The following is a 52,229-nucleotide window of genomic DNA, read 5'->3' as shown; positions in this document are numbered from 1 at the left end:
CCGCATTCGCGCTTCTCATCGTTCTCCCACCACCAGCGGCCGGCGCGCTCCGGCTCGCCGGGCTTGATGGCCCGGGTGCACGGCTCGCAGCCGATCGAGGGATAGCCGCGCTTGTGCAGCGGATTGGTCGGCACCGCCTCGGCCTCGACATAGGCATTGATGTCTTCGAGCGACCAGTCGGCCAGCGGGTTCACCTTGATGAGATCGCGCTCCGCATCGTATTCGGCAAACGGCGTCGCCGCGCGGTTGCCTGACTGGCCGCGGCGAAGGCCGGTGACCCAGATCGCGGCGCCGGAAAGGGCCTTGGCGAGCGGCACCAGCTTGCGCACATGACAGCAGGCGTGGCGTGCCTCGACGCTTTCATAGAAGCCGTTCAGGCCGTATTTCGCCGCATAGGCGTCGATGTCGTCCTGTTCCGGATGGAAGCGCCTGATCTCGATGCCGAAGCGCTCTTCGGTCTCGCCGATCAGGTCGACCGTTTCCTTGAACAGGCGGCCGGTCTCGAGCGTCGAGACGTCGATCGGCAGTCGTGCAAGGCCGATCGCGGCGGTGATCACCTGATCCTCGATGCCGAGGCTGGTGGTGAAGACGGCGCGGCCGCCGAACGCGGCGACCAGGGCCAGCCGGCCGGGAAGGTCGAGGCTGGTCAGTTCGGCATCGAGCCGTGCCGCGCGCGTCTGCTGGTCTTGGGAGGTCATGTGTCGATCCTGCTAGCTGAGCTGTATGAAAGTATCGCAACAAAATGCCGGCAGGACGAGAAACAGCCATTCCCAAACTACCGGACCGGCGAGCAAATATCTCTCTTGCGGGCGCTTTCGGAAGAAAAGCCGCCGCCGCGCCCGCTTCCTCGTCCGTCCGCCAGAATAGCCGGAGCCAATTTGTTTTTCCATGCGAATTGGGCTAAACGCTGCGAAACAGGCGGTCGCGGGACCGCATCGGCCAGCAATCGGTTCTTCGATGATTTCGCAGAAAGCCAAATACGCCTTGCGAGCGCTTTCGGCCCTGGCGCGCGCCGAGGCCGGCGAACCCTTGCAGATTTCCGACATCGCCGATCGCCAGAACATCCCGAAGAAGTTCCTCGAACAGATCCTGCTGGACCTGAAGCGCAACGGCATGGTCGCCAGCCGCCGCGGCAAGCAGGGCGGTTATCTTCTCCTGAGACCCGCGGACGAGATCACCTATGGCGAGGTGCTTCGGCTGATCGACGGGCCGATCGCGCCGTTGCCCTGCCTGTCGCTGACCGCCTATCGCCGCTGCGAGGACTGCAACGGCGAAAGCGATTGCGAGGTCCGCCATGTCTTTGCCCGCGTCGCCGACGAGACGCGCGCCGTGCTGTTTTCCACGACGATCGCCGATGCGCTCAACGGACACGAAGCCCGGACCGCGGCCGAGGAAACGGTCTGAGCCTGCCGCCGGGGCCGGAAAATAATTCGCGCCGGTGCCCGCGGTCGTCGGTTTTCGCCAACGTGACTTTTCTGTGACATCGCTGTTTCGCGAACGAAATTACCTGCGTTCTTGCATCGAGGGCGGTCCGGCGTTTTCCCTCGCCCTGCGGCTCAGGGTACTGTTTTGCTATTTTTTGGCTCGCGTTGACTAACACGACCTGTCCAGTAGTCTTAACCTCAGGAAATGAGGAAAGGAGAGGTTGCGATGAACAGCTTTACGAAACAGTTGGGCAGGTTCCTTGTCGGGCTATCGCTGTCTACAGGTCTCGTCGTTTCAGCCCATGCCGAGACGAGCCTGCTGAATGTCTCCTATGACCCCACCCGGGAGCTCTACAAGGAGTACAACGCCGCCTTCGCCAAACACTGGCAGGCCGAGACCGGCGAGCAGGTTTCCATCCAGCAGTCCCATGGCGGTTCCGGCAAGCAGGCCCGTTCGGTGATCGACGGACTGGACGCCGATGTCGTGACGCTGGCGCTCGAAGGCGACATCGACGCCATCGCCGAAAAGACCGGCAAGATCGCCAAGGACTGGCGCGGCCGTCTGGAAAACAACTCGTCGCCCTACACGTCGACCATCGTCTTCCTGGTGCGCAAGGGCAATCCCAAGGCGATCCACGACTGGGGCGACCTGGTGAAGGGCGACGTGCAGATCGTCACCCCCAATCCGAAGACCTCCGGCGGTGCCCGCTGGAACTACCTGGCCGCCTGGGCCTGGGCCCACAAGCAGTACGGCGGCGACGAAGCGAAGATCCGCGAATACATCGCCGAGCTCTTCAAGCGCGCCCCTGTGCTCGATACCGGCGCGCGGGGCGCCCTGACGACATTTGCCCAGCGCCAGATCGGCGACGTGCTGCTCGCCTGGGAAAACGAGGCTTACCTGGCCGGTGCCGAATTCGGCGCGGACACTTTCGAGATCGTCACGCCGCCGCAGTCGATCCTCGCCGAGCCTCCGGTTGCCGTCGTAGACGGTAATGTCGATGCCAAGGGCACGCGCAAGATCGCCGAGGCCTATCTTCAGTACCTCTATTCGGAAGAGGGCCAGAAGATTGCGGTCAAGCACTTCTACCGTCCGTCCAAGCCGGAACTCGTGGCGGCGGAAGACCTGGCAAAATTCGCCAAGATCGATCTCGTCACGATCGATGATCCGATCTTCGGCGGCTGGGCCAAGGCGCAGCCTGCCCACTTCGCCGACGGCGGCATCTTCGACCAGATCTACACGCCGGCCCGGTAGGCGATCGTCCATCCGCCTGCGACAAGCCCCGACCTCTCGAAGAGGCCGGGGCTTGTCGCAGGCGCAATTCGGGGCATTATGGACGACGGGACACGGGAATGACGACAGGACGAACCATGAAGAACTGGCGCCAGCCGAGCATCCTGCCGGGCTTCGGGCTGACGCTCGGCTACACGATTTTCTACCTCACGGTGATCATCCTGATCCCGCTGGTGGGCTTGGTCTGGCGCTCCGCCTCGCTCGGCTGGGTGGAGTTCTTTGCCATCGCCACCGACGAGCGCACCATGCTCGCCCTGAAGGTGAGCTTCGGCTCGGCTCTGGTGGCCGGCGCCATCAATGCCGTGTTCGGCGTCATCGTCGCCTGGGTGCTGGTGCGCTATGATTTTCCCGGCCGCCGCCTGCTCGACGCGGTGGTCGATCTGCCCTTCGCCCTGCCGACCGCCGTCGCCGGCATCTCGCTTGCCGCGCTCTATGCGCCGAACGGCTGGATCGGGTCGCTCCTGGCGCCGCTCGGCATCAAGATCGCTTTCACCCCGGTCGGCATCGTCGTGGCACTCGTCTTCGTCGGCCTGCCCTTCGTTGTGCGCACGGTCCAGCCGGTGATGGAGGAGCTCGACCGCGAGGTCGAGGAGGCCTCGGCCACGCTCGGCGCCACCCGGTTCCAGACGCTGCGGCTCGTCGTCCTTCCGGCGCTCACACCGGCGATCCTCACCGGTTTCGCGCTGGCTTTTGCCCGCGGCGTCGGCGAATACGGCTCGGTCATCTTCATCGCCGGCAACATTCCTTATGTCTCCGAGATCGCGCCGCTTTTGATCGTCATCCGGCTGGAGGAGTTCAACTATGCCGGCGCCACCGCGATCGCCTGCATCATGCTGGTGATCTCGTTCGCCATGCTGCTGTTCATCAACCTGCTGCAGATGTGGAGCCGGAGGAGATATGCCAATGTCCGCTAAGTCCGCCTCCATGGCCAAGCCCCGTTTCCGCGACGCCTCGACCGAAAGCCCGCTCGCGCGCTTCTCGCTGATGGCCGTGGCGCTGGCCTTCATGGCCTTCGTGCTGCTCTTGCCGCTCCTCCTGGTGTTCATCGAGGCCTTCCGCGAGGGCGTTCCCGCCTTCTTCGAGGCGCTCGGCGATCCCGACACCAAGTCGGCGATCCGGCTGACCCTGACGGTCGCGGCGATCGCCGTGCCGCTCAACCTGGTCTTCGGCGTGGCTGCCGCCTGGGCGATCGCCAAGTTCGAGTTCAAGGGCAAGACCTTCCTGATCACGTTGATCGACCTGCCGTTCTCCATCTCGCCGGTCATTTCCGGCCTGGTCTATGTGCTGCTGTTCGGCTCGCAGAGTCTGATTGGCCCGTTCCTCAAGAGCTACGGCATCGAGATCCTGTTTGCCGTGCCCGGCATCGTGCTCGCCACCGTCTTCGTCACCTTCCCCTTCGTCGCCCGCGAACTGATCCCGCTGATGCAGGAACAGGGCACCGGCGACGAGGAGGCGGCGCTGTCGCTCGGGGCCGGCGGCTGGCAGACCTTCTGGTACGTGACGCTGCCCAACATCAAATGGGGCCTGCTCTACGGCGTGCTGCTCTGCAACGCCCGCGCCATGGGCGAGTTCGGCGCCGTCTCGGTGGTGTCCGGCCATGTGCGGGGGCTCACCGAAACCATGCCGCTGCATGTCGAGGTCCTCTACAACGAATACAATTTCGTCGCGGCCTTCGCCGTCTCGACGCTTCTTGCTCTCCTTGCCCTCGTGACGCTGGCGCTGAAGACCGTTCTGGAACTTCGCTACGGCCATGCGATCGCCGGCAGCCGCAAACACTGAAAGGTCCTCCCGATGGATGTCACGATCACCAATATCCGCAAGGAGTTCGGCCAGTTTCCGGCACTCTACGACCTGTCGCTGTCGATCCGCTCCGGCGAGCTGATCGCGCTGCTCGGCCCCTCGGGCTCCGGCAAGACGACGCTTCTGCGCCTGATCGCCGGGCTCGAACAGCCGACCGCCGGCAAGATCTTCTTCGGCGAGGAGGATGCCTCGGAAAAGAGCGTGCAGGAGCGCCATATCGGCTTCGTCTTCCAGCACTACGCGCTGTTCCGCCACATGACGGTCGCGGAAAACATCGCCTTCGGCCTGAAGGTGCGCCCCAAAGCCAACCGCCCGCCGGCCCACGAGATCAGGAAGCGCGTCTCGGACCTGCTCGACATGGTGCATCTGTCGGGTCTGGAGAAGCGCTATCCGGCGCAGCTCTCCGGCGGCCAGCGCCAGCGCGTGGCGCTCGCCCGCGCCATGGCGATCGAGCCGACCGTGCTGCTTCTCGACGAGCCCTTCGGCGCGCTCGACGCCAAGGTGCGCAAGGAACTGCGCCGCTGGCTGAAAGAATTCCACGACCGCACCGGCCACACGACCTTCTTCGTCACCCACGACCAGGAAGAGGCACTGGAGCTCGCCGACCGGGTCGTGGTGATGAGCCAGGGCCGGGTCGAGCAGGTCGGCACCGCCGACGACGTCTACGACACGCCCAATTCGCCCTTCGTCTTCTCCTTCATCGGCGAGTCCTCGCATGTGCCCGTCACGGTCCGCGACAAGACCGTGCTGTTCCAGGGCGAGCCGATCGGCACGACCGAGAACGGCCAAGGACCGGGCGAACTGTTCTTCCGCCCGCAGGACGTCGTCGTCACCACCGACAGCCACTCGCTCTACGGCAAGGTCACCGCCTGCCGCCGCCTCGCCGGCACCCGCATCGCCGAAATCGACGTCGCCAATGACGGCCACGAGCCCTACCATCTCGAGATCGAAGTGCCCCTCGACGCCCCCGTCGCCGTCGGCGCCGACATCCGTTTCCGCCCGACACGGTGGAAGCTGTTCGGGCAGTGAAGGTGGCGGATTGACGTTTCTCCCTTTGCTTCGCAGAATGCATCGCATTTGCAACGCAGGAGGCTTCCATGAAGACCGCAACGCTTCCCTCACTCCGCGTCGACCCTGAATTGCGGGCTGCCGCCGAAAGCGTGCTCGAGGAGGGGGAAAGCCTCTCCGCCTTCGTCGAGAGCTCGGTGAAGGCGCAGATCCATTTTCGCAAGACCCAGGCCGAGTTTATTGCCCGCGGGCTGGCGTCGCTGGCGGAATCGGAACGGACGGGGATCTATTTCACGTCGGAAGAGGTGTTGAGCGAACTGAAGGGTATGCTTGATGCCAAGCGCGCGGAAAGCGCCGTGAAATGATCTACGCGGTCAAGTGGTCGGTAAAGGGGCGCGAAGATGTGCGGCGGCTCTATTCCTATCTGCTTGATCGAGATGAAGAGACGGCGGTACACGCTTATGAGGCGATTGCAAAAGCCGTGATGTTCTTGGAACGGTTTCCCTTCAGTTGTCGAAAGGCTCGCGGAGGAGATCCGTTCTTGCGTGAACTCGTCGTTCCTTTCGGCTCAAGCGGCTATGTGGTGCTTTTTCGGGTGGACGACGGCGGAACGGTGACGATCGCCGCCGTCCGCCACCAGCGCGAGGACGATTACCACTGAGCCTTACCGGTCGCTCGTCTGCCAGCGCGGATTGATCCACGGCTCCTGGTTGGAGCGGGGCAGGGGCTGTTTGCCGAGGATGTGGTCGGAGGCCTTTTCTCCGGTCATGATAGATGGGCCGTTGAGGTTGCCGTAGGTGATGTCCGGGAAGATGGACGAATCTCCGACGCGAAGACCGTCGATGCCGATGACGCGGCATTCCGGATCGACCACCGCCATGGGATCGTCCTTCGAGCCCATCTTGCAGGTGCCGCAGGGGTGATAGGCGCTTTCCAGATGCTCGCGCAGGAAGTCGTCGATCTGATCGTCCGTCTGCACATGCTCGCCCGGCTGGATTTCCGAGCCGCGATAATCGTCGAACGCCCGCTGCCCGAAGATCTCGCGGGTGAGGCGCACGCAGTGGCGGAACTTCACCCAGTCTTCCTCGGTGCTCATGTAGTTGAAGCGGATCACCGGATCGGCCATCGGATCGGAAGACCTAAGCGTCACGCTGCCGCGCGACTTCGAGTGGTTGTAGCCGACATGCACCTGGAAACCGTGGCTGTCGGCCGCCGCCTTGCCGTCATAGGAGATCGCCACCGGCAGGAAGTGATACTGGATGTCGGGCTGTTTGACGCCCGGCGCAGAGCGCACGAAGGCACAGCTTTCGAACTGGTTGGAAGCGCCAAGCCCGGTGCCGGAGAACAGCCATTGCGCGCCGGCCACCCCCTGCCAGAACCACGGAAGCCAGGAATAGAGCGAGACCGGCTTGGTCGAGACCTGCTGGAAATAGAATTCCATGTGGTCCATCAGATTGGCGCCGACGCCGGGCCGGTCGAGCTTCACCTCGATGCCCATGTCCTTCAGATGCGCGGCCGGCCCGATGCCGGAGAGCAGCAGCAGCTTCGGCGAGTTGAACGACGAGGCGGCGACGATCACCTCGCGGTTCGCCTTGACCACTTCGATCTTGCCATTGCGCTCGATCTCAACGCCGACAGCGCGGCCGTTTTCGATCACGATCTTGCGGGCGAAGCAGCGCACCAGTTCGACATTCGGTCGCTTCAGCGCCGGCTTCAGATAGGCGTTGGCGGCGGACCAGCGGCGCGACTTCCAGATGGTCTGCTCCATCAGGCCGAAGCCTTCCTGCTTCTCGCCGTTATAGTCGTCCGTGGTTTCGAAGCCGGCCTGCTTGCCCGCCTCGACGAAGGCCTTGAACAGCGGGTTCTTCACCGGCCCGCGCTGGACGTGCAGCGGCCCGCCGGTGCCGCGCCAGCCATCCTGTCCGCCATGCGAGTTTTCCATGCGCTTGAAGTAGGGCAGCACGTCGGCATAGCCCCAGCCCTTGGCGCCGGCCTCCTCCCAGCGGGTATAGTCTTCCGCCGACCCGCGCACATAGACCATACCGTTGATCGAGGACGAGCCACCGATCACCTTGCCGCGCGGCGCGGTGATGCGCCGGTTGTTGAGGTTCGGCTCGGGCTCGGAGAGATAGCCCCAGTTATAGCGCTTCATGCTCATCGGCCAGGCCAGTGCCGCCGGCATCTGGATGAACGGCCCGACATCCGACCCGCCATATTCCAGCACCAGCACGGTGTGCTTGCCGTCCTCCGACAGGCGATAGGCGATGGCGGACCCCGCCGAGCCGGAACCGATGATGATGTAGTCTGCGCTGTTCATGTCCTAGCCCCCTGCGCCGCCTCTCTCCTTGTGGGAGAGGAAGCGATTTCAGCATCTTAGCGTCAGCTAAGTGCTAGAAATCGCAGGTGAGGGTGCCCCCTCACTTGCAAAATCTAACATTTAGCTTCGCTAAACTGTTGATTTTGCTTTCTCCCCCCACCAAGGGGGAGAAGGATCTCAATACGGCGCCGGCCGTTGTCCCTCTTCTCCCCAACGGGGAGAAGGTGGCGGCAGCCGGATGAGGGGGAGGCAAAGCCTCTATGGCCCCCTCATCTGCCCTTCGGGCATCTTCTCCCCGATGGGGAGAAGAGGAAAATCAATACGGCGCCTCGCATTTGCCCATGCCGACATAGACCGTCTTCAACTCGGTATAATGCTCCAGCGCCGCCGCCGAGTTTTCCCGTCCGAAGCCGGATTGCTTCGATCCGCCGAACGGGATTTCCACCGGGCAGAGATTGTAGGTGTTGATCCAGAGCGTCCCGGCTTCGAGTTCGTCGACCACGCGATGGGCGCGGGAGAAGTCCGCCGTGAAGACGCCGCCGGCCAGCCCGAATTCGGTGGCGTTGGCGCGTGCGATCACGTCCGCCTCGTCGTCGAAGTCGAGCACGCACATCACCGGCCCGAAGATCTCTTCCCTGGCGATCGTCATCGTGTCGGTCACGTCGGCAAACACGGTCGGCTGGACGAAATAGCCTTCGCCCGAGACGTTGTTCGGAATGCCGCCGCCGGTGACGAGGGTAGCGCCCTCGGCCTTGCCCTTGGCGATGTAGCCCAGAACCTTCTCGCGCTGCGCCCAGGAGACGAGCGGCCCCATCTGGGTGGCCTCGTCCTGCGGATCGCCGATCGCGATCGCTTCGGTCCGTTCCTTGAGGCGCACGAGGAACCTCTCCTTGATCGCCTTGTGCACGAAGACGCGGGTGCCGTTCGAGCAGACCTGGCCGGTCGAATAGAAATTGGCGAGCATGGCTCCCGAGATCGCGCTCTCGACATCGGCGTCGTCGAAGATGATCAGCGGCGACTTGCCGCCGAGTTCCATGGTGACGTGCTTGAGCTGGCTGGCGGCGGCGCCCGCCACCTTGCGGCCGGTCGGCACCGAGCCGGTCAGCGACACCTTGGCCACATCGGGATGAGAAACCAGCAGCGGGCCGGTGTCGCGGTCGCCCTGGATGACGTTGTAGACGCCCTTCGGCAGGCCCGCCTCGATGAGGATCTCGGCGATCTTCAGCGCGCCGAGCGGAGTCACTTCCGACGGCTTGAACACCATGGCGTTCCCGGCGGCAAGGGCCGGCGCGCCCTTCCAGCAGGCGATCTGCTGCGGGTAGTTCCACGCGCCGATGCCGACCACGACGCCGAGCGGCACGCGCTTGGTATAGGCCCAGTCGCCGCCCAGCGGGATCTGGCTGCCGTTGAGCGCGGTCGGCGCGATGCCGCCGAAGAATTCGAAGCCATCGGCGCCCGAGGTCGGGTCGGCGACGATTGTCTCCTGGATCGGCTTGCCGGTGTCGAGTGTTTCCAGCTCCGAAAGCACGCGGTTGCGCGTCCGCATGATCTCGGCGGCGCGCTTGAGGATGCGGCCGCGCGCCATGGGGCTCATGGCCGCCCATTCCTTCTGCGCCCGCTTGGCAGAGGCGATCGCCCGTTCGACGATGGCCGGGGTCGCGGCATGCAGCTTGGCGATCACCTCGCCGGTGGCGGGATAGATGCTCTCGATGACGGTGCCGTCGGTATCCTCGACATACTCCCCGTCGATGAAGTGAGAGGCTTTCGGCTGTGCGCGCATGATCGACCCCGGTCTGGCAATGGCTCGGTAATTCTTCGGTGAGCCAAGCATATAAGCGGGCCTTGGACCAGAGTCCCCTTTTACCGGGGTCACATTCCGTTCCGTTTGCGACACATCCCGGTCACTTGCAAACGCCGGCCGTCGGCGCGTGACGATTTAAACATAGATTGACAATCTATCTTTTGTAGCGCAGGTTCGAAATCTCATTCTTAGGGAAGACAGGCGGGCAGGCGGTTGATCGAAGAAAGCCGGATCGACAGGACCATCGTTATTGACGGCATTCCCTTGCCCGAACTCCTGGACGAGTCGATGGTGCGCGCCGTGGTCCACGGTTTCTACGACGAGATCCTGCGCGACGATCTGCTGGGTCCGGTCTTCTCAGAAGCGATTGCCGCCGAGGCCTGGCCGCGGCATCTCGAAAAGATGTGCGATTTCTGGTCGGCGACACTTCTGCGCACGTCGCGCTATGACGGCCGGCCACTGCCGCCGCATCTGGTGATCCCCGGTCTCGACGAGCGGCATTTCCGCCGCTGGCTTTCGCTGTTTCGCGCCACCGTGCGGCGGCTCTGCCCGTCCGAGGTGGCGCAGTTGTTCATGAGCAGGGCCTTGCGCATCGCCCACAGCTTTCGCCTGGCGATCGCCTTCCATCGCGGCGAGAACGCGCTCAACATTCAGCCGATTGCCGAGGATGCGCTGTGACCGGGGCGGGAGGCGGGGCAGCAGAGCCGCACGGGAGAGCCCGGCCATGCGCCTGACGAGTTTTTCCGACTATGCCCTGCGCATGCTGATGTTCGCGGCCTCGAGCGGCGAGAAGCCGTTCACGATCGAGGCGGCGTCGCGTTCCTTCGGTGTATCGCGGACCCATCTCAACAAGGTCGCCAACACGCTGACGCGCGGCGGTTTCCTCACCGCCATGCGCGGACGATCGGGAGGTCTGGTCCTCGCCCGGTCCGCCGAGACGATCCGCATCGGTGATGTCGTGCGGCTGACGGAGCCGGATTTTGCCGTCGTCGAGTGCTTTGCCACCGGCAACCAGTGTATATTGACGCGGACCTGCAAGCTTTCGGGCATGCTGGGCGAAGCGATCGGCGCCTTCCTGTCGACGCTGGATCGCTACACGCTCGCCGACATCGTCCTCGCCCCCACGGCCTTCGCTGCCTTCCTGCCCGACGCGCCGCCAAGGCCGCGCCGATCCTATCGCCGCAAGACGGCGGCGGTCACTGCGGCCGGTGACGCCGCGCGCCTTTCACCGGATACCATGCCCGACCCATCCACGCCCTGACCCAAGGAGAAAACTCATGGTCGAGACCCCGAAGAGCGACGCCCCGAAAACCCTGACGGCCCAGCCGATCGACGGCGGCAGCTCCCTGCTGCCAATGCTGGTGGTCGGCCTGGTGATGGTCACCGTCGGCTACGCCGTACTGATGATGTTCGTCTGATCGCACGTCAGCCGTTCGACCGCCCGCCCGACACAGTCGGCCGGGCGTGCCGCGGCGGTCATGGCACACCGGTGTGCGCTCCCTCGGCACATGACACGTAACCTTCATCAAACCTTCACACTGCGGAAAGGTTTTCTTGACGATTTGCAGGGCAACCTCGCCGGCATAAAAAACAATTGGATTTTGGAGAAAGATCATGGTTCCGGGCGCCGCGGTGGAGACAGGCATCTTGCGCCGTTTCGCCAATGACCAGTTGCTGACCCTTGCCAAGCTCGTCGTCGAGAATGCCCTGCAGCCGATCGTCGAGGTCGGCACCGGCGCGGTGTTCGGTTACGAGAGCCTGATGCGCGGCCACGACCGGATCGGCTTCGACAGCCCCTTGGACCTGCTCGACCAGGCCGCCGCCGCCGGTCATCTGGTGGCGCTCGAGCAGATGGTGGCAAGCCGCGCGCTCGCAAAGTTCGCGACCCTGCCGCACTTTTCCGACACCACGCTCTTTCTCAACCTTGACGTCCGGCTGATCGCCCGCGGCGACGAACTGATCGACAGCGTGCTGCAGCACCTGCGCCAGGCCAATATTCCGCCGTCGTCGATCTGCTTCGAACTGTCGGAGCGCTTCGACAATACCAGCGTGCCGGAATTCGCCGGCCTTGTGGCGCGGCTGCGGAAATCCGGCTTCAAGCTGGCGATCGACGATTTCGGCGTCGGCCACGGCGAGATGAAGCTGCTGTGCGACTATCCGCTCGATTATGTGAAGATCGACCGCCATTTCATCGCCGGCCTCGACGGCAATCCACGCAAGCGCCACCTGGTCAAGAACATCGTCAACTTCTGCCATGTGCTCGGCGTTCGGGTGATTGCCGAGGGCATCGAGACCGAGGCCGAATTCATCGCCTGCCGCGAATTTGGCGTCGACCTGGTGCAGGGCTGGTTCATCGCCCGTCCGACCACGCTGATGAGCGAGCTGAAGCCCTCCTTTCCCCATCTCCAGGAGGTCGGCAAGGTGCGCCGCAGCGCCCAGTCGCTCGACGAGATCCTCATCCGCCGGCAGATCGAGCACATGCCGACCGTGTTCGAGCACGAGAGCATCGACAGCGTCTTCGATCTCTTCCGCCGCAATCCGCGCCAGTCCTTCTTCCCCGTGCTCAACGCCAATGGCGAGCCGCGCGGCATCATCAACGAGTTCCATCTGAAGGAATTCATCTACCAGCCCTTCGGTCGCGACCTGTTGAAGAACAAGGTCTACGAGCGGTCGATCTCGCATTTCGTCGAGCGTGCGCCGATCGTCGGGCTGGACGCCGATGCCGAGCGACTGATGTCGATCTTCGCCAACATGGACGGCTCGGACTGCGTGATCCTCACCGAGAACATGCGCTATGCCGGCGTCGTCTCGGCCGCCTCGCTGATCCGCATCATCAACGAAAAGCAGCTGAAGACCGCGCAGGACCAGAACCCGCTGACCGGACTGCCCGGCAACCGCGCCATCCGCGACCTGATGCAGGATTTCGCCCGCGACGGCGACGACTGCCGCTTCTTCTGCTATTGCGACTTCGACCACTTCAAGCCGTTCAACGACCATTACGGCTTCCAGAGCGGCGACCACGCCATCTCGCTGTTCGCTGCTCTGCTCAGGCGCTATTTCTTCGCCGAGGGCGATTTCCTCGGCCATGTCGGTGGTGACGATTTCTTCATCGGCCTGCGCGACTGGACGCGCGATGAACTGACCGAAATCCTCGACCGCCTTCTGTCCGATTTCCACGACGACGTGGTCGAGCTCTATTCCGAGGACGACCGCGCGGCGGGGCGCATCCAGGGCCAGGACCGCCACGGGCGCGACCGCGAATTCCCGCTGATGCGATGCTCGATCGGCGTGCTCGAACTGCCGCAGGGCCTGGTGATCGACGATGTCAATCGGGTGTCGTCGGAGATCGCCGAGCTGAAGAAGAAGGCGAAGAGCAGCGACAGCGGCCTGGTGATCGACCTCTATTCCGGGCGCTGAGAGCACGACTGGCATGGGCCTCGACCGCCCGCCGCGTCATGAGCCTCCTTTCCAGATCGCGGGCCATGCCCTATGTCGGAAGCCTCCGACGCGAGTGATAGGAGTTCCGCCATGCCGCTTCCCGCCTCCATGCGTTTCGTCGACCTGCCGTCCTTCGGCGCGGCCGAGGTCATGACCCTTGCCACCGGTCCGCTGCCGGCGCCGAGGCCCGGCGAGATCCTGGTCCGGGTCGAAGCCGCCGGCGTCAACCGCCCGGATGTCGCCCAGCGCCAGGGCACCTATCCGGCGCCGAAGGATGCAAGCCCCGTGCTCGGGCTGGAGATCGCCGGCGAGGTGGTGGCGCTCGGCGAAGGCGTCACCGAATTCGCCATCGGTGACAAGGTCTGCGCGCTCGCCAATGGCGGCGGCTATGCCGAATACTGCGCGGTTCCCACCGGCCAGGCGCTGCCCTGGCCGAAGGGTTTTGACGCCGTGAAGGCCGCGGCCCTGCCGGAGACCTTCTTCACCGTCTGGGCCAATCTCTTCCAGATGGCGGGGCTGACCGAAGGCGAGACCGTGCTAATTCACGGCGGCACGTCGGGCATCGGCACCACCGCGATCCAACTGGCCAAGGCCTTCGGCGCCGAGGTCTTCGCCACGGCCGGCTCGGACGATAAGTGCAAGGCCTGCGTCGATCTCGGCGCCAGGCGCGCGATCAACTACAGAAACGAGGATTTCGTCGACGTGATCAAGGCCGAGACGGATCGGCGTGGCGTCGATGCCGTGCTCGACATGATCGGCGCCGCCTATTTCCAGAAGAACCTCGCCTGTCTCGCCAAGGATGGCTGCCTGTCGATCATCGCCTTCCTCGGCGGCGCCGTCGCCGACAAGGTCGACCTCAGCCCGATCATGGTCAAGCGCCTGACCGTCACCGGCTCCACCATGCGCCCGCGTACCGCCGAGGAGAAACGCGGCATCCGCGACGAACTCGTCGCCGAGGTCTGGCCGCTGCTCGAAGCCGGCACCGTCGCCCCCGTCATCCACACCGTCCTGCCCTTCGACGACGTCGTCGAGGCGCACCGGCTGATGGAAAGCTCGCAGCATATCGGCAAGATCGTGCTCAGGCTGGGGTGAGGGCGGGGGCGTCGCCATGGTAGCGGCGTTGCCCAATAGCGCCGATGGAGCAAGGCAGCTGACCGTATACGATCATTGCTGCGGCTCAGCAATCGGCCCCGAAGCGGCTTCCGTGTTGAATATTCAGACGCAGTCAATATTGTCGGGGTTCACGCCGGGGAGCATGATGTCGACGCGCTACATTCCAATTGACGTCTTCCAAAATTTCTCGTGCACTGGCATGGAGCTTTATGATCTTCGTCATAGTTACTTTGGCGAGGGCAAGGTTCTCACCGCATACTTCTCTCTGCCATTTGGTGACGATCTGCTGAAAGTTCACTTCAGTGACGCAGACATTGTGCGAGTCCAGGACGAACTTCTGCTTTCCATCGAAGAGTATGGCATCGAAGTCAGCGGCCTCAAGCCACGCCATTTTGCCTATCGCGTCGAAAATAGCCGCCTATTTCTCTCGCAATCTGAATTCTACCGAGATCTAAACAGTGATGCGGTGCACTACCGATTTGTTACGGGCGGTGCCTGCCTGGATGTTCTCACCAGGTTTGAACCCGTTTTTGCGCTGGTTCGGTGCTTTGCCCGTGATTCCGAGCCAGGCGAATCTTGACCGTTGCACCTGCGGCGGGGTGACCGCTCCTGGCGCCCAACTACCAACGCTGCGCCGTCGCCGATACGGTGGACCGAACCTCACGGTCAAGCGCCTCGCTTAAAGGAAGGATGAGAGCGATGTCTGAGTTCCTGCAGTTCGCGATAGACCAAAGCCCGCGACGCCTCACACGCGCGGACATCATGCGATGGGCGGGAGAGTGCAATGATTGGGACTTCTACAATAGTGCGGCACTGGAGATTGCGAAGGGGTACCATAGGGGCGAATTAAGCTACACCTTCTGCGACGGCGTGATGAATGATCTTTGGTCCGGAGTGCAGGAAGGGTTCGGATCTGGTAAGAACGAGGTGCCGGAGCCGTTCTTCGAAATCTACGAAGCTTTCGACGCGGGGGAATACCATCGCAAACACGACAAGACCGATGATCCCGTTGTTGAGTTCACCAACCCTGCGATTGCCGAACTGGCCATTCGCTTTAGCTTTTGACGCTTTGGGAGCGATGCGCCGGGACAGTCTCTAGCGGACAGCTTGTTCTAAGCCAGTCTGAGAGGATTCCGGGCATTCACATTGAGAGGCTTGGCGCACCACGGGCAAAAGGCAATCACAATTCCTTCGGTCCGCTTTTCATTGGAGCCCATTGCGAACACGCCATGCGATTGGCCAATTAGAAAACCTGCCTTTGCACTCGCTGCATAGGCGATATGCAGGCATGGGAAGTCATCAAGCCTCACTTCGTTCCTGATATCGACATACCACCAGATATCGGTCCAGATATCATCGGGATTACCTGCAAGCGCTTGTCGCACGCCGGCTGGCAAATGGACCAGGCCCGAAAAATCTTCAGCGACGATGGCGTTTCTAATTTCGTCATCGGAGTGCTGATCCAGGAATTCGCGCAGTTCGTCTATCTCCAATTTCACAATTATACCTTCTGGGCTTGTAGGTAAGGGGATAGCCGAAGTTTAAACCACGGGCTCGATGAAATCTGGCCGCTCCTGGAAGCCGGCCTAGTCTCCGCATCATCCACACCGTGCTACTGTTCGGCTAGGTTGTCGAGGCGCATCGTCTGATGAAAAGCTCGCAGCATATCGGCAAGATCGTGCTCAGGCTGGGGTAAGGGCAGGAGGCGTTTCCGACGGCCCCATCCGTGTGCCGCTTCTCCGGGATTATGAAGCGACGCCAGTAACAGTCATTTTCGGCCCGATGTGGTCATACGTGGCAAAGCAAGTCTATAGGACTGTCAGGCGTCTGCTGGGGAGCGATAGCTCACTCCCGTTCGCTGGCTTCAACACGGGCAGTGGCCAGCATATACTCATTCCTGCACCGATAAGGATATTGGAGTATGAGCAATAGAATTACATTTGAAATACATAGCCATGAGGGATCTGGGCCAATTAGATTCGGAATGACCCCAAGTGAAGTTCGTTCCGTTCTTGGAGCGGAATTTGATAGTTTCAAACGAAACGTGCAGGATGCATATCCTTGTGACTATTTTACAGAAATTCAGTGTTTTGTTTATTTCGGCGAAAATCAACGGGTAGATTCTGTAGAGTTCGCCGAACCGGCTGAGCCTGTCCTGAATGGTATTAATCTTCTTGGCTTAGGATTCGCAGACTTAATCAAGCAGATAGCGAAGCTAGACCCAGAAGTGTCTATTGAGAGTGACGGGTTTACGTCACGGAATTTGGGAGTTGGTGGATGGGCTCCATCAGCTGAGGATGAGCCGGATTCCCCTCCTGAGAGCATTATCGTTTTTGTTCGTGGCTACTATGATTGACAGTAGCTACACCTGATCCAGTTTTGTCCACGCGGGAGCCCACCCCATTCCCCCGAGCGCCAGTTTCGTGCAACCGTCGATCCGTAAGCCTGCCGGCGACGGATGGAGGCGAAGGCCATGAAGAAGAGCTTTGAGCAGGCGCTGAAGGAATATCAGGCCGGGCGGCTGCCCGCGGCGCTGAAATTCGCCGAGAGGGCCGTGGCTGAAGGCGGCGCCAGCCATCCCGGCCTGCTGGCGCTGATCGGCAATATCCAGTTCAAGTCCGGCAATCGCTCGGCCGCCGCCGAGGCCTTTGCCCGCGCGGCGGAGAAGGCCGACGACAAGGCGGCCGCCGGTTACCTGAAGCTTGCCGTGACGCTCGCCCAGGCGGCCGGCCTGACCGATCTGCTGCTTGCCGTCGGCGTCCGGGCCGTGAAGCTGAACCCCGCGGAACCGGAACTGGCCTTCACGGTCGCCAGCGCCTTCTTCACCCGCGGCCGCTGGGGCGACATGGACCCGATGCTGGAACGGCTCGATCGCGGCAACGACCGGCACATGGCGCTGATCGTCAATCATCATCGGCTGATGAGCCGGTTCGATGCCCTCTATGCCGAACTCGACCGGGCGCTCTTGACCCGCCCCGACGACCTGTTCCTCAATGTCTCGAAATTCGCCGTCGCCCGCGAGGTGCTCGATTTCCCCACCATCGAGCGCCACGAGGCACTGATGCGCCGGCCGGACGCGCCCTTTGCCGCCGGCCTGATGGCGCGCGAGCCGGCGCTTGGTCGCATCCTCTGGTGCGACGACGAGGCGCTCAATGCCCGCCCGAGCCAGGAAGCGTCGAGCTATGCCGCGACCCTGCCGTCGGCGACCGGCCGCACCCGCCGGGCCTTCTCCGCTGCCGGCGAGAAGATCCGCATCGGCTACCTGTCCAACGATTTCCACGGCCATGCGACGATGACGCTGTTCCTCGAGGCCATGGCCGCCCACGATCTCGAGCGGTTCGACGTCACCCTGTTCTGCTATACCGAGCGCCATTCCGCCGCCCAGCAGGCCGCCTGGCCGGAGCACCTGCGCGCCCGGATCGTTCCGGTCGGTCACCTCTCCGACGAGGCGGCGGCGGCCCTGATCTCCGAGCGCCGGACCGACATCCTGGTCGACCTCAAGGGCCACACGATGGGGGCCCGTCTCGGCATCGTCAATCTCTCCGACGCGCCGGTCAAGGTCACCTATCTCGGCTTCCCCGGCTCCGTCACCGGTGTCGATCTCGACTATGCGATCACCGATCCGATCATAACCCCCGACAGCAGCAAACCCTTCTACGCCGAAAAGCTCTGCCGCCTGCCCGAGACCTACCAGGCCAACAACTGGCGCACCCGCCCGCGGCCGCAGCCGATGGAGCGCAGCGACGCCGGCCTGCCGGAGGACGCCTTCGTCTTCGCCTCGTTCAACGCCAGCTACAAGATCACGCCCGGCACGCTGTCGCTCTGGGTCGCGGTGCTGTCCGCCGTGCCGGACTCGCTTTTATGGATCCTCTGCCGCTCGCCCGAGGCGCGGCGCAACTTCACCGCCGCCATGCAGGCGCGCGGCATCGATCCGGCGCGCCTGATCTTTGCCGAGAACCGGCCCTATGCCGAGCATATCAGCCGCATCCCGCTCGCCGACCTCGCGCTCGACACCCGGCCGTGGAACGGCCATACGACCACCTCCGACATGTTGTGGGCCGGCCTGCCGGTGCTGGCGACAAGGGGCAGGACCTTCGCCAGCCGGGTATCGGCCAGCCTTCTGACCGCGATCGGCGTGCCGGAGCTGATTGCCGAGACGGACCGCGACTTCGTCGACAAGGCGGTGATGCTGGCCCGCGACCCTTACGCGCTGACCGCCCTCACGTCACGCCTCGACGCGGCCCGCTTCACCGCGCCGCTGTTCGACAACGAGCGCTTCTGCCGCCATCTGGAGCGCGCATACGACGCCATGGCCGCGCGGGCGAGGGCGGGTCTGGCGCCCGACCATATCGACGTCGAGGCGCTGCCGCCGCGCACCGCCCCTTTCTCCAGCGAAGCGTTCTGATCGACACCCCTTGAAACCATGGTCCCCGACGCCCATCTCCCGTTCAGTGTTAACGAACGAAAGGGAGGTGATCGAATGTCTAGTGAGATTTCGGTTTGCATGACGGGCTTGGCGAAGACGATGGTCTCGACGGGGCAGCCCTCGGCCTGACCTCGCCTTGCTACGGATCAGCCGCGTGATCCGGGTCCGTTATGGGACCAGACTCATGGAAGGGCCGCCTCGCGCGGCCCTTTTTTGTTGCTGATCCCTTTGCGATCCCTTGCCGATCGCGCCCCGGTTTGGTCTATGGACGGGAACGAAACGTAACCTGTCGAGACCAGCCATGGAAAATCCCGTCACCGTCGAAGTCACCCGCGGCAAGCTCGTCGAAAGCCGCCATCGCGGCATGGCCGTGGTGGTGGATGGCGACGGCGCCATCGTCTATTCCGCCGGCGAAATCAACGCGCCGACCTTTCCCCGCTCGGCCTGCAAGGCGATGCAGGCCCTGCCGCTCGTCGAAAGCGGCGCGGCCGATGCCTATGGCTTCGGAACTAAGGAACTGGCGCTGTCCTGCTCCTCGCATTCCGGCGAAGACGAGCATGTGGCGCTCGCCGCCTCGATGCTGAAGGCCGCCGGACGCGATGAAAGCGTGCTCGAATGCGGCGCCCACTGGTCCTTCGAACAGCCGGTGCTGATCCATCAGGCCCGCACGCTGGAAAAGCCGACCGCGCTTCACAACAACTGCTCGGGCAAGCATTCCGGCTTCGTCTGCGCCTGCTGCCATTCGGGTGAGGACCCGCGCGGCTATGCCGGCTACGACCACCCGCTGCAGGCGGAAATCCGCGGCATCATGGAAAACCTGACCGGTAGTCCGCTCAGCCGCGACAATTGCGGCACCGACGGCTGCTCGATCCCGACCTATGCCGTGCCGCTCGTGGCCCTTGCCCGCGGCTTCGGCAAGATGGCGACCGGCAAGGGGCTGGAGCCGGTGCGGGCCGCCGCGTCCAGGCGCCTGATCGAGGCCTGCATGGCCGAGCCCTTCTACGTCGCCGGCACGAAACGCTTCTGCACCCGGCTGATGCAGGTGGCCCCGGGCAAGATCTTCGCCAAGACCGGCGCCGAGGGCGTGTTCTGCGCCCTCCTGCCGGAAAAGGGCCTGTCCTTTGCCGTCAAATGCGAGGACGGCTCCAGCCGCGCCGCCGAAAGCATGATCGCCGCCCTTCTCGCCCGCCATTTCGACAAGGACACCGCCGAGCACGCCGCCCTGATGGCCATGGCCAACCACTCCATGCGCAACTGGAACGGCCTGCATGTCGGCGACGTGCGGGTGACGGACGTGTTGTTTGGGTGAGGGGGTTGGGGCGCGGTGGACTCGTCCCCGCAACGGACGGAATGCGCCAATTGCGAACGTCGCCACATTTTTCCCTAAGCAATAAGTTGATCCGCCGACTGCATTGCTGCTGAGGATGAGGACAAGCATGCGTTTCCCGGAAGAGTTGCTTTGGGACCATATCAATGATGGCTGGATCCGTATGTCTTTCAGACAGCGTAAACTGTGGGACGTTATCAAACGGATGCCGGAAGAATGGGAGCTGAGTGGCTACGGCCCTTGCTGGGTCGTGGCACTGGTTGGCGAAGTTGTAATCTATTACAATCACTTCGAGAATGGGTTCAATCGATCACGATGGTCGCAATTCGGTGTTATCGAACGATATCAGTCCTTGCTGGATGGACTGGAGGATGCCGTTCAGAGGCAGCTCAACGAGATTGATGCGGGTTGCGGCCTTGGTCCTTGGACGAGCGGGCCAATCGCTGGCGAGTACGTCGTGAAATACAGCCGATAACCGCAAAGGGCTGAAAGTCGCCAAGCGACACGCGGGTGACGGACGCGCTGTTCGACTGAGGCTGGTTGGAGGGCCGCCCGTTCGGCCCCGCAACCGACAGCGGGCGGAATGGGCCGATCGTTTTTGCTGCGCGTATTAACCGGCAATGGTCACAACGGGCTGCAAGGGTGGACTGCTTTCGGGATGAGGTCAGCTGACGCCGCCGCAGTCCATGACTTGAATGTCCGGCGTACTGCAGGAAAGCTCGAGACCCTTGCGCTTCTCGCGGGTGTAGAGTAAAAACTGAACTACATGGTTCAGTATCTAAGCCCCACCCTCGATCTCTCCTTTGCGGCTCTGTCCGATGCGACCCGTCGCGGGATCATCGACCAGCTTGGGCGCGGGGACGCGTCGATCACCAGTCTCGCGGACAGGTTCCAGATGACGCTGACCGGCATGAAGAAGCACGTTCAGGTCCTCGAGCGGGCGGGGCTCGTCATCACGCAGAAGGTGGGACGGGTGAGAATCTGCAGGCTTGGGAAACGCGGCCTCAAGGCCGAGGCCGAGTGGATCGAGGCGCATCGCAGGCTCTTCGAGGCCCGCTTCGAAGCCTTGGACGAGATCATCAGCGAAATGAAACGGGAGGCAAGCGATGAATGAGCAGATTGAGAATGCCGGTGGTGCGCCGAACCGCGCCTCAGTCGAGCGCAGAGGCGATCGCGAACTCGTGATTACGCGGATCTTCGATGCGCCGCCGAGCATGGTCTACAGGGCATGGAGCCAGCCAGAACTGTTCCAGCGCTGGTGGCTGCCGAAATCGGTATCCGGCATTTCGCTCGTATCCTGTGAAATGGACGTCCGTACCGGCGGCAAATATCGGCTGGAATTCGGCACCGGCGGTTCGGACACCATGGCCTTCTACGGCAAATATCTCGAAGTGGTGCCAAACGAACGCATCGTCTGGACCAACGACGAGGGCGAAGAAGGCGCGGTCACGACCGTGACCTTCGAGGAACAGGATGGGAAGACGCTGCTGCATTTCCACGAAGTCTATCCGTCCAGGGAGGCGCTCGAGGACGCCATAGAAGGTTCGGCCGTCGCATTGCCGGAACAGCTGGACCAGCTGGACGAATTGCTTGCCAGCATGGGCGGATAGTACGGGTCGGAAAGGCGACCCGGGCAGCGACTGCTCTACTGCTCTTAGGAAGTGGCTGTGCCTGCCTGTTGGGCCGGGATGGGCGCAAAGCCGTCACGCACGTCGTGATCGCTACCGGCTCCCTTCGAGCCAAAAATCTGCCGCTGCCAACCTCCGCCCCAAAATCCCCTCTACGCCCGAGAAAAGCCCCCTCTGGCCTTCCGTCTCCCCACAAGGGGGAGACGGAAGGCTGAGCCGGCCGATACGCGGGCAGACTACGCAGGCGGCAAATCGAGGCTGTTTGGCAGCGAGATCCAGATGACGGTCTGTGCCTCTGGGGAATGGCGTGACAGGTGGCCCTTGCCGTGCGTGTCTTCGACGAGCACGAAGCTGCCCGCCTGAACGTGGCGCACCTCTCCGTCGCTCGTCTCGTATTCCACCGAGCCATCCAGCCTGATCGTAAGGACCGACTCGGGAACCGTATGCCAGGCAACCTCGCGCATGCCCGCCGGGATATGGGTGAAGCGGACGCGCGACGCCGGATAGCTGGCCGTAACGTTGAACGACACGGCGTCGGGGTGCACCGAAATCTTGGTCGTCGGCAATTCAACTTCGTCGAAATGCGATTCGCCATCCGGGCTGGCATAGATGCGCAGGCACTTCATTACGGCTGACTCCTTCTGCTTTGCGATGCTGAAACGAGGCATGCCTACCACGAACAAGCGGGGGCAACACCACTCGTCTCGCGCGAGAGCCCGGCGTGACCAAAAATCTGCTGCCGGCCTCCGCCCCATCACCCCCCAGTACGCCGAACCAAACCCCCTCTGGCCTGCCGGCTATCTCCCCCACAAGGGGGGAGAGGAATCGCGGTGGGCGCCGCGGCTACGGTGTTTAGTCCCTCCCCCTTGTGGAGAGGGGTTGGGGAGGGGAGGCCAGAGTAGGAGGGCAGGCCGAAAGCAGGACGTCGGTGACGATGGCGGGAAACTTGGCGCGCTCCTCAAGCCAATCCTCCGCCGCCCCGCCACGCGACAGGCATGTCACGCGCGCCCAACTCCCCCTTGCACCCGTCAATAGGCGGTCCAGCCGCCGTCGGTGGCGTAGATGCCGCCGGTGAAGTTGGAGGCTTCGTCGGAGAGCAGGAAGAGCATCATGCCGACCTGCTCGGCAACGGTCGCCGGTCGGTGCTTCTTGTCGGTATAGGCAAGGATGCTGTCGATCTTCAGGCGTCCCATGGCCGGCCCCGAGGTCGCCTGGGCCGACAGCGCCACGAGTTCGCCGGCCCGGGCGACCATCGGCGTATCCGTCGCCGCCATGTTGACGGAGTTCACCCGGATCCCATAGGGCGCGTAGTCGATCGCCGCGTTGCGGGTCAGCCCCGTGACGGCATGCTTGCTGGCGACATAGGCGGGATTTCCGGCAAGGCCGGTCATGCCGGCGATCGAGCCGACATTGACGATCGCCCCGCCGCTGCCCTGGCTGACCAGTTGCCGCAATTGCGCGCGCATGCAGTAGAACATGCCCGTGGCATTCGTCTTGAACACGTTTTCCCAATAGGCGTCGCTCGCCTCGTGGATGCGGGCGAAGATCAGGTCGCGCTGCTTGTCGAAGTCGATGGGGTCGCCCGAATAGACGCCGTCCATGACGCCGGCATTGTTCAAGGCGCCGTCGAGCCTGCCGAACTGCGAGACCGCGGCCGCCACCGCCTGGTCGGCGACGGCAGGGTCGCCGACATCGCCGTAGACGAAGGCCGCCTTGCCGCCGCCGGCGAGGATGGCGGCGTTGGTCTCCTCGCCGAGATCCTTGATCCAGTCGACGCCGACGACATTGGCGCCCTCCCGCGCCAGGCGGATCGCCGCCGCCTTGCCCATGCCCCGCGCCGAGCCGGTCACGATGAAGGTCCTGCCGGCGAAACGGTCGGAGATGAAGAATGCGCTGTCCACCGGCTTGATGTCGACGACCGCATTGCCCTCGGGCCGCCCCGCCGCCTGTTGCGCATTGGCAGCCGTCTCGGCGACGCCGTCGATGGCGGTGCTCGCGGCGACCGCGCCTGCCGCAAGCGTCATTCCCTTCAGCAGATCCCGTCTATCCATGTCACTTCCTCCTCGCAGAACCAGGTTGAAATCAGAATGCGACGCGCAGGAACGCCATGGCGCTCCACCACGGATCGAGATCGCCGGAGGCGGCGTCCCGCGCGGCCTCGCCGGGAAAGGTCGCCGCCACATGCCCCTGCAGCATCACTTGCGGCGAAATGAACCACTTGGCCGTCAGGTTGGCCTCGTAGCCGAGCTCCTCGGACCCCAGGAAGGAGAGCGCCGGGTTGCCGCCGAGATTCGTCGCGCTGTCGGCCGTGAAGATCCAGAATTGCGGGACCAGTTCGACCTTAGGGTTTGGCCGCAGACGCATCTGGATCCGATGCGTCACGAGGTTGCTGTCCTGAAACAGCTTGAAATGGTTGATGCCCTGCACCCACTGTTCCCCGTTGCCGCCCGAAAGCAGGGGATCCCACCGCTCGAAGCGCGCGGTCGCGGGGTCGTCTCCGGAAAATTGCGCGTAGCGGTAGCTGATCACCGGCGTCCAGGGCAGTTCCTGGAACTGGTATCCGACCTCGCCCGCCAGCGCCGTTGCGAACATGTCGAAATCGTCGTTGCGCTGCACGGCGAATTCCGCGCTGGCGAAGAATTGCCCGTTCGGCTGTTTCCACCGCAGCCGCGCGTCGTAGACCTGCAGACCTTCGCGGCCAAGCGTCGCGGAGGCCGGGTCCGGTGCGGTGAGGGCATAATAGGCATAGTCGGATTCGAGAACCTTGATGAACGAGCCGCCGAGACTGAAACCTGCGCCGATGTCGGTCTCGAGGTTGATCCCCGCCATCCGCGTGCGGGAATCGACCTCCGGCAATTCGTCCGGATCGAGGTAGAACAGTTCCGCCAGGCTGGTGTTGTAGCGCAGCTGACCGAGCACCAGCATGTCGGCGGCCCAGCGCGGATTGGACTGCAGGGCTGCCCGCTCGTCGCCGTTCGAGGCGGTGTTGCCGATGATCATGCTGTCGCCGATCGCGTAGCGCTTGCGCCCTGCCGACACGTTCCACACCAGGCGATCGCCGGTCTCGAACGTCTCGCCGCCGACCAGGCCGAGATAGGCATCCTCGATCGCCAGATGGTACCGGCTTTCGTCGGTGAAGAGCTCGGTGCCGGCCGAGGCGCTGAGAATGGTGCTCAGCCCGCCATAGGCATAGACATCCTCGCCAAGCGGGGTCAGCCCGTAGAGGCCGGTGTGAACGAAGCCTTCGGCCCATCCGCTGGCGCCCTTCCCGGCCGTTTCCCCGGAGACGAGCGGGTTACCCGCCAGGAACAGGTCAGGCCGTCCGTACCAGGCGTCGACATTGCCATAGAGCATGGTCAGGGCTTCGAGCTTGCCGACGATGATGGTCCCGTCCCGGTCGAACAGCACGGGCAGGTCGCCGGTTTCGCCCGTGAGAAGGTAGCCGCGATCCTCGCGCGAGACCTTGTCTCCCAGCTGCGCCCTGATCGTGACGATCACGCCGCCGGCAGAGCCCGGCGTCACTTCCAGTTGTGCGTCGGCGATGGCGGCCTGGCGGGTGCTTCTGGAGAGGGCCAGCTGAACTTCCGTCCGGTTGAACGTCATGCCGGGAAACAGGTTGAGGCTCCTGCGGATCAGGTCCGAAACCCGCTGATTGACGGTTGCATCCGGCGATGGATTGAGCAGGACGACTTCAATCTTCTCAACGATCTGACTGTCATCGGATCGCGCCGATTGCGCGAGGGCCGGGGCAGGTGAGCCGATGAGCACGCAGGCCAGGGTGAGAATGGCGGCCAAGAGCAATGGGAGGCGGGGCAGGGCCCGGATGCCGACCGGGTGCTGCGGGAAGAACGATACGCCTGCTGATTCCCGAGCCTGCCGCATCCCCTGTCCTCGTCAAAAATGCGCGTCTCATGGTTGGTCAGGCGTCGACCCCTGTCAATAAGCCGATATGCTAAATCTCGCAGAGGTTGTTTTTTGCGGCCCGTGGATAGGCGCGGAGCGGAAAGGGTCGCGACGGCGGAAAAGGTGCCAACCGGCTCCGGTGACACTCAATCGGTCACTACCGCCACCCCGGCCTCGCGATAGGGCGCCAGTCTCTCCGCCTCGATTCCGGCCGGCACGATCAGCCCGGTGATGGCGCCGAGCGGTGCGATGCGGCAGGGGGAGACGGCGTCGAGCTTTTCCTCCGTCACCGCCACATAGGTTTTCGCGCTGGCATCGAGGATGTGCCGCTTGATCGCCGCCTCCTCGAAATCGCCGGTCGACAGCCCGTGGCGTGGATGCGCGGCGGTGACGCCGAGGAAGAAGATGTCGGGGCGGATCGCGTCGATCGCCGCCATCGCCCGGGCACCGACCGCAACCATCGAATGCTTGTAGAGCCGCCCGCCGATCAGGATCACCTCGACCTTGGCATGGTGCTCGAAATCGGCGGCGATCGTCGGCGAATGGGTGGCGATGACGAGCGGCATGTCGCGCGGCAGATGCCGGGCGATCTCCGCCGTCGTCGTTCCACCGTCGAGGAACACCATCTGCCCCGGCGCGATGAGGGCGGCCGCCCGCGCGCCAAGCGCCGCCTTTTCCGCATTCGCCACGCTGCGCCGGGCGGTGAGGTCCGGCAGATCGGGGGCAACAGGCAGCGCCCCGCCATGCACCCGCTTCAGCAGTCCCTGCGCCGCCATCTCGTTCATGTCGCGGCGGATCGTGTCTTCAGACACGTTGAGTTCCCGCGCCAGCGCGCCCGCCAGCGCCTGGCCCTCGGTTCTCAGGGTTTCGAGGATATGCGTCCTGCGCTGGCTGCCGAGCATAACGTGTTCCTGCGTGTTCGTTCCGGAATATTCACGATAATACGCGAATGGATTCGACAATCCAGCAGGATCACGCAAGATCGTGCAGGCCTGCAGGATGCAGGTCGGACAAACCATGGGAGATGAACGCATGCTGATTTTGATTGCCGGCCCCTATCGCTCCGGCACCGGCGACGACCCGGTGAAGATGGCGGAGAACCTGAAACGGCTGGAGGCGCCGTCGCACGCGCTGTTTAAGGCGGGGCACGTGCCGATGATCGGCGAATGGGTGGCGCTGCCGGTCTGGCACGCCGCGGGCGGCAAGACGATCGGCGACGATCTCTACGAAGAGATTTTTCACCCGGTGGCGGGGCGCCTGCTGCAATTGTGCGAAGGCGTGCTGCGCCTGCCCGGCGCCTCGAAGGGGGCGGACAACGATGTGCGCATCGCCACGGAACGCGGCATTCCCGTCTGGTACCGGCTGGAGGACGTGCCCGGCTGCGCCTGAAACGGGTGGGCCGTGATCACCACCATCGGGCGGGCCCCTCCGCGTCAGGGGAGGGGCCACCGTTCCCGGGATCGCCGAACCGCGCTGCGGCCCGGCGGGCAGGAGACGTCAGACGGCAAAGATCGCCGCGTCGTCGTTGAAGGCCTTGAACTCCAGCGCATTGCCGGAGGGATCGAAGATGAACAGGGTGCGCTGCTCGCCGGCCTGCCCCTCGAAGCGCAGTTTTGGCTTCAGACCCCAGCGCGTGTCCGGGTCGGCCTCCAGCCGCCCGACCAGCGCCAGGAAATCGCCCATGGCGAGGATCACGCCGAAATGCGGGATCGGCACCACGTCGCCGTCGACCGCGCCGCTGGCCGTGTCCTTCGGCATCTCCGGCCTCAGATGCGCCGACATCTGGTGCCCGAACAGGTCGAAATCGATCCACTTGCCGGGGCTTTCCCGGCCGATGCGACAGCCGAGCACCGTGCCGTAGAAATGCCGCGTCGCCTCGATGTCGGTGATGGGAAAGGCCAGATGGAACGGGCGCATGGGGTCTCCTCGATCTTGTTCTTCGTCCAGCCTAGCGCGATCAGGTCCGCGCGCAAGCCGCAAACCGGCCTCCCGGTTGTCGCTTTGCAATTGACAATTGAATGCTGCGATGCACAATTGAGGGCATCGACTGCAAGGACGAACACCGCAAGACCGTTCCGGATGTGCATGAGGTGCGTGTATGAGCAGGATTACGCTTTCGTCGCGCGAAATCGCCGCGGTGGACTATGATCCGGAAGCGTTGCGGCTCGAAGTGGAGCTGCGCAAGGGCGGCGTCTACGAGATCGACGGCGTTCCGGAGACCATCTACCAGACCCTGATCACCTCAGAATCGCCCGGCACCTATTACCACCTGCATATCCGCAAGGGCGACTACAAGATGACCCGGCTGCGCTGAGGCGACCGCCCGGTCACGGGAGACGGCCGCGGGCGTGAGCCCGCGACGCGCCAGCGCCTGCTTATTCCTGTTCGTCGAGACGCGTCTGCCACATCGCCTTGAAGGCGGGGCGCTCCTGGCAGCGCTTCAGCCAGGCGGCGGTGTGCGGATGCTCGTCCATCAGCGGCTGGTAGGGCTGGCCGTAGCGCACCACCTCGGCGAGGTTGAGGTCGGCGACGGTGAAGCGTCCGCCCACCGCATAATCATTGGCGGCGAAATGCTTTTCCAGCACGCCGAACGGTCGCTTCAGCAGGCGCGACACGACCTCCGCCTCGGCCTGTCCGGCCTCGGTGGCAAGCCGCCCCTGCGCATTGGCCATGGAGATCTTCAGCGCATTGGTCTCGATTTCGGTCACGGCGAAGAACGACCACTGGGTGATCAGCGCGTCCTCGGCGAGATCCTTCGGCGCCAGCGGGCCGCCGTGCTTCTTGGCGAGGTAGAGGTTGATCGCCATGCTCTCATAGAGCCTCAGCCCGTCGTCGTCGATCGCCGGGATCGCCCCCATCGGATTGACGGCGAGGTATTCCGGCGAGCGGGTATTGGTTCTCACCCCCGGCGCCATCGGGTCGGCGAGCTTGTAGGCCTGGATGATCGGCACATGCTCGAATGTCAGCCCGAGTTCGCCGGCGAGCCAGAAGGTGCGCGTCGCCCGCGACTTGTAGACGCCATAGATCTTCAGCATGAAAGGGATCCTCCGATTGATTTGCCGGAAGGCTATCGGTCGCGAGCACCGATGAAAAGCCGGGGATCGGTGATCCGGCCATGAATTTCGATGATGACCGCCGGCGCCAATGTTGACTTCGCGGCGGCGAAATCTTATCGCATGGGGCATGGGTCCGCAGTTCACCCAGGCGTCACCGCCCCGCAAGGGGAGCTAAACCTGACTTTCTCTGAAGAAAACCGACAGCCACTTTTCCCGTGCCTGGTCGGAAGACGGTGACCACCGGCTTTTCTGGTTCGCCAGGGCACGATATCGAGGAAGTGACGATGTCGCGTATAATCCATACCTATGAGGCGCCCGATCTGTCGGCGCTTGCCAGGACCATCAAGCGGGAACTCGAAGCGCGGAGCGAAACGCCCGGCCATGTCGAGATCCTCAACATCCTGTCGCGCGCGGCGGGCTTTCGCAACTACCAGCACCTGAAGGCCTCGCGCACCGCCGAAACCCGTCTCGCCACGGCCCCGGAGCCGCAGCCGGAAGTCGACTTCCGGCGCGTCGAGACCGCGGCGCGCTGCTTCGACGTGGCTGACGTCCTGCTGCGCTGGCCGGGCAAGACCAATCTTCAGGCGCTCTGCCTGTGGAAGCTGTGGTCCTTCTTCCCCGCCGAAGTGGAGATGACCGAGCGCCAGGTCAACGACCTGTTGAAGCGCCATCATGCCTTCGGCGACCACGCGCTCGTTCGCCGCGAGATGGTCAATATGAGGCTGCTGTCGCGCACGGCCGACTGCCGCAGCTACCGCCGGGTCGAACGCCGCCCGCCGCCCGATGCGCTGGCGCTGATCCGGGGGAGCGGGGCACCGGCAACGGTGGCGGCGGCCGCCGTCGATCGTTCCGTCCCGTCTTCGGTCGAGGGGTAAGCGCATGCCGCACAATCCACTGTCCGCCTTACCGGTTCAGGCACGGCTCGATGCGGTGCGCCCCGAGGTCTGCCACCTGCCGGCCGGTCCGCTCGAATATGTCGATACGGGAGAGGGCGATGCCTTGCTTTGCCTGCATGGCGCCATGGGCGGTTACGACCAGGCGCTGCTGCTCGCCATGGCCGGTCTTTCCGACTGGGCAGGACGGCGCATCCTTGCCCCGTCGCGCCCCGGCTATCTCGGCACGCCGCTCGAAACGGCGAAGACGCCGGAGGCCTAGGCCGACCTCTTTGCCGCGCTGCTCGACCGGCTGGGCATCGCGGCCGCCGATGTCATCGCCGTGTCCGGCGGCGGCCCTTCGGCCATTCATTTCGCCGCGCGCCATCCGCAGAAATGCCGTTCGCTGATCCTCGTTTCGGCCTGCAGCGGAACGCTGACCATCCCGCCGGAATACCAGGACAGGTTCGAGGCCATGGTGAAGATGACGCGCCTTGCCCCGGTTCGCTGGATCATGGCGGCGATGGGCCGTTTCGCGCCGGAACGGGCGATCCGCCAGTCGATTCTCGACGCCGACCTGCGCCGCCGCACGCTTGCCGATCCTGAGGCCGGACCACTGGTCCGCGCCCTGCAGCGCTCGACCATGACCCGGCTGAACCATCGCATGCCCGGCCTGCTGAACGACACTGCCAGTTGCGCGGCGATTGATGCGCTGCCGATCGGGGCCGTCAGGGCGCCGGTCCTGGTGATCCACGGCAAGGCCGACCGCGTCGTGCCCTTTGCCCATGCGGAAAGGATAGGCCAAGTCCTGGCCGAGGCGCATCTGCTGGCGATCCCGGAAGGGGAACACGTCGCGCTCTTCACCCACCTCGGCGATGTCCGGGCGGCAACGGCGAAACTGCTGGCGAGCCGCTGATCGGGGGGCGTCGACCAGGCAGACGTGTTCAGTCCGTTCCCCGGCTGGTCAGCCGGCCACGCTGAGGGGGGCTTCGGCTATCCCGAGCGGGGTGCCGATGATGCGGCGCTCCTTGATGAGCGTGGAAATGTCCGAGCGGTCGATCGCCCGCGAATAGAGATAGCCCTGGGCGTTGGCGCAGCCGAGCCGGTAGAGCGATTCGGCCTGTTCCGCCGTCTCCACGCCCTCGGCGACGACGCCGATGCCGAGGCCCTTGGCGATGTCGATCAGCCCCTTGATGATGACGGCGCCGGCCCGGTCGTTGACCATGCGCTGCACGAAGCACTTGTCGATCTTGATGACGTCGACGGGCACGGTGAGCAGATGGGTCAGCGAGGCGAAACCGGTGCCGAAGTCGTCGAGCGCAACGCTCATCCCGGCGGTCCTCAGGTCCTGGATCTGCTCGGCGACGATCTGGTCGCGCTGGTCGAGATAGACGCTTTCGGTCACTTCGACGGTGACCTTCTTCAACGGCACGCCCGCTTCGGCGAAACTGGAGGCGACCCGGTCGGCGAGGCCCGCGCGGTAGAAGTCGGCGGCGGACAGGTTGACGCTGACCCGGCCGAAGTCGATCCCGGCATCCAGCCAGCGCCGCGTATCGGCGGCGACCCGGCCGAGCATGCGCCGCGTCAGTTCGAAGGCGATGTTGGCGTCCTTGGTCGCTTCGTGGAAATGCGCCGCCGAGATCATCTCTCCCTTGTGGGTCTTCATCCGGCAGAGCGCCTCGAGGCTGACGATCCGGCCGGTCGCCAGTTCGACGATCGGCTGGTAATAGGCCTCGATGCGGTCTTCGCGCAGCGCCTCGGTCACGTCCTGGATCGCCCGGAAACGCTTGACGATCGCGGTGCCGAGGCCCGGCACGTATTCGATATAGTTGCCGCGCGCCCGTTCCTTGGCATGATAGAGGGCATAGTCGGCGTTCTGGCGCACCTGTTCGGCGCTGTCGCCGGCCATCGCCACGGCGCCGCCGAGCGTGACCGAGGGATAGATCACATGGTCGGAGCAGGTGCAGGGCAGCCTGATCGCCTCCAGCACCCGGGCGGCGACCGCGGAGAGATTCTTGCTTTCGTCACCGGTGACGATGACGGCAAATTCGTCGCCGCCGAGGCGAAAGCTCATGCCGGCCTCGCCGACGGAGGCGATGCGGGCCGCCACGTAGCGGATCAGGTCGTCGCCCGCCCGGTGGCCGAAGGTGTCGTTGATCAGCTTGAGATTGTCGACGTCGGCCAGCAGCACGCCCCAGGGACAATCACTCTGGTCCTGCGAGGCCACCACGTCGTTGAACCGGCCGCGATTGGGCAGTTGCGTCAGCGCATCGGTTTCGGCAAGCCGGCGCCGTTCGGTGATGCGTTGGTCCCGCTCGATGGCGATGGCGCAGAGATGCACGCAGGCTTCGACGATCTTCTGCTCGATCTCGGATGGGCCACGCGGCGTGCGAAAATAGAAGGCGAAGGTTCCGAGCACCTTTCCCGTGCCGATGATCGGCGTCGACCAGCAGGCGGCGAGCCCGAGCGGCAGGGCGAGATGCTTGAAGTCGGCCCAGAAGGGGTGGGTGGCGATGTCGGTGACCGTCACCGGCCTGCCGGTGAAGGCCGCCGCGCCGCACGATCCGACGCCGGGGCCGATCTGCACGCCGTCGATCGCTGCGGCGTAGTGGGCGGGAAGCGAGGGGCCGGCAAGGTGGCGCAGCCGGTTCTGCTGATCGAGCACCAGCACCGAACAGACGATGTCGGGGACGATCTCTTCGACGGTGCGGCACAGGAGGTCGACCGTCTCCCCGAGCGGAACGCCCGTGGCAATCATCTCGAGAATCTTGTTCTGCAGCTTTGTCAGCATGGCCGTGTGTGAGGTTGTGTTTCCGCGAATACAATCACGTCGGCCTTAAGCAGTTGTTACGAGGACTCTAAAATAGCAATGTAACGATGTTTTCGTGCGTTCGCTTCGACGTTGCCGGTCAGGTGGCGCCCCGGCGGCCGCGGCCTCACCCTCAGCCGCGCCGGTTTCCCTCGATCGTCAGGTGCCCGTAGTTTCCGCCACCGTCGATCAGTTCGCCGCCTGCCTTGTCGTTCCAGCGATAGCCGAGGATGGCGCCGTCGCTCGCCCCGCCGATCACATTGCCGGAAACCACCGTCGTGCCGCTGCCTTCGACCACGGAAACCGCAATGCCGACCGGGCAGTTGCGGATGATGTTGGCGCTGGCCACCACGTCGCGCAGATAGGGCCCCCAGCCGAGCATCAGCCCCCATTTCGGCGCGTTCTCGATGACGTTGCCGCTCACCACCGTGTCCGCCTCCACCGCAATGCCGAAACCGAAACCGGCGCCGTCATGGCTGTAGGGGCCCTCGAGCTTCATGTTGCGCACGATATTGCCGGAAACGGTCGACAGGCGGCCGCCCTGGTCGAGGTTGACGACGAGAATGCCGTTGGCCGCGCCATCGACCAGGTTGTCGGCGATCAGCGCGCCTTCGAAAGAGAACTCGGCATAGATCGCCGTTTCGCCCGAGCGCAGGCACTGGTTGGTGGCGATCGTGACGTTCGACGCCGAATTGGCCCGGATCGCCGAGAAGGCGCAGTCGGAAACATGATTGCCCGAAACCAGCACATTGTCGGCGCGGAACAGGTTGATACCGTTGCCGTTCTGCCCGGTGCCGCCGGCGCGGGCGCCGATCCGGGCGATACGGTTGCCGCTCACCATGGCGCCGTCCTCGCCCTTGGTCCAGCGATGCACCAGAATGCCGCCATTGCCGCAGTCGGAGACGTCGTTGTCCTTGATCGTCAGCGCCTTCGTCTCGATCGCCAGGAGCCCGGCATCGGCAGCACCGGTGATGCGGCAGTCGCTGATCCGGCCGCCGCAGCGCTCCAGTTGCAGGCCATGCTTGCGGCTGCCGACGATCTCGCAGTCGACGACCTGCACCGCGTCGACGGCGCGAAAGGAGACGAGCGCATCGGCATAGTCGGCGAGCCAGCGATTGGCGCCGTCGAGCGTGATGCCCGACAGCGCGACATGGCGAACGTCGCGCGCGGTCACCAGATGGCCGTCGCCACTGTAGGAGAGGCGGGTGGCGCCCGGCACGCCGATCAGCCTTGTGCCGTCGGGCAGTTCGAGATTGGAGACTTCGTAGGCGCCGGCCGGCAGGAAGACCGGCTGGCCGCTGGCCGCTGCGGCATTGAGCAGCGCCTGCAGCTTGCGGCTCTGGTTGTCGGCGGCGCCCGGCACGATCCCGGCTTCTGCCGCATCCAGCGCCCCGCGCAGGTCGGCGGCGATCGGCTGCGCCTGGGCGGACGCAGTCCTGGCGGGAAAGGCCAGCGGCAAGGCCGGCAGGCTTGCCAGACCACCCAGAATGACACGCCTTTTCAGCATCATCGCTCCCTGTTGAAGACCGGCCCCACGGGCCAGCGACGGTTGCCCGGGCATCCGATCGGCGAAACCTTGGCCGAAAGCGCCGGACGCGGCAAGCCGGGTTGCGACAAATCATCCATCGTCCGTCCGGCCGGAACCGTTTGCGCCAGATCAATGCCATGGCCTCTGCAAGGTCTAGTCTTCACTCCAGAAAGTAAATCGATGGAGGGCTTGATGCTTCGTCTTTCTGCAGTGCTTTATATTCTCGTCGCAACGGTACTGGCCGGCGGGGCAGTGACGGCCGTGCTCGCCATGAAGATGATGGAACCGTGGCAGATTGCCGGTGCGTTCGCAGCAGGCTGCATCGCCGCCCTGCCGATCGCCGCCATCCTCGGCCGCAAGATGTACAATGCAATGAATTCCCCTTCGACGCCGGCCTGACGGCGGCGTTTGACCGCGCGCTGCGCCTGCCGGCGTCCCTTGGGGCGGACTGACGCCGGCGGATCGTGGCTGCATGCGCGCACGGCACGACCGGCTCCGTCCTTTCAATGGACGGGCCGGTCGGATCGTTTTGGGCGGTCGGCAATACTTTCGATTCTTCTTCGCGGCGGCTTGGCCTAGTCTTCACCGCCGCCTGTCGCGTCCTGCGATTCCATCTCGAACAGCTGCCGGCGCCGGTCGAAACCGGAAATGAAGCGGTCGTAGAGTTCGGCGAAGCGCGCGATGTCCTCCTCGGGCCAGTCCGAAACGACGTCGCGGATCGTGTCCCGCTTCACCTCGTCTACCTTTTTCAACAGGTCCTGGCCGACCGGCGTGACCACGACGATGGTCCGTCGCGCGTCCTCCTGCGAAACTTCCCTTTTCAGCAATCCCTGGCGGACCAGATCGGCGACGATGCGGCTCGATCGCGACGGATCGACCCGCAGCTCCTCGGCGATCGCCCCGACGGTCGCCTCCTGTGTCGCTTGAAGCCGCCGCACCGTGCCCACCACGTCGAGATGCGAAAGCTCCATGCCGCCGCCGACGCGGCTGATCACCAGGTTGCCGAGGAAACGCCGGCCGATCATCAGCCGCAGGCGCCCCATCGAGCTTCCGATGCTGGCAATGGCGTCGGCAGCGTGCTGCGTGCCGGGCGAGGGGGGAGGTGTGTGATCGTCGGTCATGGCTCCTGATAGCAGATGTTCGCTCGCGATCCAACAAATTTCATGCCTGCATCATGTAAGTGCGATTGACAAATATATGCTAAAAGCACATAAATTGACGAACTGTAAACCTGGACCCCCGCCATGGACATGAAATCCAACCCGCCGACGGTCACGACGGCCTCGGCATCCGCCGAGCCGCTTGCCTCGCCCTTCGTCTCTCTCGTCCCCGACCCCCGCCGTCGCGTCATCGTCTTCGTGCTGCTGCTGACGGCGCTGTTCATGGCGACTCTCGACAACCAGATCGTCTCCACCGCGCTGCCGACCATTGTCGGCGAATTCGGCGAACTCGAGCGCTTCGGCTGGGTCGGCTCGGCCTACCTGCTCACGTCGAGCGCGGTCATGCCGCTCTACGGCAAGCTCGGCGACCTGTTCGGCCGCAAATATGTGATCATGGCGGCGGTCGCGATCTTCACCCTCGGTTCGCTGGTCTGTGGCCTGGCGGTGTCGATGGACACGCTGATCGCCGCCCGCGTGCTGCAGGCACTCGGCGGCGGCGGCATCATGGTGTCGATCTTCTCGATCAATGCGGACCTGTTCGAGGCCCGCGAGCGGGCGCGCTACCAGAGCTATTCCAGCCTCGCGCTGATGGCCTCGGGCGCGGTCGGCCCGGTGCTGGGCGGCACGCTCAGCGACCTGTTCGGCTGGCGCTCCATCTTCCTGGTCAATCTGCCGATCGGCATCCTGGTGCTGGCCGGTCTCGCCGTCCTGCTGCCCTACCGCAAGCCGCACCGCCGGCCGAAGATCGACTATGCCGGCGCGATCCTGCTGGCGGGTGCGGTCGCCAGCGTCGTGCTGTGGGCCGACAGCGCCCAGATCTTCGGCTCGCTGGTCGCCACGGAAAGCCTGGTTGTCGTCGCCTTTGGCCTCTTGTGCGCGCTCGGCTGGATCGCCGTCGAACGGCGCGTCGCCGAACCCGTCGTGCCGCTGTCGCTGTTTTCCCACCGCACCATCAATCTCATGCTGGTCATCTCGCTGGTCTCCGGCGCGATCGGCATCGGCTCGGTCAACTACGTCGCGCTGTTCCTGCAGACCACGACGGGGCTGACTCCGACCTTTGCCGGGCTGCTGTTCATCGCCATGACCGGCGGTATAGCCGCAGGTTCGCTCTGGGCCGGGCGGCGGATCTCGAAGAGCGGGCTTTACAAGCCCTATTCGATCGCCTCCACCGCCGTGGGCGTCGTCAGCCTGGCGATCTTCAGCCAGATACAGGCCGGAACGCCCGTGGCCGTCATCGCGGCCGTCATGCTGCTGCACGGCATCGGAATCGGCATCGGCCAGCAGGTGCCGGTGCTCGGCGTGCAGAACGCGGCCGCACGTGACGACGTCGGTGCCGCCACCGGCACGGTGACGCTCGCCCGCATGTCGGGCGCGGCGATCGCCATCTCGATCTACGGCGCGATCATCGGCTCGGGCCTGTCGCATCTGACCAACCAGATCCCGGGTGTCGCCGATTTCCAGCAGTTGACCCCGCAAATGCTGGGCGCCCTGCCGGAGGCGAGCCGGGCTGCGGTCGCCGAAGCCTATGCGGGAGCCTTCTTCCCGCTCTTCCTCACGGCCTCCGGCATCGTCGCCATCGGCCTTGTCGCCGCGCTGATGCTGAAGAACGTGCGCCTGCCGGTCGCGGGCAAGGGGAAGTAGGGCAGGGGGAGACGGTCGGGCCGGCGCGAATGCTTCAGGACAGCTTCGCGCCAGCCGCGTTTGCCAGACTGCCGGCAATATCTCGGCATGAAGCGGTGAACGATGTTGTCCAAGCGATCCTCCAAGCAGTTCCTTTCGGCCGGCACCGGCGCGCGTGCGCGCCGCTTGCTCGCTCTCGCCTCCGGCACGGCCCTGCTGTCTGTGCTGTCCGGCTGCCTCTTCGTCACCGACACCAGCCGCATGAACATCGACGTCTTCCAGGACGAGGTGGCGCCGGTCTACTATGATCCGGCCCGTGTCCAGCCTGCCGATCCGCAGCCGGTGCCGCAGAAGCGCGAACTCTATACGACCCAGTTCCATCAGACCTACGGCCTGCCGGTCAGCAATCCGCTGCACCGGGTGATGTACGACATGATTCGCGACGACGGCCATACCCTGCCGGCCATCCCGCTCGACCGCGTCGACCGCTCCTATCTGCGCCAGGAGATTGACTATTCGACCAACGAGGCCCCCGGCACGATCGTCGTCGATACCAAGGCGCGCTATCTCTATCTCGTGAAGGCGGGCGGCAAGGCGATCCGCTACGGCGTCGGCATCGGCCGCGACGGCTTTGCCTGGTCGGGCCGCGGCACGATCCAGATGAAGCAGAAATGGCCGCACTGGACCCCGTCGAACGAGATGGTGGCGCGCCAGCCCGATCTGCGCAGCGTCTCGGCGGCGGAGGGCGGGCTCGAGGCCGGCCTCAACAATCCGCTGGGTGCCCGCGCCCTCTATATCTACCAGGACGGCAAGGACACGCTCTACCGCGTCCACGGCACGCCCGACTGGCAGTCGGTCGGCAAGGCGACCTCGTCGGGTTGCGTGCGCATGTTCAACCAGGACGTCATCGACCTCTACGACCGGGTGGGCGCCAAGGCGCCGATCGTGGTGATCTGAGCGGATTGTAGATCGCCCGCCACGCGCGGCCGCAAAACGAAGGCCTCCCGAAGAGTTGACCGGCAATAGCGGTTGCAACTCTGCCGCTTTCCTGTTGCATTGCGTCATGATCGGAACAAAGCTGACGCTCGCGTCTTTAGCTGCGTTCCTCCGCCTTGTCGTTCACAGGAAGCTTCTTTGTCCATGCGTTCTTCGGATCCCCTTTCGCGCCGCGCCTTTCTCTCCCTGTCCAGCGTCGGCGCCGCAAGCCTGCTTGCCAGTTGCGCCTCCACCGGTCCGTCCGGCCGCGGCGTGGCCACCACCATCACCTACCGCGACGGCCGCAGCGTCATCGATCGGCCCCTGGCCGGCGGTTCCGCCGAGCTGGATGCCATGTATGGCGAGATCTATGACGGCGGCTATGTCATTCCGGCCGTGCCCTATCAGAAGATCGATGCGCGCTTCTATCGCCAGCGCGTCGTCGATCCGACCGGCCAGCCGCCCGGCACCATCGTCGTCGATACGCCGTCCCGTTTCCTCTATCTCGTCGAATCGGGCGGCACGGCCATGCGCTACGGCGTCGGCATCGGCCGCGAGGGCTTTGCCTGGCAGGGCACCGGCGTCATCCAGTGGCGGCAGAAATGGCCGAAATGGACCCCGCCGGACGAGATGATCGCCCGCAAGCCGGAGCTTGCCGAATACTCGGCGGACAATGGCGGCATGCCGCCGGGGCTTGAAAACCCGCTCGGTGCGCGCGCCCTCTACATCTTCCAGAATGGCGAGGACACGCTTTATCGCCTGCACGGCTCGCCGGAATGGAACTCGATCGGCAAGGCCGTCTCGTCGGGCTGCGTGCGCCTGCTCAACCAGGACATCATCGACCTCTACGAGCGCGTGCCGAACAAGGCGCGGGTTCTCGTCTGGCAGTGAGATTGCCGTCTGTTCTTTGATTTGTCGGCGCCCCGGCCTCGGCCGCGGGCGCCGATTGCGTTGTGGAAGCGGCGCATGTCGCCGTCGCCGGCAAAATTCGCGCTGCGGTCCGGACCCGCCTGGCTACTTCACGACGGAAGAGGGCCGGCCGGCCCCGTCTATTCCAGCGCGCTCAATCGCTTCTTCAACGTGTTGAGGCTGTCGCGCAGCGTGGCGATTTCGCCCATGGTGCAGCCCGTATGTTCGCCGATCGCCAGCATGATCTTGGCCGCATGGCACTTCATCGCCCGTCCGGGTTCGGTCAGCGTGATGAACACCTGGCGTTCGTCGATCGTGTCGCGCCGGCGCTCGACATAGCCGGCCTGTTCGAGGCGTTTCAGCAGCGGCGATAGCGTGCCGGAATCGAGTCCGAGCTTCTCGCCGAGCGCCTTGACCTGCAGCCCGTCCTCTTCCCACAGCGCCATCATTACCAGATATTGCGGATAGGTGAGGCCGAGCGGCTCCAGGAGCGGCTTGTAAGCCCGATTGAAGGCATGTGCCGCGCCGTAGAGCGCAAAGCACAGCTGGCGATCGAGCGTCAGTTCCTTTTCCAGATCCGCATCATTCATGTCCGTCGACGAAGCCCCTTTCAAGATCCCCGGGAGAACTGTCGTCAATTCTCGGCCCGGGGGCAATGTGCAAAAAATAAGTTGCGCACGATTGAATTGCGCAATATATAGCACGCATACCAACGCGAAACAAGGAGCATCTCCATGGCAATCCTCTACACCGCCCAGGCATCCGCAACCGGTGGCCGCGCCGGCCGCGCCGTTTCCGACAATGGCGTCCTCGACGTGACGCTGACCGTTCCGAAGGAACTCGGCGGTGATGGCGCCACCGGCACCAATCCCGAGCAGATGTTCGCCGCCGGCTATTCCGCCTGCTTCCTCGGCGCGCTGAAATTCGTCGCCGGCAAGGAAAAGGTGAAGATCCCGGACGACGCCAAGATCACCACTCGCGTCGGCATCGGCCCGCGCGAAGACGGCACCGGTTTCGGCATCGAAGTGGCGATCACCGCCGACCTTCCGGGCATCGAACGCGCCCTGGCCGAAAAGCTGGTCGCCGCCGCCCACATCGTCTGCCCCTACAGCCACGCCATGCGCACCTCGACCGAGGTTCCGGTCTCGGTTGCCTGAGGTGGGTAGGCAGTAGGCAGTAGGATTGCCGCCCGGCTTCATCGCCTCCTTGCATTTCCAAACCGATCCACCGCCAGAAGGCCGGCCTCACGCCGGCCTTTTTTCTTATGTCGGCTCGTGTTCAGGCAAATGGTGAGTCCTCACCCTGGGGCGGGAGCGTCAGCGACCCTCGAAGGGCGAGGGCGGGCGGACCTGTCGCTCACCATCATCCGCTCGCGTTCCGCCGACCTTTGCCCCTCACCCTGACCCTCTCCCCGCCTGCGGGGGTGAGGAATGGTCGGCGCAGCCGACGAAACGTTCCAGTGAATCGTTTCGAACGACGAACGCCCTGAGCCCAAGCGAAGGGCCGGCCGAGGTGCCGGCAGGCGGATGAGGGGCAGACCCCCATCGATTCGCCACCCCAGTTTTCTATCTTCTCCTGCAGACAAAAATGCACTATATTCTTTCCGAGGAAAGGATCGCGCCATGCTGCATCAACCGCTCGAATATGCAAAACCGCCCGTCTCGGAAGCCGCGACCGTCACCAAGGCGGTGATCGCCGCCGCCGATCGGCTGGGGCTGTCGGCGCGCCAGCTGTCGACCGTGATCGGCGTGTCGGAGGCCAGCATATCGCGCATGAAGCGGCTGGATTTCCGTCTCGAACGCGGCACCAAGCCGTTTGAACTGTCGCTGCTGTTCATCCGCCTGTTCCGCTCGCTGGATGCCATCACCGGCGGCGACGAGGCCGTCGCGCGCGCCTGGCTGAAGGCCGAGAACACCGTGCTCGGCGGCGCGCCCCTCACCAAGATCGCAACCGTTTCGGGCCTCGTCGATGTCCTTGCCTACCTGGACGCCCGCCGCGCTCTCGTCTGAGGCTGCCGTCATCGCAGGCGCCTTCTGGCGGCTGGTCGAGGCGCAGCATCAGGTCTCGACCATGAAACTGGTCGACAGCGTCGAGGAGCAGACCCTGCTCGAAAGCCTGCTGGAAGAGACCAAGCCGGCCTTTCCGCCCGAATGCGCCGGGCTCGACTATCTGCTGGCGACGCCGTTCCGCTATGGCGGCGTCTATCCGCACGGTTCGCGCTTCCGCCGCGCCGGGCGCACGCTCGGCGTCTATTACGCGGCGGAAAAGGTCGACACGGCGCTCGCCGAAATGGCCTTCTACCGCCTGCTGTTCTACGCCGAATCGCCCGCCACGCCGCTGCCCGCCAATGCCAGCGACTACACCGCCTTTTCCGCCCGGATCGCCACCGAGCGTGCCATCGACCTGACCGTGCCGCCCCTGGTGAAAGACGAGCCGGCCTGGACCGATCCGCTCGACTATACCGCCTGCCAGGCGCTCGCCGACACGGCGCGGGCCGGCGGGATCGAGGCGATCCTCTATCGTTCGGTCCGTGATCCGAAAGGCGGCAGGAACATCGCGCTCCTGACCGCAAACGCCTTCGCCGCCCGCGAGCCCGTCGAACGCCAGACCTGGCGCATCCGGCTCTCGTCCTCCGGCGTCCAGGCGCTCTGCGACTTCCCCCGCCGGCTTGTCGGCTTTGCGATCGCCGATTTTGCCGGAGATGCGAGGTTGAAGGGAAGGTTCGGGTAAGGATCTTGCGTCCTTCTCCCCGCCTGCGGGGAGAAGGTGCCGGCAGGCGGATGAGGGGGGATTGCCATGTTTCCGTTTCCGGCGGAGCACAGCGCTCAAGCGCCGCAATAGCAGGATCGGTGTAGGCGATCTTATCGCCTGCCCCTCACCCTAACCCTCTCTCCGCAGGCGGGGAGAGGGGATGGTCGCAGCGTTACCGCGCGATCTCCAGCAGATCCCGCCGCAATCCGTCGGCGTCGCCCGACGAAAGTTCGGCCTCGACGGCGGCATGGGTCTCGCGCCAGATCGGCACGGCGGCCGAGAGTACGGCGGCGCCGTCGGCGGTGAGGCGCAGCCGCTTGCCGCGCCGGTCCTTCGGATCGGTCTCGATCGACACCCAGCCGCGCCGCTGGAGCGGCTTCAGCGCTGCCGTCAGCGTCGTGCGGTCCATGGCGAGCAACTGCGCCACCGGCCCCATCGGCGGCGGCTCGGGGCGGTTCAGCGCCATCATCAGCGAGAACTGGCCGTTGGTCAGCCCGAGCGCCTTCAGCGCGGTGTCGAAGCGGCGCGCCAGCGCCCGCGCGGCCCGCTGGGCATGCAGGCACAGGCACGTATCGCGCACATGGATGGTCGTGGAATACGGAATCAGGGGCTCGGTTGACATGTATCAAATATGTTGATACCAACCTATTTGTCAAGATGAAACCGGTCCTGGAGGAGGGAAGAATGGAACATTCTGTCGTATCCCGCGATGAATGGCTGGAAGCGCGCCGCACACTTCTCATGAAGGAAAAGGAAATGACCCGGATGCGCGACCGGATCAATGCCGATCGCCTGGCGCTGCCCTGGGTCAAGGTCGACAAGGACTATGTCTTCACCACGCCCACCGGCCGCAAGACGCTGGCCGAGCTGTTCGACGGACGCAGCCAGCTGGTGGTCTACCATTTCATGTTCGGCCCGGACTGGGAGGCCGGTTGCCCCGGCTGCTCCTTCCTCGCCGATCATCTTGACGGCGCCATCGTCCACCTCAACAACCACGACGTTTCATTCGTCTGCGTGTCGCGCGCCCCGCTCGACAAGATCGAGGCCTACAAGCGCCGCATGGACTGGCATTTCCCCTGGGTGTCGTCCTTCGGCTCCGACTTCAATTTCGACTACCACGTCTCCTTCACCAAGGAGGAGCTTGCCGCCGGGCCGGTCACCTACAATTTTCGCGAGACGCCGGCCGAGCAGGCCCATGACGAACTTCCGGGTCTCTCGTCCTTCTACCGTGATACAGACGGTACGGTTTACCACACCTATTCCAACTATGCCCGCGGCGGCGAGGAAATGCTCGGCACGATGATGATCCTCGACTGCGCCCCGCTCGGCCGCAACGAGGGGTCGACCATGGACTTCGTCAAGCGCCACGACGAATACGAGACGCGCCCGAAGGCGGCGACCTGCTGCCATTGAAGGCTGCCCCAACCGAGGAGGAGAAGTCATGGAATTTTCCAAGCCCCGCGAGGAGCACCGCTTTCTTGAAAAGCTCGTCGGCGACTGGGTCGTCACCTCAAGCTCCGGCCATGAAAACTACGATCCGAACGATCCGGCAAAGGTCTGGACGGAGACGGTCCGCTCGGTCGGCGGGCTGTGGTTCGTGGCCGAGGGCAGGGGCGCCATGCCCGACGGCAATCCCGGCCAGATGGTCATGACGCTCGGCTACGACCCTAGGCTCGGCCAATATGTCGGCACCTGGATCGGTTCCATGATGGACAAGCTCTGGATCTACAAGGGTTGGATCGAGCCGGACGGCAAGACGCTGACGCTGGAGGCGGAAGGCCCGAGCTTCGAGGACCCGCAGAAGACCGACGTTTATCATGATGTCATAAGCTTCATCGATGATGGCCGCCGCACCTTCTCCGGCAGCGTGCGCCTGCCGGACGGCACGTTCAAGACGTTCATGACCAGCGAAATGCAGCGCCGGGCATGAGCCTCGACCCGACACCGGACTGCTGCCGTGGTCGTCCGTCCATATTCGCCCGGACTTGTACATCCCATCGAAAGCCCCGCGGGGCCGATCGGCAGCAAAGGAGAGCAAGATGAAGGTCACCCAACATCTCTGGTTCGAGAAAGACATGGAAAAGGCGGTCAGCTTCTACACCTCGCTGATTCCCGGCTCCTCGATCGAATGGATTTCTGCCATCCCCGCCGAGACGCCGAGCGGCCCGGCCGGCAGCGTCAAGCTCGCCGGCTTCACCCTTGGCGACCAGCGCTACATGGCCATCGAGGCCGGGCCGCTCGATCCGTTCAACCACAGCTTCTCGATCATCGTCGGCTGCGACAGCCAGGAGGAGATCGACCATCTGTGGAACGCGCTGAGCGAGGGCGGCTCGACCGAGCAGTGCGGTTGGCTGCGCGACCGCTGGGGGCTCTGCTGGCAGATCACGCCGACCAGGCTCGGCGAACTGATGTCGGATCCGGATCCGGCCAGGGCCAAGCGCGTCACCGAGGCGATGCTGAAGATGGTGAAATTCGACATCGCCGGTCTCGAGGCCGCGGCCCGGGGCTGACCGTCCCACCGGCGCGTGCTCAACGGCGTGCAACTGAACTCTATTCCGCCACAGAAAAGAAAGGAACGGGCCATGCAAGGCACATTCATCTGGTACGAACTGATGCCCACCGACACGGCGTCCGCCGCCGAATTCTACACCAAGGTCGTCGGCTGGACGGCCAAGGACAGCGGCATGCCCGGCGTCGACTACACGATCCTCGGCGTTCCCGGCTACGACATGGGTGTCGCCGGCATGATGCAGCTCACCGAGGACATGAAGGCCAGGGGCATTCCGCCCCACTGGACGGGCTACGTCGCGGTCGACGACGTCGATGCCATGGCGAAGAAGTTCGCCGACAATGGCGGCGCGGTCTGTCACGCGCCGGAGGACATTCCCGGCGTCGGGCGCTTCGCCGTCGTTGCCGATCCGCAGGGCGCCGTGATCAGCCTCCTCAAGGTGATCATGCCGGAAGGTCCGATGCCGCCGGAACCCGCCGCCGGCACGCCGGGCACGTTCGGCTGGGCCGAACTGATGGCCGGCAATGGCGAGGAGGCCTTCGCCTTCTATCAGAACATGTTCGGCTGGGAAAAGGACATGGCCGTCGACATGGGCGCGATGGGGATCTACCAGTGCTTCGCCAAGGGCGGCAAGGCGATCGGCGGCATGATGACCAAGCCGCCCATGGTGACCGCGCCCTTCTGGGGCTATTACATCACGGTCGATGCCATCGATGCAGCGGTCGAGCGCGTGAAGCAGGCCGGAGGCAAGATCCTTTTCGGACCCGAATCCGTCCCCGGCGGCAGCTTCATCCTGCAATGCGAGGACCCGCAGGGCACCTATTTCGCGCTCACCGCGTCGAAGCGCTGACGGTCCGCCGCGAACCCGCCCTGACGTGATCCGATTTCGCCCGATCCAACCAGAATTGGACCGGGCGAGATCCATATCGCCCTTGCCCGATTTTCATCAGAATTCTGTAATGTCTCCGGCGCCGGAACCGACGAGGCCCTTGCCGTGTCCCGGATAGCGCTGTTTCAACCACGGATATGCTCATGAAATCGACCCTCATCGCCGCCTTCTTCGCCTTCGCCCTGCCGGTCGCAGCACTCGCGGCCGAAATCCGGCTCCCCGCCGATGCACCGGTCGCCAGCGTCACCATTCCCGACAGCTGGAACCCGACCGAAATCGACCACGGCGTCGAAGCCGTCTCCGGCGACGATGCCGTCTATCTTTCGATCGAAGTGGCGGAGGAACAGACCAGCGACAAGATCATCGAGGACATCTTCGCCTTCCTCGAGGAGAACGGCGTGAAGGTCGACCAGGCGACGCAGGGCGAGACCGACAACAAGCTGAACGGCATGGACGTCTCGACCATCGAATGGGAAGGCGAGGACGAGGACGGCCCGGTTTCGGTCGGCGTGACCATGATGTCGCCCAGGCCGGGCAAGCTCCTGCTGATGACCTATTGGGGATCGAAGGGCGACCAGGAAAAGCATCTCAAGGACTTCGTCGGCATCATCGCCTCGATCAAGCCGGTGAAGTAAGGCATCCGGGCGGTCGCCGGCCCCTGGCCGCGACCGCCCGCTACGCCCTGGCTGCGGAGCGCTGCCGGTAGAGATGCGCGAGCATTGCGCAGGCAAGCGCCCAGCCGGCGCCGATCGACCATCCGGCGAGCACGTCGGTCGGATAGTGCACCCCGAGATAGACGCGGCTGAGCCCCACCATCACGGTGAGCAGCACCGCCGATCCGAGATAGAGGATCTTCTGGCCGCGGCTCTCGGCCATTTCCGAAAGCAAAGCGCCGAGCGTCAGGTAGACGACGGCCGAAACGGTCGCGTGGCCGCTCGGGAAGCTGGTGGTGAAGACGCGCGCGACGCCCGTGAGATCTGGGCGAGGGCGGTCGAACAGGGATTTGAGCCCGCTGCTCAAGAGTGTGCCGCCGATCACCGATACCGTGAGGAACCAGGCCGTGCGTGTCCGCCCGATGAGGAAGAGATGAATGACGACCACGGTGATCAAGATGAACAGCACCGAGAAGCTGCCGAGCGCGGTGATGTCGCGGGCGGCCTCCTCCACCCAGGCCGGGCCGATCGGATCGGCCGGGTCGCCGGGCGTGCGCAGCGCCAGAAGCACGGCCTGATCGATCGTCATCGTCTCGCCTTCGCTCACCTCGTCGGCGATCAGGCCGAAGCCGCCCAAAAGGGCCGCCAACGCGGCGCCGCCGGCATAGGAGGAAATCGAACCGCCGCTTTTGTGCCAGATCATCTGTCGTGCTTTTCCGTTTCTACCGTCGAACACTCGCTCACCCGAACGGGCGGAGGGCGCCTGGCTGATCTTTTAGAACGCGGCCGACCGCATCCGCAACGCCTGCGCGGCGTCGGTGAGGAATTGGGGCCTGTCGGGCAATGTCGGGGAAACGGTGCTGCCACCGAAAGAAGGGGCCGGCGCGGTAAGCCGTCAGCCGGCCTTCGGCGCGGCCTTCTTGGTCGCCCGCTTGGCCGGCTTTGCCGGCACGTCCGGGCTTGCCTCGGCTTCGCGCAGCATGCGCATGGCCTTCAGCTTCTCGGTCTTCTTGTCACGCGCGGTCGATTCCGCTGCGATGATGGCGCGCGCGGTATGGTCCGTCGTTGCCGCCTTGTCGCGGGCATCGACTTTACCGGGCTTGAAGAATTTGTCTTTGGTCGCGGTCATGGGATCAGCCTTCCGAAAGGGGACGGAGGACGGCTTGCGCCCAAGCGAGGGCGCAGGCCGCGGGTGAGGCCATTAGCGAGCGGGGCGAATAGCAGCCTTTTTCGGCATCGGCAGAAGGCCTTCGCGCTGCATCTTCTTGCGAGCCAGCTTGCGCAGGCGGCGAACGGCTTCGGCCTTTTCGCGCACGCGCTTTTCAGAAGGCTTTTCGAAGGCGCTGCGGGCCTTCATTTCGCGGAAGAGACCTTCGCGCTGCATCTTCTTCTTCAGTACCCGGAGTGCCTGGTCGACATTGTTGTCTCGAACGAGAACCTGCAAGGGATTTCCTTTCCATCGGCGCCCGAGCGCCGTTTAGTGTTAGAGGGTTGAAAGACTAGCGCCCGACGCGGATCGAAGAGGGCTTCAGCCAGGGTTCGGCCTTGACCGTCGCCTGCTGCTGCTTCTCCACTGTTCCCGACGACGTTTCAATGCCGTCGATGTCGGACAGGGTGACGCGGCGTTCGAAATTCTCCGCGTCGAAACGGACGCGGTATTCCGGCTCGCCATGTTCGGCGGGCAAAACCGTAACGATGCGACAGGCCAGCCTGTTCCGGCTGGTGCCGGAAATGCCGTCCCGAAGCAAGACCCGATCGCCCACGCGGGGATACGATTTACGCATGATAGGGTCCTTTCACGACCTGTCCCGCGGAACACGAGAACCTGGGACAAATCAAAAAGGCCGGGCGTTACCCCGACCTCTTCCTGTCACTCAAAGCCTTGACTGCCAGTACATCCGTGGTCAGCCTTGGCGAATGACAATTACGCAGCCCGGAGGTTGTCCGCCGAGTTCTTGCCCGACTTCTTGTCGCGCACGATGTCGTAGGAGACCTTCTGGCCTTCGACGAGTTCGCGCATACCCGACCGTTCAACGGCGGAGATGTGAACGAATACGTCGGTCGAGCCTTCGTCAGGCTGAATGAAGCCGAAGCCCTTGGTGCTGTTGAACCACTTTACGGTGCCAGTATTCATAACGATATCCTTTCAATCGTTGGGTTCGCCGGTGAGATATTCGTCCGGCTTGATCGACGTTGAGAGGAGATCTGACGGTGCGCCGAGGCGCGTAGACAAACACACTAGCAATCTTCGATGCCTGCAATATAGGCCATTTGCCACGGATTGCAATGAAGGAATGAAGATTCTTCGGCATTTCGATTTCTGCGGGTATCGCAGAATCGCCCGAATACCGGCCTTTGGCAAGGGAAATGCCGACCCCGCCGCAGAATTCTTTCACACGCCAAGCCGCAGGGCCTCAGGTGCCATCCTGCAGCGGCGATTTCCCAGGCGCGAGGGAATGGCGTATGATTCTTTGCCTGAGGGCGACGGGCGTGGCCGGGGAGGGCGCAATGGTTTGGACGGTGGTGAGGGCATTGATTTTTGGACTGGTCGGACTGATCGGCCTGCCGATCGTCACGACGCTTCTGGTGCTGACGCTTTTCCATCTGTTCGATCCGCGCTGCGGCACGCCGGGCGATTCGGGCGGCTGCGAAATGGGCGCCGTCTCGATCGGCGTGCTGGCCGCCCTTCCGGGATTTGCCCTCGGCGTGGCGCTCACGTTCTTCCAGGCGTGGCGCAGGCAGCGGCGCGGTCAGGATCCGGGTGCGTGATACCGCAGCGCCTCGACCAGCAGCGAAAAGGCGGGCGAGGCGTGGCGGCGGCTCGGATAGTAGAGGTGATAGCCGGCAAAGGGCGGCGTCCAGTCGTCGAGCAATTGAACCAGCCGGCCTTCCGCCAGATGGTCCCGCACCATGTCCTCGAACAGGAAGGCCAGCCCATAGCCCTCCAGCGCCGCCGACAGCACCTGCCCGACGTCGTTGAACACCAGCTGGCCGTCCACCCGGACGCGGATCTCCTGGCCGTCCTTTTCGAACTCCCAGGCATAGAAGCCGCCATAGGTCGGCAGGCGGGTGTTGATGCAGTCGTGCTGGGTCAGGTCGCGCGGGCTGAGCGGCGTCGGGCGGTTGGCCAGATAGTCCGGCGCGCCGACCACGACAAGGCGGGCATCGGGGGCGATGCGCACTGCCACCATGTCCTTCTCCACCTGTTCGCCGAACCGTACGCCGGCGTCGAAGCGCTCCGCCACGATGTCGGTCAGCGCGAGGTCGGAGAACAGTTCCACTTTGATGTCGGGATAGCGCCTGAGTATCTTCGACAGCGCCGGCCACAGCACGGTGTCGATCGCATGCTGGGTGGCGGTGATCCTGAAATTGCCGGCCGGTCTTTCGCGGTACTGGCCAAGCGCCTCCAGTTCCTGTTCGATGCTGCCGAAGGCGGGGGCCAGCGCCGCCAGCAAGCGCTCCCCGGCTTCGGTTGGCGCCAGGCTGCGGGTCGTGCGGGTCAGGAGGCGCACGCCCAGCCGCTCCTCGAGGCGGCGCACGATCAGGCTGAGTGAGGATTGCGACGTGCCGAGCCGTGCCGCCGCCCGGGTGAAGCTGCGCTCCTCCGCCACGCTCTGGAAGGCCATCAGGTCGCCTAGGTCTTCGCGCCTCATTCATTGATCCTCGATATAAGTGCAATCTTTTTATATGGTCTAATTGAAATAAATCTTGTCGGCTATAGTCGATCAGTGGGGCGTGGCGACACGCCCTCGATCACACGGCCCGCGGGAGCACATCATGGACATCAAGAGAGTTGGATCGCGGCCCTCCGGCAAGGGACCGTCGGACTGGTTTACCGGCACCGTACGCATCGACCCGCTGTTTGAGGCGCCGTCTCCGGCCCGTGCGGCCGGCGCCGCCGTCACCTTCGAACCCGGCGCCCGCACGGCCTGGCATACCCACCCGCTCGGCCAGACCCTGATCGTCACGGCAGGCCTCGGCCTCGTCCAGCGCGAGGGCGGCCCGATCGAGGAAATCCGCCCCGGCGACGTGATCTGGTTCGCGCCGGGCGAAAAACACTGGCACGGTGCATCGGCGACCGTCGCCATGACCCATATCGCCATCCACGAGTCCCTCGACGGCAAAACCGTCGACTGGCTCGAACAGGTCACCGACGACCAGTATTCCGACCGCTGATCCTCCCCGCGGCCGGCTTCGCCCCGGATCTTCCGGGGTCCTTCATCCCTCAACATCATTGGAGACTGCCATGCTGACCAAGGCCTTCGGCGCCTATGCCGCCGACAAATCGCTTGAACCGATGGAAATTCCCCGCCGCGACGTGGGGCCGAACGACGTGCAGATCGCCATCGCCTATTGCGGCGTCTGCCATTCCGACTTGCACACCGTGCGCTCCGAATGGGCCGGCACGCAGTACCCCTGCGTGCCCGGCCATGAGATCGTCGGGCATGTCAGCGCCGTCGGCTCGGCCGTCACCGGCTTTGCGGTCGGCGATACGGTCGGCGTCGGCTGCATGGTCGACAGCTGCCAGAGCTGCTATGCTTGCGACGACGGCCTGGAACAGTATTGCGAACACGGCTTCACCGGCACCTATAACGGCGCGACGGCGGACAAGCCGGGCCACACGCTCGGCGGCTATTCGCAGTCGATCACGGTCAAGGACAAGTTCGTCGTCAAGGTCCGCCACCCGGCCGAAAACCTCGCCGCCGTGGCGCCGCTGCTCTGCGCCGGCATCACGCTGTGGTCGCCCCTGCGCCACTGGAAGGCCGGACCGGACAAGAAGGTCGGCATCGTCGGCATCGGCGGTCTGGGCCACATGGGCGTGAAGCTCGCCCGCGCCCTCGGCGCCCATGTCGTCGCCTTCACCACGTCGGAGAACAAGCGTCAGGCTGCTCTCGATCTCGGCGCCCACGAGGTCGTCGTGTCGCGCAATGCCGACGAGATGAAGGCGCACGCCAACTCGTTCGACCTGATCGTCGATACGGTGGCCGCAAGCCATAATCTGGATGCCTTTGTCAATCTGCTGAAGCGCGACGGCACGCTGACGCTGGTCGGTGCGCCGGAGCATCCGCATCCGTCGCCGGCCGTCTTCCCGCTGATCATGAAGCGTCGTTCGATCGCCGGTTCGACGATCGGCGGCATTGCCGAGACCCAGGAGATGATGGATTTCTGTGCCGAGCACGGCATCGTCGCCGACATCGAGATGATCGCGGCAACGGAGATCGAAGAGGCCTATGCCCGCATGCTGACGAGCGACGTGAAATACCGCTTCGTCATCGACAGCGCGACGCTCTGAAGGGGAATTCCCTCTTCTCCCCAGCGGGGAGAAGTGCCGAGCGTGAGCCAGGTGATGAGGGGGGCAAGTGCGCAGCCATCCCGTGGCTTCGCCTCGCCGAGGCGCTCTTGCCCTTCACCCCAGCCCTCTCCCCGCAGGCGGGGAGAGGGAATGGCCACGGCGGTGCCGCTTGTCCCTTCTCCCCGCTTGCGGGGAGAAGGTGCCGGCAGGCGGATGAGGGGCAACAGGCTGATTGGGACGCTGCCGACGGGACGTTAGTCCTTCAAGGCCCTCCGAAAAGGACCCTCCGCCTGCTCACTTGTTCCGCAGCAGCCACATCTTGCCGGCCATGGTGATGCCATGGGCGGATTCCTCGACGTCGACGTCGGGGTTGAGGGTCTGCAGAAGGCCGAAGTCGCGCAGTTCGTTGAGCGTCCCGGTCTTCAGGAACTTGATCTTCTGCGGGCGCTCCTTGAAGCGGTCGCTGCGGGCATAGGTGATCTCGGCGTTGAGATGCGTCCATTTCTTGCCCTCGGCGGGGAAGAGGTCCCCGTCCTTGGCAAGCTTCAGGCCGCGGATCTGGGTGGGGGTGAGTTCGTGCATGGTCGTTCCTTGAAAAGGTAGGGTCGTGTCGGGGTGGCGCGGCGGCCGGCCTGATGCCGGCCACGGGCAGCAATCAGGCGGTGGCGCCGGCGCCTTCGGCTTCGCGGAAGGAGAGGAGCTTGCCGCTCTTCTCGTCCCACAGGGCGAGCCTTACGCATTGTAGGCTCTGCCACAGGGTGATGCGGCCGATGCCGGCGAGTTCCGGATGGTCGCGCAGGACTTCCGGCAGGCGGTAATAGGGAATGCGGCTGGCCAGGTGATGCACATGGTGGATGCCGATATTGCCGGTCATCCAGCGCAGTGCGAGCGGCAGGTCGTAGTGCGAGGCGCCGTGCAGGGCGGCCTGGGGGAACTTCCACTCGTCGCCCTTCGACCAGTGCGTCTCCTCGAACTGGTGCTGGACGTAGAACAGCCAGATGCCGGTGGCGCCTGCGATCAGCACGACCGGCAGGTGGATGACGAGGAAGGGAACGAGGCCGACAGCCCAGATCATCAACGCCGAAAAGACGAGAATGCCGAGATTGGTGCCCAGGGTCGAGATCCACGGCAGCTTGCCGTCCTTCATCATGCCGAAGGGCAGGCGCTGCTTGAACAGGAAGAGCCAGGCCGGGCCGATGCCGAACATCACCGCCGGATGGCGGTAGAGGCGATAGGCGAGGCGGCCGCGCGGCGAAAGGGCATGGTATTCGTCGACCGTCAGCGTGGTGATGTCGCCGACGCCGCGTTCGTCGAGATTGCCGGCCGTGGCATGGTGGGCGGCATGCGCCTGGCGCCAGTAGTCGTAAGGCGTGAGCGTCAATATGCCGATCAGACGGCCGGTCCAGTCGTCGAGCCGGCGGCGGGCGAAGAACGAGCCGTGGCCGCAATCGTGCTGGATCATGAACAGCCGCAGCAGGAAGGCGCCGGCCGGAAGGATGGCGAGGAGGCCGATCCACACGCCGTTGATGAACGAGACATAGGCGATGGCCCAGAACAGGGCGAGCGGCACCAGGGTGATGACCAGTTCGAAGGCGCTGCGCGCCAGGCTCGGCTGTCGGTAGCGCGCCAGGATCTTCAACCACGCTCCGACATTGTCGTCGGCAGGTGCAGCAGGTGCGTGGGCGTTGATATTGGCGTTCATGTAGTCCGATCCGTTTCTGTCGGCACG

Annotated in this window: 62 protein-coding genes and 1 pseudogene (1 of these 63 cut by a window edge); 40 read left to right on the top strand and 23 right to left on the bottom strand. The window is 64.3% G+C overall.

The features are described from left to right. Positions 1–698: the 5' portion of a phosphoadenylyl-sulfate reductase gene (locus tag AC07Y0_RS13430; RefSeq protein ID WP_498678023.1), read on the bottom strand. Its footprint begins 52 nt before the window's first position; the window shows 698 of its 750 coding nt (coding positions 1–698); it begins with the start codon at positions 696–698; the stop codon falls past the left edge of the window. Between the two features lie 259 nt (positions 699–957). On the opposite strand from AC07Y0_RS13430, the gene AC07Y0_RS13425 reads away from it, so the two are divergent. The 7 genes from AC07Y0_RS13425 (at position 958) to AC07Y0_RS13395 (ending at position 6,184) form a co-directional block, all read left to right on the top strand. Continuing rightward, complete coding sequence (locus tag AC07Y0_RS13425; RefSeq protein WP_498678021.1) at positions 958–1,404, top strand: RrF2 family transcriptional regulator; 447 nt, start codon at positions 958–960, stop codon at positions 1,402–1,404. A 246-nt stretch (positions 1,405–1,650) separates the two neighbouring features. Further along, positions 1,651–2,676: a sulfate ABC transporter substrate-binding protein gene (locus AC07Y0_RS13420; RefSeq protein ID WP_498678018.1), complete on the top strand. Its 1,026-nt coding sequence runs from the start codon at positions 1,651–1,653 to the stop codon at positions 2,674–2,676. A 98-nt stretch (positions 2,677–2,774) separates the two neighbouring features. After that, positions 2,775–3,629 carry a sulfate ABC transporter permease subunit CysT gene (gene cysT, locus AC07Y0_RS13415; RefSeq protein ID WP_498678014.1) on the top strand — a complete coding sequence of 285 codons (855 nt, stop codon included), beginning with the start codon at positions 2,775–2,777 and terminating at the stop codon, positions 3,627–3,629. Next, positions 3,619–4,494 (top strand): sulfate ABC transporter permease subunit CysW, encoded by an 876-nt coding sequence (gene cysW, locus AC07Y0_RS13410; RefSeq protein WP_498678011.1) that lies wholly within the window; start codon positions 3,619–3,621, stop codon positions 4,492–4,494. Before cysT ends, cysW begins: the two co-directional genes overlap by 11 nt. Before the next feature lie 12 nt (positions 4,495–4,506). After that, positions 4,507–5,544 carry a sulfate/molybdate ABC transporter ATP-binding protein gene (locus AC07Y0_RS13405; RefSeq protein ID WP_498678009.1) on the top strand — a complete coding sequence of 346 codons (1,038 nt, stop codon included), beginning with the start codon at positions 4,507–4,509 and terminating at the stop codon, positions 5,542–5,544. A 68-nt stretch (positions 5,545–5,612) separates the two neighbouring features. Next, complete coding sequence (locus tag AC07Y0_RS13400; protein WP_498678006.1) at positions 5,613–5,888, top strand: YlcI/YnfO family protein; 276 nt, start codon at positions 5,613–5,615, stop codon at positions 5,886–5,888. Next, positions 5,885–6,184: a type II toxin-antitoxin system RelE/ParE family toxin gene (locus AC07Y0_RS13395; RefSeq protein ID WP_498678004.1), complete on the top strand. Its 300-nt coding sequence runs from the start codon at positions 5,885–5,887 to the stop codon at positions 6,182–6,184. The genes AC07Y0_RS13400 and AC07Y0_RS13395 overlap by 4 nt, the downstream gene beginning before the upstream one ends. Positions 6,185–6,187: 3 nt before the next feature. Here AC07Y0_RS13395 and betA read toward each other — a convergent pair whose 3' ends face one another. Continuing rightward, a complete protein-coding gene (gene betA, locus AC07Y0_RS13390) occupies positions 6,188–7,840 on the bottom strand; it encodes a choline dehydrogenase (RefSeq protein WP_498678002.1) in 1,653 nt (550 codons plus the stop codon). A 316-nt stretch (positions 7,841–8,156) separates the two neighbouring features. Then, positions 8,157–9,620 (bottom strand): betaine-aldehyde dehydrogenase, encoded by a 1,464-nt coding sequence (betB, locus tag AC07Y0_RS13385; protein WP_498678000.1) that lies wholly within the window; start codon positions 9,618–9,620, stop codon positions 8,157–8,159. Between the two features lie 234 nt (positions 9,621–9,854). Between betB and AC07Y0_RS13380 the strand changes: the two genes are divergently transcribed. The 7 genes from AC07Y0_RS13380 (at position 9,855) to AC07Y0_RS13350 (ending at position 15,257) form a co-directional block, all read left to right on the top strand. Continuing rightward, complete coding sequence (locus AC07Y0_RS13380) at positions 9,855–10,319, top strand: group III truncated hemoglobin (RefSeq protein WP_498677998.1); 465 nt, start codon at positions 9,855–9,857, stop codon at positions 10,317–10,319. 46 nt (positions 10,320–10,365) lie between these two features. After that, positions 10,366–10,902 (top strand): RrF2 family transcriptional regulator, encoded by a 537-nt coding sequence (locus tag AC07Y0_RS13375; protein ID WP_498677996.1) that lies wholly within the window; start codon positions 10,366–10,368, stop codon positions 10,900–10,902. Between the two features lie 16 nt (positions 10,903–10,918). After that, positions 10,919–11,059: a hypothetical protein gene (locus AC07Y0_RS13370; RefSeq protein WP_498677994.1), complete on the top strand. Its 141-nt coding sequence runs from the start codon at positions 10,919–10,921 to the stop codon at positions 11,057–11,059. A gap of 196 nt (positions 11,060–11,255) precedes the next feature. Beyond that, on the top strand, positions 11,256–13,058 hold the full coding sequence (locus AC07Y0_RS13365) for a bifunctional diguanylate cyclase/phosphodiesterase (protein WP_498677992.1): 1,803 nt from the start codon (positions 11,256–11,258) through the stop codon (positions 13,056–13,058). 111 nt (positions 13,059–13,169) lie between these two features. Next, complete coding sequence (locus AC07Y0_RS13360) at positions 13,170–14,171, top strand: NAD(P)H-quinone oxidoreductase (protein WP_498677989.1); 1,002 nt, start codon at positions 13,170–13,172, stop codon at positions 14,169–14,171. A gap of 16 nt (positions 14,172–14,187) precedes the next feature. Then, on the top strand, positions 14,188–14,772 hold the full coding sequence (locus tag AC07Y0_RS13355) for a hypothetical protein (protein WP_498677987.1): 585 nt from the start codon (positions 14,188–14,190) through the stop codon (positions 14,770–14,772). A 119-nt stretch (positions 14,773–14,891) separates the two neighbouring features. Continuing rightward, the gene (locus tag AC07Y0_RS13350) at positions 14,892–15,257 is read left to right on the top strand and encodes a hypothetical protein (protein ID WP_498677984.1); all 366 of its coding nucleotides are present in this window, start codon (positions 14,892–14,894) and stop codon (positions 15,255–15,257) included. Between the two features lie 47 nt (positions 15,258–15,304). Here AC07Y0_RS13350 and AC07Y0_RS13345 read toward each other — a convergent pair whose 3' ends face one another. Then, positions 15,305–15,691 (bottom strand): hypothetical protein, encoded by a 387-nt coding sequence (locus tag AC07Y0_RS13345; protein WP_498677982.1) that lies wholly within the window; start codon positions 15,689–15,691, stop codon positions 15,305–15,307. Between the two features lie 422 nt (positions 15,692–16,113). Between AC07Y0_RS13345 and AC07Y0_RS13340 the strand changes: the two genes are divergently transcribed. The 6 genes from AC07Y0_RS13340 (at position 16,114) to AC07Y0_RS13315 (ending at position 21,555) form a co-directional block, all read left to right on the top strand. Next, positions 16,114–16,548, top strand: a complete 435-nt coding sequence (locus tag AC07Y0_RS13340) for a hypothetical protein (RefSeq protein WP_498677980.1) — start codon at positions 16,114–16,116, stop codon at positions 16,546–16,548. 117 nt (positions 16,549–16,665) lie between these two features. Further along, on the top strand, positions 16,666–18,597 hold the full coding sequence (locus tag AC07Y0_RS13335; protein WP_498677978.1) for an O-linked N-acetylglucosamine transferase, SPINDLY family protein: 1,932 nt from the start codon (positions 16,666–16,668) through the stop codon (positions 18,595–18,597). Positions 18,598–18,919: 322 nt separating this feature from the next. Beyond that, on the top strand, positions 18,920–19,927 hold the full coding sequence (locus AC07Y0_RS13330; RefSeq protein WP_498677976.1) for an asparaginase: 1,008 nt from the start codon (positions 18,920–18,922) through the stop codon (positions 19,925–19,927). A gap of 127 nt (positions 19,928–20,054) precedes the next feature. Beyond that, the gene (locus AC07Y0_RS13325) at positions 20,055–20,420 is read left to right on the top strand and encodes a hypothetical protein (RefSeq protein ID WP_498677974.1); all 366 of its coding nucleotides are present in this window, start codon (positions 20,055–20,057) and stop codon (positions 20,418–20,420) included. A 291-nt stretch (positions 20,421–20,711) separates the two neighbouring features. After that, positions 20,712–21,059, top strand: coding sequence for an ArsR/SmtB family transcription factor (locus tag AC07Y0_RS13320; RefSeq protein WP_498677973.1), 348 nt, complete (start codon positions 20,712–20,714; stop codon positions 21,057–21,059). Next, positions 21,052–21,555, top strand: a complete 504-nt coding sequence (locus AC07Y0_RS13315; RefSeq protein ID WP_498677971.1) for an SRPBCC family protein — start codon at positions 21,052–21,054, stop codon at positions 21,553–21,555. The genes AC07Y0_RS13320 and AC07Y0_RS13315 overlap by 8 nt, the downstream gene beginning before the upstream one ends. A 254-nt stretch (positions 21,556–21,809) precedes the next feature. Here the strand turns inward: AC07Y0_RS13315 and AC07Y0_RS13310 are convergent, their stop codons facing one another. From AC07Y0_RS13310 to AC07Y0_RS13295, 4 genes are all read right to left on the bottom strand, one after another. Beyond that, positions 21,810–22,199 carry a cupin domain-containing protein gene (locus tag AC07Y0_RS13310; RefSeq protein WP_498677969.1) on the bottom strand — a complete coding sequence of 130 codons (390 nt, stop codon included), beginning with the start codon at positions 22,197–22,199 and terminating at the stop codon, positions 21,810–21,812. Positions 22,200–22,601: 402 nt separating this feature from the next. Then, positions 22,602–23,624 (bottom strand): SDR family NAD(P)-dependent oxidoreductase, encoded by a 1,023-nt coding sequence (locus AC07Y0_RS13305; protein ID WP_498677967.1) that lies wholly within the window; start codon positions 23,622–23,624, stop codon positions 22,602–22,604. Between the two features lie 31 nt (positions 23,625–23,655). Continuing rightward, complete coding sequence (locus AC07Y0_RS13300) at positions 23,656–25,455, bottom strand: alginate export family protein (RefSeq protein WP_498677965.1); 1,800 nt, start codon at positions 25,453–25,455, stop codon at positions 23,656–23,658. Between the two features lie 167 nt (positions 25,456–25,622). Continuing rightward, positions 25,623–26,378: a DeoR/GlpR family DNA-binding transcription regulator gene (locus AC07Y0_RS13295; RefSeq protein WP_498677963.1), complete on the bottom strand. Its 756-nt coding sequence runs from the start codon at positions 26,376–26,378 to the stop codon at positions 25,623–25,625. Between the two features lie 130 nt (positions 26,379–26,508). On the opposite strand from AC07Y0_RS13295, the gene AC07Y0_RS13290 reads away from it, so the two are divergent. After that, positions 26,509–26,865: a hypothetical protein gene (locus tag AC07Y0_RS13290; RefSeq protein WP_028737007.1), complete on the top strand. Its 357-nt coding sequence runs from the start codon at positions 26,509–26,511 to the stop codon at positions 26,863–26,865. 108 nt (positions 26,866–26,973) lie between these two features. Here the strand turns inward: AC07Y0_RS13290 and AC07Y0_RS13285 are convergent, their stop codons facing one another. Then, complete coding sequence (locus tag AC07Y0_RS13285) at positions 26,974–27,393, bottom strand: VOC family protein (RefSeq protein WP_498677960.1); 420 nt, start codon at positions 27,391–27,393, stop codon at positions 26,974–26,976. 181 nt (positions 27,394–27,574) lie between these two features. Here AC07Y0_RS13285 and AC07Y0_RS13280 point away from each other — a divergent pair, with 181 nt between their 5' ends. Beyond that, positions 27,575–27,790 carry a KTSC domain-containing protein gene (locus tag AC07Y0_RS13280; RefSeq protein WP_454744989.1) on the top strand — a complete coding sequence of 72 codons (216 nt, stop codon included), beginning with the start codon at positions 27,575–27,577 and terminating at the stop codon, positions 27,788–27,790. Positions 27,791–27,851: 61 nt separating this feature from the next. On the opposite strand, the gene AC07Y0_RS13275 is transcribed toward AC07Y0_RS13280, so the two are convergent. Then, positions 27,852–28,511 (bottom strand): glutathione S-transferase family protein, encoded by a 660-nt coding sequence (locus AC07Y0_RS13275; RefSeq protein ID WP_498677958.1) that lies wholly within the window; start codon positions 28,509–28,511, stop codon positions 27,852–27,854. 305 nt (positions 28,512–28,816) lie between these two features. On the opposite strand from AC07Y0_RS13275, the gene AC07Y0_RS13270 reads away from it, so the two are divergent. The 3 genes and pseudogenes from AC07Y0_RS13270 to AC07Y0_RS13260 all read left to right on the top strand — a co-directional run. Continuing rightward, positions 28,817–29,407: a DUF2087 domain-containing protein gene (locus tag AC07Y0_RS13270; RefSeq protein ID WP_498677957.1), complete on the top strand. Its 591-nt coding sequence runs from the start codon at positions 28,817–28,819 to the stop codon at positions 29,405–29,407. Between the two features lie 4 nt (positions 29,408–29,411). Continuing rightward, positions 29,412–29,687: a hypothetical protein gene (locus tag AC07Y0_RS13265; protein WP_498677955.1), complete on the top strand. Its 276-nt coding sequence runs from the start codon at positions 29,412–29,414 to the stop codon at positions 29,685–29,687. 15 nt (positions 29,688–29,702) lie between these two features. Then, a pseudogene (locus tag AC07Y0_RS13260) lies at positions 29,703–30,320 on the top strand (alpha/beta fold hydrolase); the annotation flags it as partial. A 48-nt stretch (positions 30,321–30,368) separates the two neighbouring features. Here AC07Y0_RS13260 and AC07Y0_RS13255 read toward each other — a convergent pair. Beyond that, the gene (locus AC07Y0_RS13255) at positions 30,369–32,195 is read right to left on the bottom strand and encodes a putative bifunctional diguanylate cyclase/phosphodiesterase (RefSeq protein WP_498677952.1); all 1,827 of its coding nucleotides are present in this window, start codon (positions 32,193–32,195) and stop codon (positions 30,369–30,371) included. Positions 32,196–32,346: 151 nt separating this feature from the next. Then, positions 32,347–33,720, bottom strand: a complete 1,374-nt coding sequence (locus AC07Y0_RS13250; RefSeq protein WP_498677950.1) for a TIGR03808 family TAT-translocated repetitive protein — start codon at positions 33,718–33,720, stop codon at positions 32,347–32,349. Positions 33,721–33,933: 213 nt separating this feature from the next. On the opposite strand from AC07Y0_RS13250, the gene AC07Y0_RS13245 reads away from it, so the two are divergent. Next, the gene (locus tag AC07Y0_RS13245) at positions 33,934–34,140 is read left to right on the top strand and encodes a hypothetical protein (protein WP_498677948.1); all 207 of its coding nucleotides are present in this window, start codon (positions 33,934–33,936) and stop codon (positions 34,138–34,140) included. A gap of 176 nt (positions 34,141–34,316) precedes the next feature. Here the strand turns inward: AC07Y0_RS13245 and AC07Y0_RS13240 are convergent, their stop codons facing one another. Further along, positions 34,317–34,862: a MarR family winged helix-turn-helix transcriptional regulator gene (locus tag AC07Y0_RS13240; protein ID WP_498677945.1), complete on the bottom strand. Its 546-nt coding sequence runs from the start codon at positions 34,860–34,862 to the stop codon at positions 34,317–34,319. 123 nt (positions 34,863–34,985) lie between these two features. Here AC07Y0_RS13240 and AC07Y0_RS13235 point away from each other — a divergent pair, with 123 nt between their 5' ends. The 3 genes from AC07Y0_RS13235 to AC07Y0_RS13225 all read left to right on the top strand — a co-directional run bounded on the left by AC07Y0_RS13235 (position 34,986) and on the right by AC07Y0_RS13225 (position 38,387). Continuing rightward, on the top strand, positions 34,986–36,542 hold the full coding sequence (locus AC07Y0_RS13235; protein WP_498677943.1) for an MDR family MFS transporter: 1,557 nt from the start codon (positions 34,986–34,988) through the stop codon (positions 36,540–36,542). A gap of 102 nt (positions 36,543–36,644) precedes the next feature. After that, positions 36,645–37,478 carry a L,D-transpeptidase gene (locus AC07Y0_RS13230; RefSeq protein ID WP_498677941.1) on the top strand — a complete coding sequence of 278 codons (834 nt, stop codon included), beginning with the start codon at positions 36,645–36,647 and terminating at the stop codon, positions 37,476–37,478. 183 nt (positions 37,479–37,661) lie between these two features. Then, positions 37,662–38,387, top strand: coding sequence for a L,D-transpeptidase (locus tag AC07Y0_RS13225; RefSeq protein WP_498677938.1), 726 nt, complete (start codon positions 37,662–37,664; stop codon positions 38,385–38,387). Positions 38,388–38,545: 158 nt separating this feature from the next. Here the strand turns inward: AC07Y0_RS13225 and AC07Y0_RS13220 are convergent, their stop codons facing one another. Continuing rightward, entirely contained in the window at positions 38,546–38,995 is a 450-nt protein-coding gene (locus AC07Y0_RS13220; RefSeq protein ID WP_498677936.1) for a MarR family winged helix-turn-helix transcriptional regulator, read from the bottom strand. Between the two features lie 144 nt (positions 38,996–39,139). Here AC07Y0_RS13220 and AC07Y0_RS13215 point away from each other — a divergent pair, with 144 nt between their 5' ends. The 3 genes from AC07Y0_RS13215 to AC07Y0_RS13205 all read left to right on the top strand — a co-directional run bounded on the left by AC07Y0_RS13215 (position 39,140) and on the right by AC07Y0_RS13205 (position 41,135). After that, complete coding sequence (locus AC07Y0_RS13215; RefSeq protein ID WP_498677935.1) at positions 39,140–39,562, top strand: organic hydroperoxide resistance protein; 423 nt, start codon at positions 39,140–39,142, stop codon at positions 39,560–39,562. Between the two features lie 465 nt (positions 39,563–40,027). Then, positions 40,028–40,414 (top strand): antitoxin Xre/MbcA/ParS toxin-binding domain-containing protein, encoded by a 387-nt coding sequence (locus AC07Y0_RS13210; RefSeq protein WP_498677933.1) that lies wholly within the window; start codon positions 40,028–40,030, stop codon positions 40,412–40,414. Then, positions 40,374–41,135: an RES family NAD+ phosphorylase gene (locus tag AC07Y0_RS13205; protein WP_498677932.1), complete on the top strand. Its 762-nt coding sequence runs from the start codon at positions 40,374–40,376 to the stop codon at positions 41,133–41,135. Before AC07Y0_RS13210 ends, AC07Y0_RS13205 begins: the two co-directional genes overlap by 41 nt. A gap of 193 nt (positions 41,136–41,328) precedes the next feature. Here the strand turns inward: AC07Y0_RS13205 and AC07Y0_RS13200 are convergent, their stop codons facing one another. After that, positions 41,329–41,778 carry a MarR family winged helix-turn-helix transcriptional regulator gene (locus AC07Y0_RS13200; RefSeq protein WP_498677928.1) on the bottom strand — a complete coding sequence of 150 codons (450 nt, stop codon included), beginning with the start codon at positions 41,776–41,778 and terminating at the stop codon, positions 41,329–41,331. A gap of 62 nt (positions 41,779–41,840) precedes the next feature. Between AC07Y0_RS13200 and AC07Y0_RS13195 the strand changes: the two genes are divergently transcribed. From AC07Y0_RS13195 to AC07Y0_RS13175, 5 genes are all read left to right on the top strand, one after another. Next, complete coding sequence (locus AC07Y0_RS13195; protein ID WP_498677925.1) at positions 41,841–42,569, top strand: DUF899 domain-containing protein; 729 nt, start codon at positions 41,841–41,843, stop codon at positions 42,567–42,569. Positions 42,570–42,597: 28 nt separating this feature from the next. Then, entirely contained in the window at positions 42,598–43,086 is a 489-nt protein-coding gene (locus AC07Y0_RS13190) for a DUF1579 domain-containing protein (RefSeq protein WP_498677923.1), read from the top strand. Positions 43,087–43,195: 109 nt separating this feature from the next. After that, positions 43,196–43,666, top strand: coding sequence for a VOC family protein (locus tag AC07Y0_RS13185; RefSeq protein WP_498677921.1), 471 nt, complete (start codon positions 43,196–43,198; stop codon positions 43,664–43,666). A 72-nt stretch (positions 43,667–43,738) separates the two neighbouring features. After that, the gene (locus AC07Y0_RS13180) at positions 43,739–44,515 is read left to right on the top strand and encodes a VOC family protein (RefSeq protein ID WP_498677919.1); all 777 of its coding nucleotides are present in this window, start codon (positions 43,739–43,741) and stop codon (positions 44,513–44,515) included. 182 nt (positions 44,516–44,697) lie between these two features. Then, a complete protein-coding gene (locus AC07Y0_RS13175) occupies positions 44,698–45,189 on the top strand; it encodes a histidine kinase (protein ID WP_498677916.1) in 492 nt (163 codons plus the stop codon). 40 nt (positions 45,190–45,229) lie between these two features. Here AC07Y0_RS13175 and AC07Y0_RS13170 read toward each other — a convergent pair whose 3' ends face one another. From AC07Y0_RS13170 to AC07Y0_RS13150, 5 genes are all read right to left on the bottom strand, one after another. Next, positions 45,230–45,910, bottom strand: a complete 681-nt coding sequence (locus tag AC07Y0_RS13170; RefSeq protein WP_498677913.1) for a phosphatase PAP2 family protein — start codon at positions 45,908–45,910, stop codon at positions 45,230–45,232. Between the two features lie 192 nt (positions 45,911–46,102). Continuing rightward, on the bottom strand, positions 46,103–46,336 hold the full coding sequence (locus tag AC07Y0_RS13165; RefSeq protein WP_498677912.1) for a hypothetical protein: 234 nt from the start codon (positions 46,334–46,336) through the stop codon (positions 46,103–46,105). 72 nt (positions 46,337–46,408) lie between these two features. Next, complete coding sequence (gene rpsU, locus AC07Y0_RS13160) at positions 46,409–46,651, bottom strand: 30S ribosomal protein S21 (RefSeq protein ID WP_115671123.1); 243 nt, start codon at positions 46,649–46,651, stop codon at positions 46,409–46,411. A 55-nt stretch (positions 46,652–46,706) separates the two neighbouring features. Further along, positions 46,707–46,991: a cold-shock protein gene (locus AC07Y0_RS13155; protein WP_454745011.1), complete on the bottom strand. Its 285-nt coding sequence runs from the start codon at positions 46,989–46,991 to the stop codon at positions 46,707–46,709. A gap of 140 nt (positions 46,992–47,131) precedes the next feature. Next, positions 47,132–47,341: a cold-shock protein gene (locus AC07Y0_RS13150; RefSeq protein ID WP_028737030.1), complete on the bottom strand. Its 210-nt coding sequence runs from the start codon at positions 47,339–47,341 to the stop codon at positions 47,132–47,134. 374 nt (positions 47,342–47,715) lie between these two features. Here AC07Y0_RS13150 and AC07Y0_RS13145 point away from each other — a divergent pair, with 374 nt between their 5' ends. Further along, positions 47,716–47,976 carry a hypothetical protein gene (locus AC07Y0_RS13145; protein ID WP_498677906.1) on the top strand — a complete coding sequence of 87 codons (261 nt, stop codon included), beginning with the start codon at positions 47,716–47,718 and terminating at the stop codon, positions 47,974–47,976. On the opposite strand, the gene AC07Y0_RS13140 is transcribed toward AC07Y0_RS13145, so the two are convergent. Beyond that, a complete protein-coding gene (locus AC07Y0_RS13140) occupies positions 47,958–48,860 on the bottom strand; it encodes a LysR family transcriptional regulator (protein ID WP_498677904.1) in 903 nt (300 codons plus the stop codon). The two genes, AC07Y0_RS13145 and AC07Y0_RS13140, sit on opposite strands and share 19 nt — an antisense overlap. 124 nt (positions 48,861–48,984) lie before the next feature. Here AC07Y0_RS13140 and AC07Y0_RS13135 point away from each other — a divergent pair, with 124 nt between their 5' ends. After that, entirely contained in the window at positions 48,985–49,383 is a 399-nt protein-coding gene (locus AC07Y0_RS13135) for a (R)-mandelonitrile lyase (RefSeq protein ID WP_498677902.1), read from the top strand. A 70-nt stretch (positions 49,384–49,453) separates the two neighbouring features. Beyond that, complete coding sequence (locus tag AC07Y0_RS13130; protein ID WP_498677900.1) at positions 49,454–50,500, top strand: NAD(P)-dependent alcohol dehydrogenase; 1,047 nt, start codon at positions 49,454–49,456, stop codon at positions 50,498–50,500. Between the two features lie 294 nt (positions 50,501–50,794). Here the strand turns inward: AC07Y0_RS13130 and AC07Y0_RS13125 are convergent, their stop codons facing one another. Further along, on the bottom strand, positions 50,795–51,082 hold the full coding sequence (locus AC07Y0_RS13125) for a hypothetical protein (RefSeq protein ID WP_498677898.1): 288 nt from the start codon (positions 51,080–51,082) through the stop codon (positions 50,795–50,797). Between the two features lie 73 nt (positions 51,083–51,155). Beyond that, a complete protein-coding gene (locus AC07Y0_RS13120) occupies positions 51,156–52,202 on the bottom strand; it encodes a fatty acid desaturase (RefSeq protein ID WP_498677897.1) in 1,047 nt (348 codons plus the stop codon). Positions 52,203–52,229 lie beyond the last annotated feature (27 nt).

This window comes from Allorhizobium sp. GW101-3B10, from assembly GCF_059424725.1.
Note: the sequence above shows the minus strand (reverse complement) of the source record. Positions and strands in the feature narration are given on the sequence as shown.

Excerpts from the sequence above, each read along its gene's own strand:
- AC07Y0_RS13425 (WP_498678021.1), top strand. The coding sequence starts at position 958 with ATGATTTCGCAGAAAGCCAAATACGCCTTGCGAGCGCTTTCGGCCCTG.
- AC07Y0_RS13420 (WP_498678018.1), top strand. The coding sequence starts at position 1,651 with ATGAACAGCTTTACGAAACAGTTGGGCAGGTTCCTTGTCGGGCTATCG.
- cysT (WP_498678014.1), top strand. The coding sequence starts at position 2,775 with ATGACGACAGGACGAACCATGAAGAACTGGCGCCAGCCGAGCATCCTG.
- cysW (WP_498678011.1), top strand. The coding sequence starts at position 3,619 with ATGTCCGCTAAGTCCGCCTCCATGGCCAAGCCCCGTTTCCGCGACGCC.
- AC07Y0_RS13405 (WP_498678009.1), top strand. The coding sequence starts at position 4,507 with ATGGATGTCACGATCACCAATATCCGCAAGGAGTTCGGCCAGTTTCCG.
- AC07Y0_RS13400 (WP_498678006.1), top strand. The coding sequence starts at position 5,613 with ATGAAGACCGCAACGCTTCCCTCACTCCGCGTCGACCCTGAATTGCGG.
- AC07Y0_RS13395 (WP_498678004.1), top strand. The coding sequence starts at position 5,885 with ATGATCTACGCGGTCAAGTGGTCGGTAAAGGGGCGCGAAGATGTGCGG.
- betA (WP_498678002.1), bottom strand. The coding sequence starts at position 7,840 with ATGAACAGCGCAGACTACATCATCATCGGTTCCGGCTCGGCGGGGTCC.
- betB (WP_498678000.1), bottom strand. The coding sequence starts at position 9,620 with ATGCGCGCACAGCCGAAAGCCTCTCACTTCATCGACGGGGAGTATGTC.
- AC07Y0_RS13375 (WP_498677996.1), top strand. The coding sequence starts at position 10,366 with ATGCGCCTGACGAGTTTTTCCGACTATGCCCTGCGCATGCTGATGTTC.
- AC07Y0_RS13370 (WP_498677994.1), top strand. The coding sequence starts at position 10,919 with ATGGTCGAGACCCCGAAGAGCGACGCCCCGAAAACCCTGACGGCCCAG.
- AC07Y0_RS13365 (WP_498677992.1), top strand. The coding sequence starts at position 11,256 with ATGGTTCCGGGCGCCGCGGTGGAGACAGGCATCTTGCGCCGTTTCGCC.
- AC07Y0_RS13360 (WP_498677989.1), top strand. The coding sequence starts at position 13,170 with ATGCCGCTTCCCGCCTCCATGCGTTTCGTCGACCTGCCGTCCTTCGGC.
- AC07Y0_RS13355 (WP_498677987.1), top strand. The coding sequence starts at position 14,188 with ATGGTAGCGGCGTTGCCCAATAGCGCCGATGGAGCAAGGCAGCTGACC.
- AC07Y0_RS13350 (WP_498677984.1), top strand. The coding sequence starts at position 14,892 with ATGTCTGAGTTCCTGCAGTTCGCGATAGACCAAAGCCCGCGACGCCTC.
- AC07Y0_RS13340 (WP_498677980.1), top strand. The coding sequence starts at position 16,114 with ATGAGCAATAGAATTACATTTGAAATACATAGCCATGAGGGATCTGGG.
- AC07Y0_RS13335 (WP_498677978.1), top strand. The coding sequence starts at position 16,666 with ATGAAGAAGAGCTTTGAGCAGGCGCTGAAGGAATATCAGGCCGGGCGG.
- AC07Y0_RS13330 (WP_498677976.1), top strand. The coding sequence starts at position 18,920 with ATGGAAAATCCCGTCACCGTCGAAGTCACCCGCGGCAAGCTCGTCGAA.
- AC07Y0_RS13325 (WP_498677974.1), top strand. The coding sequence starts at position 20,055 with ATGCGTTTCCCGGAAGAGTTGCTTTGGGACCATATCAATGATGGCTGG.
- AC07Y0_RS13320 (WP_498677973.1), top strand. The coding sequence starts at position 20,712 with ATGGTTCAGTATCTAAGCCCCACCCTCGATCTCTCCTTTGCGGCTCTG.
- AC07Y0_RS13315 (WP_498677971.1), top strand. The coding sequence starts at position 21,052 with ATGAATGAGCAGATTGAGAATGCCGGTGGTGCGCCGAACCGCGCCTCA.
- AC07Y0_RS13310 (WP_498677969.1), bottom strand. The coding sequence starts at position 22,199 with ATGAAGTGCCTGCGCATCTATGCCAGCCCGGATGGCGAATCGCATTTC.
- AC07Y0_RS13305 (WP_498677967.1), bottom strand. The coding sequence starts at position 23,624 with ATGGATAGACGGGATCTGCTGAAGGGAATGACGCTTGCGGCAGGCGCG.
- AC07Y0_RS13300 (WP_498677965.1), bottom strand. The coding sequence starts at position 25,455 with ATGCGGCAGGCTCGGGAATCAGCAGGCGTATCGTTCTTCCCGCAGCAC.
- AC07Y0_RS13295 (WP_498677963.1), bottom strand. The coding sequence starts at position 26,378 with ATGCTCGGCAGCCAGCGCAGGACGCATATCCTCGAAACCCTGAGAACC.
- AC07Y0_RS13290 (WP_028737007.1), top strand. The coding sequence starts at position 26,509 with ATGCTGATTTTGATTGCCGGCCCCTATCGCTCCGGCACCGGCGACGAC.
- AC07Y0_RS13285 (WP_498677960.1), bottom strand. The coding sequence starts at position 27,393 with ATGCGCCCGTTCCATCTGGCCTTTCCCATCACCGACATCGAGGCGACG.
- AC07Y0_RS13280 (WP_454744989.1), top strand. The coding sequence starts at position 27,575 with ATGAGCAGGATTACGCTTTCGTCGCGCGAAATCGCCGCGGTGGACTAT.
- AC07Y0_RS13275 (WP_498677958.1), bottom strand. The coding sequence starts at position 28,511 with ATGCTGAAGATCTATGGCGTCTACAAGTCGCGGGCGACGCGCACCTTC.
- AC07Y0_RS13270 (WP_498677957.1), top strand. The coding sequence starts at position 28,817 with ATGTCGCGTATAATCCATACCTATGAGGCGCCCGATCTGTCGGCGCTT.
- AC07Y0_RS13265 (WP_498677955.1), top strand. The coding sequence starts at position 29,412 with ATGCCGCACAATCCACTGTCCGCCTTACCGGTTCAGGCACGGCTCGAT.
- AC07Y0_RS13255 (WP_498677952.1), bottom strand. The coding sequence starts at position 32,195 with ATGCTGACAAAGCTGCAGAACAAGATTCTCGAGATGATTGCCACGGGC.
- AC07Y0_RS13250 (WP_498677950.1), bottom strand. The coding sequence starts at position 33,720 with ATGCTGAAAAGGCGTGTCATTCTGGGTGGTCTGGCAAGCCTGCCGGCC.
- AC07Y0_RS13245 (WP_498677948.1), top strand. The coding sequence starts at position 33,934 with ATGCTTCGTCTTTCTGCAGTGCTTTATATTCTCGTCGCAACGGTACTG.
- AC07Y0_RS13240 (WP_498677945.1), bottom strand. The coding sequence starts at position 34,862 with ATGACCGACGATCACACACCTCCCCCCTCGCCCGGCACGCAGCACGCT.
- AC07Y0_RS13235 (WP_498677943.1), top strand. The coding sequence starts at position 34,986 with ATGGACATGAAATCCAACCCGCCGACGGTCACGACGGCCTCGGCATCC.
- AC07Y0_RS13230 (WP_498677941.1), top strand. The coding sequence starts at position 36,645 with ATGTTGTCCAAGCGATCCTCCAAGCAGTTCCTTTCGGCCGGCACCGGC.
- AC07Y0_RS13225 (WP_498677938.1), top strand. The coding sequence starts at position 37,662 with ATGCGTTCTTCGGATCCCCTTTCGCGCCGCGCCTTTCTCTCCCTGTCC.
- AC07Y0_RS13220 (WP_498677936.1), bottom strand. The coding sequence starts at position 38,995 with ATGAATGATGCGGATCTGGAAAAGGAACTGACGCTCGATCGCCAGCTG.
- AC07Y0_RS13215 (WP_498677935.1), top strand. The coding sequence starts at position 39,140 with ATGGCAATCCTCTACACCGCCCAGGCATCCGCAACCGGTGGCCGCGCC.
- AC07Y0_RS13210 (WP_498677933.1), top strand. The coding sequence starts at position 40,028 with ATGCTGCATCAACCGCTCGAATATGCAAAACCGCCCGTCTCGGAAGCC.
- AC07Y0_RS13205 (WP_498677932.1), top strand. The coding sequence starts at position 40,374 with ATGTCCTTGCCTACCTGGACGCCCGCCGCGCTCTCGTCTGAGGCTGCC.
- AC07Y0_RS13200 (WP_498677928.1), bottom strand. The coding sequence starts at position 41,778 with ATGTCAACCGAGCCCCTGATTCCGTATTCCACGACCATCCATGTGCGC.
- AC07Y0_RS13195 (WP_498677925.1), top strand. The coding sequence starts at position 41,841 with ATGGAACATTCTGTCGTATCCCGCGATGAATGGCTGGAAGCGCGCCGC.
- AC07Y0_RS13190 (WP_498677923.1), top strand. The coding sequence starts at position 42,598 with ATGGAATTTTCCAAGCCCCGCGAGGAGCACCGCTTTCTTGAAAAGCTC.
- AC07Y0_RS13185 (WP_498677921.1), top strand. The coding sequence starts at position 43,196 with ATGAAGGTCACCCAACATCTCTGGTTCGAGAAAGACATGGAAAAGGCG.
- AC07Y0_RS13180 (WP_498677919.1), top strand. The coding sequence starts at position 43,739 with ATGCAAGGCACATTCATCTGGTACGAACTGATGCCCACCGACACGGCG.
- AC07Y0_RS13175 (WP_498677916.1), top strand. The coding sequence starts at position 44,698 with ATGAAATCGACCCTCATCGCCGCCTTCTTCGCCTTCGCCCTGCCGGTC.
- AC07Y0_RS13170 (WP_498677913.1), bottom strand. The coding sequence starts at position 45,910 with ATGATCTGGCACAAAAGCGGCGGTTCGATTTCCTCCTATGCCGGCGGC.
- AC07Y0_RS13165 (WP_498677912.1), bottom strand. The coding sequence starts at position 46,336 with ATGACCGCGACCAAAGACAAATTCTTCAAGCCCGGTAAAGTCGATGCC.
- AC07Y0_RS13155 (WP_454745011.1), bottom strand. The coding sequence starts at position 46,991 with ATGCGTAAATCGTATCCCCGCGTGGGCGATCGGGTCTTGCTTCGGGAC.
- AC07Y0_RS13150 (WP_028737030.1), bottom strand. The coding sequence starts at position 47,341 with ATGAATACTGGCACCGTAAAGTGGTTCAACAGCACCAAGGGCTTCGGC.
- AC07Y0_RS13145 (WP_498677906.1), top strand. The coding sequence starts at position 47,716 with ATGGTTTGGACGGTGGTGAGGGCATTGATTTTTGGACTGGTCGGACTG.
- AC07Y0_RS13140 (WP_498677904.1), bottom strand. The coding sequence starts at position 48,860 with ATGAGGCGCGAAGACCTAGGCGACCTGATGGCCTTCCAGAGCGTGGCG.
- AC07Y0_RS13135 (WP_498677902.1), top strand. The coding sequence starts at position 48,985 with ATGGACATCAAGAGAGTTGGATCGCGGCCCTCCGGCAAGGGACCGTCG.
- AC07Y0_RS13130 (WP_498677900.1), top strand. The coding sequence starts at position 49,454 with ATGCTGACCAAGGCCTTCGGCGCCTATGCCGCCGACAAATCGCTTGAA.
- AC07Y0_RS13125 (WP_498677898.1), bottom strand. The coding sequence starts at position 51,082 with ATGCACGAACTCACCCCCACCCAGATCCGCGGCCTGAAGCTTGCCAAG.
- AC07Y0_RS13120 (WP_498677897.1), bottom strand. The coding sequence starts at position 52,202 with ATGAACGCCAATATCAACGCCCACGCACCTGCTGCACCTGCCGACGAC.